This window comes from Streptomyces sp. NPDC003720 (assembly GCF_042875075.1).
GTDB lineage: Bacteria > Actinomycetota > Actinomycetes > Streptomycetales > Streptomycetaceae > Streptomyces.
Genome location: NZ_JBIANZ010000015.1, coordinates 1 through 57,671, shown reverse-complemented (window position 1 = coordinate 57,671; position 57,671 = coordinate 1). Strand labels below are relative to the sequence as shown.

45 protein-coding genes and 1 tRNA gene (1 of these 46 running past the window's edge) are annotated in these 57,671 nt (G+C 69.1%); 36 read left to right on the top strand and 10 right to left on the bottom strand.

Going from position 1 to position 57,671, the window contains the following annotated elements; genetic code table 11:
- Window positions 1–4,031, top strand: the 3' portion of a protein-coding gene (locus ACFYU0_RS32780) for an Eco57I restriction-modification methylase domain-containing protein (RefSeq protein ID WP_389305933.1). It extends 268 nt beyond the left edge of the window; the window shows 4,031 of its 4,299 coding nt (coding positions 269–4,299); its start codon lies beyond the left edge, outside the window; it ends in the stop codon at window positions 4,029–4,031.
- Window positions 4,032–4,152: 121 nt separating this feature from the next.
- Window positions 4,153–6,138 carry a competence protein CoiA family protein gene (locus tag ACFYU0_RS32775; protein WP_389305931.1) on the top strand — a complete coding sequence of 662 codons (1,986 nt, stop codon included), beginning with the start codon at window positions 4,153–4,155 and terminating at the stop codon, window positions 6,136–6,138.
- A 46-nt stretch (window positions 6,139–6,184) separates the two neighbouring features.
- Here the strand turns inward: ACFYU0_RS32775 and ACFYU0_RS32770 are convergent, their stop codons facing one another.
- Both ACFYU0_RS32770 and ACFYU0_RS32765 read right to left on the bottom strand, forming a co-directional pair.
- Window positions 6,185–6,406: a DUF397 domain-containing protein gene (locus ACFYU0_RS32770; protein ID WP_389305929.1), complete on the bottom strand. Its 222-nt coding sequence runs from the start codon at window positions 6,404–6,406 to the stop codon at window positions 6,185–6,187.
- Window positions 6,403–7,242, bottom strand: coding sequence for a Scr1 family TA system antitoxin-like transcriptional regulator (locus tag ACFYU0_RS32765; RefSeq protein ID WP_389305927.1), 840 nt, complete (start codon window positions 7,240–7,242; stop codon window positions 6,403–6,405). The genes ACFYU0_RS32770 and ACFYU0_RS32765 overlap by 4 nt, the downstream gene beginning before the upstream one ends.
- A 164-nt stretch (window positions 7,243–7,406) precedes the next feature.
- Between ACFYU0_RS32765 and ACFYU0_RS32760 the strand changes: the two genes are divergently transcribed.
- The 3 genes from ACFYU0_RS32760 to ACFYU0_RS32750 all read left to right on the top strand — a co-directional run bounded on the left by ACFYU0_RS32760 (window position 7,407) and on the right by ACFYU0_RS32750 (window position 13,798).
- Window positions 7,407–7,946, top strand: coding sequence for an ATP-binding protein (locus ACFYU0_RS32760; protein WP_389305925.1), 540 nt, complete (start codon window positions 7,407–7,409; stop codon window positions 7,944–7,946).
- Window positions 7,947–8,043: 97 nt separating this feature from the next.
- The gene (locus ACFYU0_RS32755; RefSeq protein WP_389305923.1) at window positions 8,044–9,525 is read left to right on the top strand and encodes an esterase/lipase family protein; all 1,482 of its coding nucleotides are present in this window, start codon (window positions 8,044–8,046) and stop codon (window positions 9,523–9,525) included.
- Window positions 9,526–9,535: 10 nt separating this feature from the next.
- A complete protein-coding gene (locus ACFYU0_RS32750) occupies window positions 9,536–13,798 on the top strand; it encodes a hypothetical protein (RefSeq protein WP_389305921.1) in 4,263 nt (1,420 codons plus the stop codon).
- A gap of 375 nt (window positions 13,799–14,173) precedes the next feature.
- Here ACFYU0_RS32750 and ACFYU0_RS32745 read toward each other — a convergent pair whose 3' ends face one another.
- The 3 genes from ACFYU0_RS32745 to ACFYU0_RS32735 all read right to left on the bottom strand — a co-directional run bounded on the left by ACFYU0_RS32745 (window position 14,174) and on the right by ACFYU0_RS32735 (window position 16,604).
- Window positions 14,174–14,992: a hypothetical protein gene (locus ACFYU0_RS32745; protein ID WP_389305919.1), complete on the bottom strand. Its 819-nt coding sequence runs from the start codon at window positions 14,990–14,992 to the stop codon at window positions 14,174–14,176.
- A gap of 695 nt (window positions 14,993–15,687) precedes the next feature.
- The gene (locus tag ACFYU0_RS32740) at window positions 15,688–16,257 is read right to left on the bottom strand and encodes a Fic/DOC family protein (protein WP_389305917.1); all 570 of its coding nucleotides are present in this window, start codon (window positions 16,255–16,257) and stop codon (window positions 15,688–15,690) included.
- Window positions 16,254–16,604, bottom strand: coding sequence for a type II toxin-antitoxin system Phd/YefM family antitoxin (locus ACFYU0_RS32735; protein WP_389305915.1), 351 nt, complete (start codon window positions 16,602–16,604; stop codon window positions 16,254–16,256). Before ACFYU0_RS32735 ends, ACFYU0_RS32740 begins: the two co-directional genes overlap by 4 nt.
- A gap of 227 nt (window positions 16,605–16,831) precedes the next feature.
- Between ACFYU0_RS32735 and drmA the strand changes: the two genes are divergently transcribed.
- The 4 genes from drmA (at window position 16,832) to ACFYU0_RS32715 (ending at window position 23,744) form a co-directional block, all read left to right on the top strand.
- Complete coding sequence (gene drmA / locus ACFYU0_RS32730; protein WP_389305913.1) at window positions 16,832–20,704, top strand: DISARM system helicase DrmA; 3,873 nt, start codon at window positions 16,832–16,834, stop codon at window positions 20,702–20,704.
- Complete coding sequence (drmB, locus tag ACFYU0_RS32725; RefSeq protein WP_389305911.1) at window positions 20,701–22,608, top strand: DrmB family protein; 1,908 nt, start codon at window positions 20,701–20,703, stop codon at window positions 22,606–22,608. The genes drmA and drmB overlap by 4 nt, the downstream gene beginning before the upstream one ends.
- Entirely contained in the window at window positions 22,605–23,387 is a 783-nt protein-coding gene (gene drmC / locus ACFYU0_RS32720; RefSeq protein ID WP_389305909.1) for a DISARM system phospholipase D-like protein DrmC, read from the top strand. Before drmB ends, drmC begins: the two co-directional genes overlap by 4 nt.
- A 147-nt stretch (window positions 23,388–23,534) precedes the next feature.
- The gene (locus ACFYU0_RS32715; RefSeq protein WP_389305907.1) at window positions 23,535–23,744 is read left to right on the top strand and encodes a hypothetical protein; all 210 of its coding nucleotides are present in this window, start codon (window positions 23,535–23,537) and stop codon (window positions 23,742–23,744) included.
- A gap of 349 nt (window positions 23,745–24,093) precedes the next feature.
- Here ACFYU0_RS32715 and ACFYU0_RS32710 read toward each other — a convergent pair whose 3' ends face one another.
- The 3 genes from ACFYU0_RS32710 to ACFYU0_RS32700 form a co-directional block, all read right to left on the bottom strand.
- Window positions 24,094–24,492, bottom strand: coding sequence for a hypothetical protein (locus ACFYU0_RS32710; RefSeq protein ID WP_389305905.1), 399 nt, complete (start codon window positions 24,490–24,492; stop codon window positions 24,094–24,096).
- Between the two features lie 607 nt (window positions 24,493–25,099).
- Entirely contained in the window at window positions 25,100–25,303 is a 204-nt protein-coding gene (locus tag ACFYU0_RS32705) for a hypothetical protein (protein WP_190178631.1), read from the bottom strand.
- A 320-nt stretch (window positions 25,304–25,623) separates the two neighbouring features.
- Window positions 25,624–25,695, bottom strand: a tRNA-Arg gene (locus ACFYU0_RS32700).
- Window positions 25,696–26,044: 349 nt separating this feature from the next.
- Here ACFYU0_RS32700 and ACFYU0_RS32695 point away from each other — a divergent pair.
- The 26 genes from ACFYU0_RS32695 (at window position 26,045) to ACFYU0_RS32570 (ending at window position 54,113) form a co-directional block, all read left to right on the top strand.
- A complete protein-coding gene (locus ACFYU0_RS32695) occupies window positions 26,045–26,575 on the top strand; it encodes a response regulator (RefSeq protein WP_351662896.1) in 531 nt (176 codons plus the stop codon).
- A 235-nt stretch (window positions 26,576–26,810) separates the two neighbouring features.
- Window positions 26,811–27,791, top strand: a complete 981-nt coding sequence (gene nrtL, locus ACFYU0_RS32690) for an ArgS-related anticodon-binding protein NrtL (protein ID WP_351662899.1) — start codon at window positions 26,811–26,813, stop codon at window positions 27,789–27,791.
- Window positions 27,792–27,840: 49 nt separating this feature from the next.
- A complete protein-coding gene (gene lysA / locus ACFYU0_RS32685; RefSeq protein WP_351662901.1) occupies window positions 27,841–29,232 on the top strand; it encodes a diaminopimelate decarboxylase in 1,392 nt (463 codons plus the stop codon).
- 203 nt (window positions 29,233–29,435) lie between these two features.
- Window positions 29,436–30,728 carry a homoserine dehydrogenase gene (locus ACFYU0_RS32680; protein ID WP_351662904.1) on the top strand — a complete coding sequence of 431 codons (1,293 nt, stop codon included), beginning with the start codon at window positions 29,436–29,438 and terminating at the stop codon, window positions 30,726–30,728.
- A 6-nt stretch (window positions 30,729–30,734) separates the two neighbouring features.
- Entirely contained in the window at window positions 30,735–31,793 is a 1,059-nt protein-coding gene (thrC, locus tag ACFYU0_RS32675; RefSeq protein WP_351662907.1) for a threonine synthase, read from the top strand.
- A gap of 331 nt (window positions 31,794–32,124) precedes the next feature.
- Window positions 32,125–33,042 carry a homoserine kinase gene (thrB, locus tag ACFYU0_RS32670; RefSeq protein WP_351662910.1) on the top strand — a complete coding sequence of 306 codons (918 nt, stop codon included), beginning with the start codon at window positions 32,125–32,127 and terminating at the stop codon, window positions 33,040–33,042.
- A gap of 404 nt (window positions 33,043–33,446) precedes the next feature.
- A complete protein-coding gene (gene rho / locus ACFYU0_RS32665; protein WP_351662913.1) occupies window positions 33,447–35,456 on the top strand; it encodes a transcription termination factor Rho in 2,010 nt (669 codons plus the stop codon).
- A 228-nt stretch (window positions 35,457–35,684) separates the two neighbouring features.
- Window positions 35,685–37,406 (top strand): trypsin-like serine protease, encoded by a 1,722-nt coding sequence (locus tag ACFYU0_RS32660; protein WP_389306047.1) that lies wholly within the window; start codon window positions 35,685–35,687, stop codon window positions 37,404–37,406.
- Window positions 37,407–37,603: 197 nt separating this feature from the next.
- A complete protein-coding gene (locus ACFYU0_RS32655; protein ID WP_389305900.1) occupies window positions 37,604–38,743 on the top strand; it encodes an LCP family protein in 1,140 nt (379 codons plus the stop codon).
- 153 nt (window positions 38,744–38,896) lie between these two features.
- Window positions 38,897–39,118 (top strand): 50S ribosomal protein L31, encoded by a 222-nt coding sequence (rpmE, locus tag ACFYU0_RS32650; RefSeq protein WP_059301453.1) that lies wholly within the window; start codon window positions 38,897–38,899, stop codon window positions 39,116–39,118.
- Window positions 39,119–39,226: 108 nt separating this feature from the next.
- Window positions 39,227–40,294, top strand: coding sequence for a peptide chain release factor 1 (prfA, locus tag ACFYU0_RS32645; RefSeq protein ID WP_389305897.1), 1,068 nt, complete (start codon window positions 39,227–39,229; stop codon window positions 40,292–40,294).
- 73 nt (window positions 40,295–40,367) lie between these two features.
- Window positions 40,368–41,207: a peptide chain release factor N(5)-glutamine methyltransferase gene (gene prmC, locus ACFYU0_RS32640; protein WP_351663017.1), complete on the top strand. Its 840-nt coding sequence runs from the start codon at window positions 40,368–40,370 to the stop codon at window positions 41,205–41,207.
- Window positions 41,208–41,259: 52 nt separating this feature from the next.
- On the top strand, window positions 41,260–41,907 hold the full coding sequence (locus tag ACFYU0_RS32635) for an L-threonylcarbamoyladenylate synthase (RefSeq protein ID WP_351662923.1): 648 nt from the start codon (window positions 41,260–41,262) through the stop codon (window positions 41,905–41,907).
- Complete coding sequence (locus tag ACFYU0_RS32630; protein WP_351662926.1) at window positions 41,904–42,581, top strand: protein-tyrosine-phosphatase; 678 nt, start codon at window positions 41,904–41,906, stop codon at window positions 42,579–42,581. Before ACFYU0_RS32635 ends, ACFYU0_RS32630 begins: the two co-directional genes overlap by 4 nt.
- 123 nt (window positions 42,582–42,704) lie before the next feature.
- The gene (gene glyA / locus ACFYU0_RS32625; protein WP_389305894.1) at window positions 42,705–43,943 is read left to right on the top strand and encodes a serine hydroxymethyltransferase; all 1,239 of its coding nucleotides are present in this window, start codon (window positions 42,705–42,707) and stop codon (window positions 43,941–43,943) included.
- 151 nt (window positions 43,944–44,094) lie between these two features.
- Window positions 44,095–45,435 carry an MraY family glycosyltransferase gene (locus ACFYU0_RS32620; RefSeq protein WP_351662932.1) on the top strand — a complete coding sequence of 447 codons (1,341 nt, stop codon included), beginning with the start codon at window positions 44,095–44,097 and terminating at the stop codon, window positions 45,433–45,435.
- A 288-nt stretch (window positions 45,436–45,723) separates the two neighbouring features.
- Window positions 45,724–46,161: a hypothetical protein gene (locus ACFYU0_RS32615; protein WP_351662935.1), complete on the top strand. Its 438-nt coding sequence runs from the start codon at window positions 45,724–45,726 to the stop codon at window positions 46,159–46,161.
- A gap of 273 nt (window positions 46,162–46,434) precedes the next feature.
- Window positions 46,435–47,205 carry a F0F1 ATP synthase subunit A gene (atpB, locus tag ACFYU0_RS32610; RefSeq protein WP_351663020.1) on the top strand — a complete coding sequence of 257 codons (771 nt, stop codon included), beginning with the start codon at window positions 46,435–46,437 and terminating at the stop codon, window positions 47,203–47,205.
- Between the two features lie 68 nt (window positions 47,206–47,273).
- On the top strand, window positions 47,274–47,513 hold the full coding sequence (locus tag ACFYU0_RS32605; RefSeq protein ID WP_053670587.1) for an ATP synthase subunit C: 240 nt from the start codon (window positions 47,274–47,276) through the stop codon (window positions 47,511–47,513).
- 38 nt (window positions 47,514–47,551) lie between these two features.
- The gene (locus ACFYU0_RS32600; RefSeq protein WP_351662938.1) at window positions 47,552–48,103 is read left to right on the top strand and encodes a F0F1 ATP synthase subunit B; all 552 of its coding nucleotides are present in this window, start codon (window positions 47,552–47,554) and stop codon (window positions 48,101–48,103) included.
- A complete protein-coding gene (locus ACFYU0_RS32595) occupies window positions 48,100–48,915 on the top strand; it encodes a F0F1 ATP synthase subunit delta (RefSeq protein ID WP_351662941.1) in 816 nt (271 codons plus the stop codon). Before ACFYU0_RS32600 ends, ACFYU0_RS32595 begins: the two co-directional genes overlap by 4 nt.
- A 140-nt stretch (window positions 48,916–49,055) precedes the next feature.
- Window positions 49,056–50,648, top strand: a complete 1,593-nt coding sequence (gene atpA / locus ACFYU0_RS32590) for a F0F1 ATP synthase subunit alpha (protein ID WP_351662944.1) — start codon at window positions 49,056–49,058, stop codon at window positions 50,646–50,648.
- Window positions 50,649–50,669: 21 nt separating this feature from the next.
- Entirely contained in the window at window positions 50,670–51,587 is a 918-nt protein-coding gene (locus ACFYU0_RS32585) for a F0F1 ATP synthase subunit gamma (RefSeq protein WP_199212022.1), read from the top strand.
- Window positions 51,588–53,024 (top strand): F0F1 ATP synthase subunit beta, encoded by a 1,437-nt coding sequence (atpD, locus tag ACFYU0_RS32580; protein WP_389305889.1) that lies wholly within the window; start codon window positions 51,588–51,590, stop codon window positions 53,022–53,024.
- A 111-nt stretch (window positions 53,025–53,135) separates the two neighbouring features.
- Window positions 53,136–53,513: a F0F1 ATP synthase subunit epsilon gene (locus ACFYU0_RS32575; protein ID WP_351662947.1), complete on the top strand. Its 378-nt coding sequence runs from the start codon at window positions 53,136–53,138 to the stop codon at window positions 53,511–53,513.
- 153 nt (window positions 53,514–53,666) lie between these two features.
- Window positions 53,667–54,113 (top strand): DUF2550 domain-containing protein, encoded by a 447-nt coding sequence (locus tag ACFYU0_RS32570; RefSeq protein ID WP_389305886.1) that lies wholly within the window; start codon window positions 53,667–53,669, stop codon window positions 54,111–54,113.
- Window positions 54,114–54,184: 71 nt separating this feature from the next.
- Here the strand turns inward: ACFYU0_RS32570 and ACFYU0_RS32565 are convergent, their stop codons facing one another.
- Together ACFYU0_RS32565 and ACFYU0_RS32560 are read right to left on the bottom strand one after the other, a co-directional pair.
- Window positions 54,185–56,005 (bottom strand): glycosyl hydrolase family 18 protein, encoded by a 1,821-nt coding sequence (locus ACFYU0_RS32565; RefSeq protein ID WP_389305884.1) that lies wholly within the window; start codon window positions 56,003–56,005, stop codon window positions 54,185–54,187.
- Between the two features lie 222 nt (window positions 56,006–56,227).
- Window positions 56,228–56,800 carry a cob(I)yrinic acid a,c-diamide adenosyltransferase gene (locus ACFYU0_RS32560; RefSeq protein WP_351662956.1) on the bottom strand — a complete coding sequence of 191 codons (573 nt, stop codon included), beginning with the start codon at window positions 56,798–56,800 and terminating at the stop codon, window positions 56,228–56,230.
- A 204-nt stretch (window positions 56,801–57,004) separates the two neighbouring features.
- Between ACFYU0_RS32560 and ACFYU0_RS32555 the strand changes: the two genes are divergently transcribed.
- On the top strand, window positions 57,005–57,538 hold the full coding sequence (locus tag ACFYU0_RS32555; RefSeq protein WP_389305881.1) for a hypothetical protein: 534 nt from the start codon (window positions 57,005–57,007) through the stop codon (window positions 57,536–57,538).
- Window positions 57,539–57,671: the final 133 nt, after the last annotated feature.

Here is a 57,671-nt window from a genome sequence, read left to right as displayed (position 1 = left end):
CCCTGCACCAGGGCCAGGACGACGACCTCTCCCTGGACCGCCTCACCCTCGACGTCCCCGAGCACAACGCCCGCGTCCGCGCCGACTTCGCCCTCACCGAACCCGGCATCGACCTCGCCGCCGAACCGGACACGGCGTCCGCCGCGAAGCGCGTACGCCTGCTGGGCATGACCGTCCCCAGTGGCACCGCCCCAACTGCCCGCCCGAGCTGGGGCGACGACTGGGCGGCGAGCCCCGCCGACCGCCTCGCCCGGCTCCTACGCCACCACGACGTCCCCCTCGGCCTGGTCACCGACGGCCGCTGGTGGTGCCTCGTCTGGGCCCCCCTCGGCGGCGTCACGACCACCGCCGTCTTCGACGCCATCGGCTGGAACGAGGCCGCCGAACGCAACGTCGTCCGCGCGTTCGTCTCCCTGCTGCGCCGCCGCCGCTTCTTCGAGTACGACGACTCTGAGACCCTGGTCGGCCTGCTGAGGAAGAGCCTCGACGCCGGCGAAGAGGTCACCGAGGCCCTCGGCATCCAGGTCCGCCAGGCCGTCGAGCAACTGGTCGACGCCATCGGCCGCGCCGACGCCAGCGCCATGGAACGCGGCGCCCCCGGCCTGCGCGCGAGTGGCGTCGAGGCGAGCGAGGTTTACCGGGCCGCGGTCGCCGTCATGATGCGCGTCGTCTTCCTCCTCTTCGCCGAGGAACGCGGCCTGCTCCCCGCCGACAACGAGGTCTACGCCCGCTCCTACTCCGCCCGCCTGCTCCGCGCCGAGCTGAAGGCCCGCGCGGACGCCGAGGGCGAGTCCTCACTGGAGTACACGACGGCTGCCTGGCACCGCCTGATCGCGCTGTTCCACGCTGTGCACGGGGGAGTGCAGCACCCGGAGCTGCAACTCCCCGCGTACGACGGCTCGATCTTCGACCCGGACGCCTACCCCTGGCTGGAGAAGAGCTCCCCGCTCCTCCCGATCGACGACCGCACGGTGCTGCACATGCTCCAGTCCGTGCAGGAGGTCCGCGTCGGCACGGGCAGGCAGCGGGAGACCCGCACCCTCAGCTTCCGCGCGCTGGGCGTCGAGGAGATCGGCTACGTGTACGAGGGCCTGCTCTCGTACGACGGCCGGCGTGCCGTCGAGACGATGGTCGGCCTCATCGGCCCGGACGGCGTGGAACACGAGGTACCGCTGCGGGAGCTGGAGTCCCTGGCGGCCACGTCTAGGGACGTGAAGACCCTCGCGAAGAAGATCTACGAGGCGTGGAAGGACCCGAAGCCACCGGCGAGCGTGTCGAGGCTGGAGAAGCTGCTTGCCCCGGTGAAGGACGTTGCAGCGCGGGAAGACGCCCGTCGTCTGTTGAACCACGCCTGCCGTGACGCCGAGCTGGCGGAGCGTCTGCTGCCGTTCTTCGGCATCATCCGGCTTGATCTGCGGGACCTGCCGGTAGTCATCCCGGCGGGTGCGCTGTTCGTGACGGAGTCCTCGCTTAGGAGGAACACAGGCACGCACTACACGCCGCGCCGGTTGGCGGAGGAGGTGGTCCTGCACGCGCTGGAGCCGCTGGTGTACGAGCTGGGGCCGCTCCAGACGGCGGATACAAGTGCGTGGGTGCCGAAGAAGGCCGAGCAGATCCTTGAGCTGAAGGTCGCGGACATCGCGATGGGGTCGGCGGCGTTCTTGGTGGCTGCTTGCCGGTACTTGGCCGACCGGCTGATCGAGGCATGGGAGCGGGACGGGCGCGAGGAAGCGGTCAAGTACCGCGCGGGCCGGGCTGTTGACGCGGTCACTGCGGCAGACGCGGAATCCGACCCGGTAGTGATCGAGGCCCGGCGCCAGGTGATCGAGCACTGCTTGTACGGGGTGGACATCAACCCCATGGCCGTGGAGATGGCGAAGCTGTCGCTGTGGCTGGTGTCCATGGATCCGACGCGGCCGTTCACGTTTTTGGATGACAGGCTGGTCTGCGGAGACTCACTGTTGGGCGTCCACAGCATGGAGCAAATCCTGGCCGTCCACATGAAGCCAGACCAGCAGGCCGACATCCTCGCCGAGCAGGCGCGGGAGTTGGTGGATCAGCTCACGCAGGAGCGTCTGGCGATCACTGCAATCAAGGGCGTCGACCTACCGGCACTCCAGAGGAAACGGCGGCGGCTGGAGGACGTCAACCGACATTCGCGGCGACTGCGGCTTGTTGGGGACCTAATCGCGGGCGCGGCGCTGGCAACGTGCGCGTCGGGTCGAGTGCCGTGGTACGAGGAGGACGGCGGGGAGAGAGTCCGGGACCTGTTTCCGCGGGCTGCGTGGATTGTGCAGAAGATCGCTGCGGCCGGGGTCGAGGATGACTCTGAATTGGTATGGGAGGCTCGGTCCACGGCGGACAAGTGGCTGGCGACTGAGTTGCCGGAAGTGGTGCTGGAACGGTGGCCGATGCATTGGCCGTTGGTATTCCCGGAGGTGTTCACGAAGCGGGGTGGGTTCGATGCGATTATTGGTAACCCTCCGTTTTTGGGTGGGCAGAAACTTACGGGCGCGATGGGTGAGGCGTACCGCGAGTACTTGGTTGATTACATCGCGGCTGGAAAGCGTGGCAGCGCAGACCTAGTGGCGTACTTCGAGCTGCGGGCACATCGATTGCTCAATCCAGCAGGTCAGACGGGCCTGGTCGCTACGAATACCTTGGCGCAGGGTGACAGCCGGGAAGTCGGCCTCGATCAGCTGCAGCGAGCAGGAGTCGAAATCCGGCGAGCTATTAAGAGTGCGCCTTGGCCGTCGAGTTCGGCGGTGCTTGAGTACTGTGCGGTCTGGACGAGTAAGGCTCCGATGCTGGAGCATGCCGTAAGAATACTGGGTGGGGTCGCCGTGCCGCACGGCATTGCCGCAAATCTGACTCCGGCGACGCGGGAGGCTTTCTGGGCCGAACCGCTGGGCGCTAACGATGCTGTGGCTTTCAACGGCTCCTACGTCTTGGGTCTGGGCTTTACGCTGCCTGAGTCGGAGGCTCGCAGTTGGATTGCCGAGGATGGTCGCTACGCCGAGGTCTTGTACCCGTACATCAACGGCAGAGACGTCAACAATCACCCGAGGCATGGCACTGATCGATGGGTCATCAACTTCGGCGAACGGTCGGAGACGCAGGCCAAGATGTACCCGAAGGCCTATGAGAAGGTCTTGCGCGAGGTGAAGCCCGAACGTGACCGTGTCAAGTTCAGTAAATCGGCGCGTGAACAGTGGTGGCTCTACGAGCGTAGGCGCCCTGAGCTCTATCAGCAGCTTGAGCGGCTGCATCGCTGTATCGTAATGGCGCAAGTGAGCAAAGTTGTCATTCCGGTCATGGTGGCAACCGGGCGGGTATTTGATCAGAAGCTCGTTGTCTTTGCTTCTGACAGCTTTGGGTTGCTGGCTTTGTTGAGCAGCGCTCCTCACTACTGGTGGGCCCTCGACAGGAGTGCCACTATGAAGGCTGATCTTAGTTACAGCCCTACCGATGTGTTCACGCCTTTCGTTCGTCCGCTGCTTACAGACGCCCTCCGCTCCGTCGGTGTCCGCCTGGACACTCACCGTCGCGACCTCATGCTCAGCCGCAACATGGGTCTCACCACCACCTACAATCTGGTCCACGATCCTGAATGCCAGGACGAGGACATCATCGAACTCCGCCGTATCCACGCAGAGATCGACAAGGCCACCGTCGAGGCCTACGGCTGGCACGACCTGCTGGACGGGACCGGCCGGGTTCCCCCTGCGGATCCGACCCATGAGGCGTTTCCGCTCGACCACGGCTTCCATGAGACTGACCAGGGCATTCGCTACACCATCGGCCTGCTCGCCCGCACCGAGATCATCGACCGCCTACGCCAGCTGAACCATCAGGCATACGCCGACGAGGTCTACCTCGGCCTGCACAAGAAGCCGAAGAAGTATCCCGACATGCCGCCGCCCTCGGCGGAAGCTAAGCGGCAGCGAGCAGAACAGAGGGGCGTTGCCCCCACTCCCCGAGCCGGATTCGAGGACGGCGGTCTCTTCCCGCCCGACGATGGGCTCTTCTGACGTGAAGCCGACAGCCGCAGCCACCGGCTGGGAGGCACGCGCATGCTGACCAGCAACAGCCAGCCTGAGGTTTGACCTGAGACTCTGCAGTCCGACCGCCCATCGCCGGAGGCCAACTGCCATGCCTTTGCTGTCCGCAGACCACCGCCTCGTTCAGACCGCGGTCATCGGCGATAAGAAGTCCGAACTTGCCATCATCCTCCCCATGGCGGCTGCAGAACTGGCCTGCTGGCGCAAGCAGCACCCCAACTACACTTACTGGTGCGGGATTCTGCTGGGTGGCTGCGGGGAGCCACTGACCGATCGCCTCTACCACTCCAAGGTCTGTCACTTCGCCCACCGCCCGCACCACCGATGCACCCGCACAGCCAACGGAGAGGACAGCGCCGACCACCTCTTCGCCAAGCGCGCGGTGCATCAGTGGCTCGATTCTCAGCGGCTGCGCGGAGGAGTCCACCTCCGCAGCCTCGGTCTGGGTCCCGGAGACGCCCTCGACGTGGACGTGCGCGATAGGGGCCGCCGCCTGCGCTTTCAATTGAGCCCTGTTGAGCACGCGGACTGGCGCCGCATCGCACGCGAACTCGACCGAGACGCGGAAGACAGCGTCGACTGGGTCTTCGGTATGAAGAGCACTCCACCGCATGACCTTCTCTATCGCAGTGGCTATACCTTCCGCATCCGCTTTGAGACCCAAGGCGCGGAGCGTTGTCCTTACATCGGGACCCAGCGCCCGAGCGGCGAGATCGAATGGACTTCATTCGAGGAATGCTGGCTCACCCCAGAGGGGCTACGGACGCCGGCCGTCGAAGAGATTCTCGCCGAGCGACTCCCATCCGCCAGTGCGCCATCACAACCACAATCGCAGAAGCCCATCGCCACGAAGGCGCGAGCCCGGACCCGGGGCGAACTCGTCCAGGACCTGCGCCAGGCACTGGAATTGAACGCTCGGCGACAGACCAGGCCCACATGGCGGCGTCTGGCGCACACAGTGAACATGCGCCTGGATCGGTACAACAGCTCGGAGCTTCGGGACCTTCTCATCGATGTCGATAGGCAGTCCAATCAGGGCGATCCCGTGCTGGCTGCTCTGCTCCGAGCCGAAGAAGGAGGGCCGCTTCCGTACCTCGGCAGCATCACTTACAGCCTCGGGCTGGGGAAGCCTGGCTCGCCTCTTGTCATCAGACGATGGTGCATGCGCGAGGTCGAACGCGCCTTCGCGATGTACGGGGTACCCTCCCGCGCGATTCCGGAGCGCTTGTCGATGACTGCGTTGGAGCGCGGACCCGGCTACCGCGCGTTCCACGATACAGCCGATCGGAGGCGTGACCAGCGTGAGCGTGAGCGGGGACGCCGTGAACTCCGCAAGGTTCAGCAACTGGCCGACCGTGGCCAGCAACTCTTGAGCCGTGTCGAACAGAGCAAGCCGCGTCAACGCCTCCAGAGGCAGCTGACCCACGCACAGCGGTGGCTGCGTGAAGTGGAGGACTGGGGCGGACGGCGGGGCGAAGGCCTCCGCGGTGACGACCTCGCGCAGGCCCGCGATATCGCACGCAGCCTGAACGCCGTGATCGCCTCGGCAAAACAGAGCATTGCTCAACGACGGTCGAACGAGAAGCGCGATGAGCGCGAACGGCGTGCGCAAAAGGAGAAGTCCGCAGTCGCACCTGCCAATACGCCTGTTGCCTTCACATTGGCAGCTCACGCGGAACAGCTGCGGCAAAGGCTAATGCAGGTCGCTCGTGAACGTCGCACCGTCCCCTGGGATGCCCTGACGGGCGGATTATCCGACGACCTTGACGCGCTGCCTTACAGCGCGCGGTGGGAGGCGCTGGCGCGGGTCGACGCCGAATCCGCAACGACCGAACCGTTGTTGTCGGCGCTTGTGACGACTCCGGGAGGCGGGCCCGTTCCGTACTACCGACAAGTGCTCAGGAAGCTGGGGTTCGAGGTACCGCGAACGGACAAGGCACTTCGGATGATCTGGGCGCGTGAACAGGAACGCGCCTACGCGGCGTACAGCGATGCCCCGACGCCGCTGCAACCGCGCCTCGTGCCCAGGGCAGGTGGGCATGGGACCGGGGCGGGGGCCGACCAAGGCGGAAACTGAGCCATGGCACGTTCTTTGCGACCCAGTCCGCGTAGAGGGGGCAGCGTCAGAGATCGGCTCCCTGCGCGGTCCTCGCGTAGGCCACGAACGCAGACCATTCCGCGTCAGAGAAGCCGAGGACCGGTCCCTGTCGGTCCTTCGAGTCGCGGACGTGGACGGTGCCCTGAGCGGGGGCTACCTCGACGCAGTCCCCTCCATCGGAGCCGCTGTAGCTGCTCTTGAACCACCGCAGCGAACCCGCGTCGGCCGTGATCTGCTTGGAGTTCATGCCTCTCCTGCCAGACGTTCGATGAGACGTGCGGACTCCCCGGCGTTCAGAGCCTGTGAGCGCAGCTTGCCATATCGTAGGCCGAAGGCACTTACCTTCCCAGGGTCGGTGACGACGACCCCGACCCCTTGGGATTCGAAGTACCCGAGTTGCCGGTGCTCCAGGGTTTCGAGGAGAACCATCGGGCCGTTGAGCCCCGGATGGAAACCCACGGCCTCCGGCATGATCTGGATCTCGACGTTACGCTGCGCCCCCGCCTTCAGCAGGTGTTCAAGTTGTGCCCGCATCGCGTCCCGGCCGCAGAGGGCGTTGCGCAGCACGGACTCGCCGATGATGAAGGAGAGGTCCACCGGCGGTGTCTTGCTGAGCAGTCGCTGCCTGCTGAGCCGGGCCTCGATGTGCTGCTCGATCATCTCGTCGGGCAGCGGTGGGCAGTGGGCTGTGAACAGTGCCCGCGCATACTCCTCGGTCTGCAACAACCCAGGCACCAGGAGCGGATCGTACGAGAAGCGGCTGACCGCTTCTGCCTCGATGACAGCGAAGTCACGGAAGAACGCTGGCAGTTTGGCCCGGTCCACGTCCTCCTGAAGTACGGCGAGAGCCCCTCTCGCGTCCAGCACCCGCTCGGCCGCGTCCGTGAACGTGGACTTCGCCGGCCGGCGGCCCTGCTCGATGGAGGCCACATGCTCACAGGAGTAGCCGATCGAGTCAGCGAGTTGGGCCTGAGCCATCTTCGCGCGCTCGCGGAAGAGCTTGACCAATTTGCCGTACCCGACCCAGATGGCAGGGTGGTCGTCGTCCCGTTCGCGTCGCCTTGTGCGGCTGTTGTTCGCCATGTGCGTCACATCCCCACGTTTCGCCGTGCCTTCGCGGATCAACGTGGCTCCCCGCCACCCGTCACGGGCCGTGACCCGTACCAATCCGTACCCGACTCGTACAACGCCGCCGGGTACGACCGTCCGCCCTGGCCAGCCTATGTGCGTGACGGGACGGTTACGGTGTGAAGTCAGAAACTCGTGCCTCAGCATGTACACCCCGACCCCAGCCCCCGGCCCTGTCGTTCCGCGTGCAGCTCAGCTCGACCCGGCGAGGGGCTCGGCTCGCCCGGTTGCTCGCTGTGCAACAACTCGTGGACTGGGGGATTCCCCGCGACGGCTGTACGGCATCCACCGTGGCGGCCGTCGTCGCGGAGTTCGCAGCCAACGCCGTCACACACGGCCGCACTCCCGGACGGGACTTCGCCCTGCGCCTGACGCTGACGCCGGAGTCGGTGCGCATCGAGGTCACCGACACCCGGCCGGACAAGCTCCTGCCGACAACCGGGAGGCTGCCCGAACTGGCGGAATCGTCCGTGGAGTCGGGGCGCGGCCTGCTCCTCGTGGAAGCCCTCGCCGACCGCTGGGGCACGGGACCGCGGGACCTCCACACCAAGACCCTGTGGGCCGAGGTCGACCGGGGCCGCCCCGTCCTGGCTGACGACATCGCCGTAAACAGCTCCGGCAACGAGAACGGGAACGGGAGAAGCAACGGCCGAATCTGACATCGGACTTGGCCACGCGCCGCCGCTTCCCCTCGGCGGCGCGTTGGTCCTCGGCGTTCTCGCCCTCCGTACGGCACTCGCCGGATATCGTTCCCGCATGACGTATGGGGGGAACGGGCGCACCGGCGTGTCACCTGATGTCACGCATGACGCCGTGGTCGTGGTGCCGGGGATCATGGGCAGCGCGCTGCGCGACACCACCACGGGGCGCTCGTTGTGGGGCCTGCGTGATCCTCGGTGGCTGGGCGCCTGGCTCCGCGACGACGGAGTGCACCCGCTGCACCTGGATGAGGACGAGCGGTCCGGTAAGTACGGCCGGGTGGAAGCCACCGAGCTGCTGCGCTTCCCCGCCTGGGCGCCGTTCGTGAAGGGCTTCGAGCCCTACAGCGCCCTGCTCGCCGCCGTCGAGCGGACGGTCGAGGACCCGAAGGCCGTACTCGAGTTCCCGTACGACTGGCGGCTGCCCGTCGCCGTCAACGGAGAACTGCTGGCGGAAGCCGCTCACCGTCACCTGGCTCAGTGGCGCGCCAGCAAGGAGCACGATGAGGCGCGCCGACGGCATCCGCACGGGCGCGAGGCCCGCCTGGTGTTCGTCGCCCATTCCATGGGCGGCCTGGTCACCCGGGCGGCCTTCGCCCACGCCGCTTCCCAGGGCAGTGATCTGGCCCCCGAGACCAGGGCAGTGGTCACCCTCGGCACGCCGTTCCTCGGCTCGGTCAAGGCGGCCGTCATCCTCAACGGCGACCGCTCCGGCCGGCTGCCCGCCCGGCTGCGGCGCCGGATGCAGGCCCTCTCGGCGACACTGCCCGGCGTACACGACCTGCTGCCGGACTACCGCTGCGTCGACGCGGGTACGGACGTACACCGTCTGACTCCGGCCGATGTGGCGGCCCTGGGCGGCGACGCGGAACTCGCTCGTGATGCGCAGCTGTTCCAGCAACGCATGCGTGAACAGGGGCCCGTGCTCCCCGGACACCGCGCGGTCGTCGGTGTCGCGCAGCCGACGGCACAGAGTCTGCGCCTCGACGCCGGGGTGGTGCACAAGCAGTACGTCGCGTTCCAGGGGAACGGAAACGGCGAACTGGCCCGCGACGGTGACCGTGTCCCCGTCCGCCGTGACCGGGCAGGAGACGGAACCGTCTACCGGGACGCGGCCCACCTCGCCTCGAATGACCCCCAATGGCTGCCGTTGCAGCACGGCGGCCTGGCCAAGGACAGCGTCGCCATCGAGTACGTGCGAGCAGTGCTCACCGAGTACGACCACGATCTCGGCGCGGCGCTGGGAGACGGTCACATCGGCCTGGACGTCCCTGATTACGCCGCGGCAGACAGGCCTTGGCTGCTGCGGGTGCTTTCCGCGCCGGACTCGGGGCGGCCCGTGAACGCCAGGCCCCGGTGCACCGTTCATGACGCCGCAACCGACCGGCAGATCGCCAGGGCGGACCTCCGCCCCGTCGACGGTGAGCTCGGCGCCCACGTCACCCTGCCCGCACCCGGTCTGTACCGGATCAAGGCCAAGTCCGGAGGCAACGCACCCGTCACCCAACTCGTCCTGGCAATCGATCCCGAGGACGACTGAGACGCGGCCGATGATGACCGTTTCGGACAGTGGGAATGCCTCGGGGCCGCTGCAGTTCTTTCCCGTCGACATCGGTGTGTACCTTCACCACGACCATCTGGAGACGGAGCCGGAGGTTGCGGCCATCGCCGCGCTGCTGGAACCGTTCGGCGCTCGCCGCGACACCTGGACGGTCCCGGCGGAGGAGCGAGGCGCCGACGCTGTCAGCCGGCGGCTTGAGGAGTGGTCGGCTTCCGACGTCACCGGTGACACATTCCTGTACTGGGTCGGCCACGGGTGGAGCAACGGGGGCTCCACGACGCTGCTCGCACACGCCCTCAGCCCCGCGGAGCTGATGCAGAACGGCATCGGGCCCGAGGAGCTGCTGCAGTCCCTCAAGGCACGGCAGTGTCAGATCGGCGCCGGCTGGGCCATCGTGATCATCGATGCGTGCTCCTCCAGTGACTTCGTGGACCGGATGTACTCCGAGGCCCTGCGGGACCGGGAAGCGCGCAACTTCCTGCTCGTCGCGACAGCCGCCGAGGGCAGCACCGCCCTCGGTGCCTTCCGCAGGGTGCTGACCACCGCCCTGACCGGTACCTTCCGCACCGAGGACACGATCGACTTCTACGACCTCTCCAGGGAACTCCAGCGGAACCTGAGCGGCTGTTCCATCCAGTTGCGTCTGGACGACGGCGGTGCCGCCCTGCACCGCGCCGTGCCCACCCTGGCGGGCCGCATGCAGGCCTCCCTCGACACCGTGACCGACATCGAAAAGGTCCTTGTCACCCTCACGGATGACGAGCGTCGCCACTTCGTCCCCAAGGCGAGTGGTGCCGAACTCGGCGAGCAGAGCTGGTACTTCGAAGGACGGGACGATGAGCGCCGCCGGATCCTCTCGTGGCTCGACAGCGCGGAAGGGGGCATGCTCGTCGTCACCGGGGCGGCGGGGTCGGGCAAGTCGGCACTGCTGGGCCATGTCGTGGTGCACTCCCGGCGCGAGCTCGCCGACATCCTGATGGCTCATCAAAATCTCGCGCCGCTGCCTCTGGGTAGCCTCCCTCCGTACGACGTCTTCGACTCGGTGCTTCATCTGACGGGGGCGACGCCCCGCACCCTGGTGCAGCGGATCGCCGAATCAGCCAGGCTCGGCGATCCCCCCGACGCGGCGATCGGCGAACAGTGCGCCTGGCTGGTTCAGAGCTTTCGCACGGTCGGCAAGAGCATGGGCGGAGGGGTCCCCAGGGGCGACGCCGAGGTTCGCTTCACGCTACTGGTGGACGCGCTCGACGAGGCCCACTTACCTTTGCTGATCGCGGAACGGATACTCAGCCCGTTGGCCGATCTGCCCGGGGTCCGCGTCATCGTCGGCACACGCCAGTCCACCAGCGAAGGTCCCGACCTGCCGGTACCCGAGGACGCCGACCTCATGGACGCACTGGGAGTGGACCGGAAAGACAACCGGGAGACGCTGCACGTAACCCGCGACCCTGTGGCCATGCGCGAGTACATCCGCAAACGACTGTACGCTGCAAAGGCCCGGCTGGGCGTCGACCCCTCGCAGATCGACAGCACCGCGGAAGCTCTCAGCAGCGTCGACCGGCAGTTTCTTTACGGTCGCCTCGCCGTGCGCGAGGTCATCAGCAACCCCGAGCTGGCCGCCGACCCGACCCCCCTCCTCGCATGCGACCACCAGCAGCTCTTCGCCCGAGCCGTCGAGCGACTGACCGCACAGGCCCCCTGCAACCGCCTCCTGCTCGAAGCGCTCGCCCTGGCGCAAGGGCGCGGCCTGCCCATCGCCGACGGAGTGTGGGCGGGCATCGCCACGGCCCTCGCCGACAACCCTGATGTCGCCGTCACCGATGACGACATCACGGAGCTGCTGCGCACGGCCGCGCCGTACCTCATGCTGGACACGGAATCCGGCCAGAGCGTGTACCGCCTGGCGCACCGGACGTTCGCCGAATACTTCACCCGGACACTTCCGCTCTCCACCCACGACAACCGGCACCGCCGTATCACCGAGTACCTGGCGAGCCCTTGGAGCAGCCCGGAGCCGGACCAACGGCCCAACCCCTATGTCGTGCACCACCTGCCCACCCACGCCGGTCTCGCCGGGCCGGACGGATGGCAGCTCCTAGCGGACCGCCCCCAACTGCTCGACCGGCTGAGCCCCTCGGCGATCGTGGCCAGCGTCATGCTCAGAGCCCTCGGGCGGTTCGAGCTGCCTCCAGCGGTGGCGGGAGTCCTGTTCGCCTGGGAGCAGCTCATCACCGCGCATTCCCGGGACCGGCGGGGACTGCGCGAGCTGGCGACCCTTCGCTGCACGCCGGAGACCGTCGTGCAGCGCTTCGGCAGAAGGTCTTCCGACCCTGACGCGGCCTGGTCCGTGGCCTGGGGGCAACTGAAGCGCCACGCACCCCATTTGCGACTCACCGGTCACACGGGCTCGGTGCAGGCCGTCGTGGCGTTCACGGACGCCTCACGGGTGCTGTTGGCTTCGGGCAGCGACGACGGGACGGTGCTCATCTGGGACCCGGCGAGAGGCGAAGCCGTGGGCGACCCGGTGGCGCTGCACGAGGGCGCCGTCCAGTCGATCACGGAGTTCCCGGGACCGGGCGGGCGGACTCTGCTGGCGACCGGGGGTGCGGACGGCACGGTCCGCATATGGGACCCCATCAGGGGAGAGACCGTAGGAGAGCCGCTGACCGGTCACGACGACTGGGTCCACTCGGTGGCGGCGTTCGAGGACGACGATGAGCGGACACTGTTGGCCACAGGCGGCGGAGACGGGACCGTCCGCGTCTGGGAGCCGATGACCGGCAAGGAACTGGCGGTTGGGGGCGGCCGGGAGGAGTACGTGACCGGGTGGGACCCGTACACCGACCGGGAGACCGAGGAACTCGTGGTCATCGGCCACGATGGCGACGTCTACTCGGTGGCGGCGTTCGTCCGTACAGACGGCGACGAAAGGCAATGGCTCCTGGCCACCGCCGGCAACGACGGGACGATTCGAATCTGGGACCCGACGACCGGGGAGGAGGCAACCGATCCCCTGACCGGTCACGACGGAGCTGTCTTCTCTGTCGTGGCGTTCGCGGGGCGGGAAGGACAGATGCTGCTGGCGTCGGGCGGTGAGGACGGGACGGTCCGCATCTGGAACCCGGACACCGGCAGCCAGACCATGGCGCCTCTCACGGGCCACGAGGGGCCGGTCCTCGCGGTGGGAGCCCTCGTCGAGGAGACCGAGGCCGGTACACGGACCCTGCTCGTCACGGTCGGTGGCGACAACAACCTGCGACTGTGGGATCCGGTCGGCGGCGAGCGAGAGACAGCGCCTCTGAGGGGCCACGAGAACTGGGTGAGGGCCGTTTCGTCGGTGCCGCCCCTGTCCGGCGCACACCCCCTGCTGGCCACCGGCGGTGACGACTGCACCCTACGGATCTGGGCGCCGTACGACAGCCGGTCGGCAGGCGTGCTCGTCGACGACGCCGCGACGACCACGCGGACACTGATGTCCTTCAGCGGCGAGGAGGAACAGACTCTGCTTGCCGCCGTGGACGCCACCGCGATGCTGCGCGTGTTCGACCCGGCCGAGGGCGAGCAGGTCGACAGGTTCCGCATCGAACACGACGGAGACGTCCTCACGATCACCGCGATCCGAGTGGTCCAGGACGAGGAGGAGAAACTCGTCTTCGCCACCGGTGGTGAGGACGGCGTGGTGCGGTTGTGGGATCCGGATACCGGTGAGGAGACCGGCGAAGTGGTGACGGATCACGTCGGCGGTGTGCGGGCGCTGTCGGCGTTCGTCGGGTTCGGTGGGAGGTCTTTCCTGGCCACCGGAGGCGAGGACGGCGTGGTGCGGCTGTGGGATCCGGCTACCGGTGCGAGGACCGGTGAGGTGATGACGGATCACGCCGGTGGCATACGGGCTCTGTCCGCGTTCGTCGGACTCGGCGGTCAGCCCATCCTGGCCACGGCGGGGGCGGACGGGGTCGTACGACGGTGGAACCTGATGACGGGCCATGCCGTGGGGGAGCCGATCGCCCACCCCGGCCTCACCACCGTGGAGTCGTACCGGCTCCCGGACCGCGAAGTCATGCTTGTCACGGGCGGAGACGACGGAACCGCCCGCCTCTGGAACTGCGAGGCGGGAGCGGAGGTGCTGAGGATTCCCCTGGGCCTTCCTGTACACGACCTGGCCGTCGTCGACGGTGATCTGGTCCTCGCCACAGAGGAAGGCCCGGTGCAGGTGAGCCTCGAAGCGCCATCGAACCTCATGGGCGAGTCCTGAACCGGGCTTCTGGCCCAATGTGCCTGGCCGACGGGTGGCAATATCGCTGTCCGCCACCTCAAGACCACCCGCCTGGCGCCGATCCAGGTTCAGGGAAGATCGGGCGCGGTCGGCACCCCGAATGCGTACCGACTTCCCCAACGGCACGCACACTTGCACGCAGACGTACGGATCTCGGAATGGGATGTCACTGACGATCTGGATCCCTTCGCGTGCATGGTGTCCCCTGTTCGTCCCTTTCCCGCACCCTGCTCTGCAACTCATGCCAGGCCTGGACGACTTCAGTGATTTTTCCCAGCAATTCGCGGAGCTGAGCCAGGACAAGGAGAGCAACGCCGAACCCGGCGAAGACGGTCAAGGTGATGCTGTCCCAATTCATCGATCCGCCCCCTCATCGGAAACGTTTCCGTTTTCCGGGAGGACCCGGTCCAGCCAGCCGCTATCGGCACCCAGCCTCACGAGTTCTTCGCGTGTCGAATCGTCGGCGTACACGGCGGGACCTGATCGGAACCGAATCTGCATGCCACATGGCAGACCTTGCGAGTTCACCAGGTGGTACGTGCATTGCCGCGTGTACCGGCTGTCTGGCAGCGGCGAGTCGTCACACGTGCAGTGATGCGACGAGACACGAAGGGGCAGCCCCCACACAGGATCAGTGAGGCGGGAAAGCAGGGTGTCGTGATCGAGACGCACGTCATTTCGCGTGTCGAGCTCGAAGATCCATTCGTCGTCGGTGATCCATGAGCGCGTCGAATAGGCGGAGCTCGAGGTGTGAAACAGTGCGATCCTCCGCAGTAGGCCAGAGCCCAGCCACTGCATGTCGAGCTCAGTCTTGCGCACCAGGCGGCATGAATCCGCGTCGTCGTGCTCATGGGTCGTCAGTGTGGGTGCTTTCCAGAGCGGTGGATATCCGTCCGCATCGAGCGATTTCCATCGCTGATCCAGGTATGTACTCCATCTGGTGCCGGTAATCCCCCGGAGGAGGAGGCGGCTGTTGGTGTTCACAAGGGTGAGGTGGAGGTCATCCCTCCGGATGGCGGCGATGCGGAGGCCTGGGACGCCGTTCACCTGAACCCCCGGCTCGGCATAAGGCAAGAGCCGATCGAGAGCATGGAAGGCCATGGGGTAGTTGTCGCCCTGCGAGATTTCAACATGGCTGTCGAGTTGGACGACGATAGGGTTCTCGCTGCTCACCCGTGCGTTGGAGATCCCCAAAGGGTGTGCCGACCACGCACCGCCATCCCCCAGCTTGCACAAGACCTGTGACTCAAGTAGTGCCTGAGGCGAGGCAGCGTCGGGAACGGGTCGCGGACCAGCCGACTTCCTGAGTTCCTTCAGGGCGAATTGGTACGGCTCGCCGGTATAGGCGCAGCGTGTACGAGTCAGATGGGAGAGGCGTCCACCATGAGGCATTGCACGATCCGTCCTCGAACGCTCCTGCCCCCAAACGTCCGACAACTGAATCGGTGCACCCAGCATGTGGGCACAATCAGACGCAGATACCAGTTCCGGTGAAGCTATGGCTCCTTCGTCCCTGAGTGGCGCTGGAATTGGGGCAGTTCAGCGCCGGGAGTGGCCCCCGTCAGGCCACCTAGAGGCTAGCACTGGCGAGGAGCAGTGTGTCGTTCCTGCGTGAGAGATGGCTTGATAATGACGGCGGAACGTCGGCTACGGTCGCCATCGCCATCGCCATCGCCATCGCCATCGCCATCGCCATCGGTATGGGGGACATGTCGGGGCGTGCTTGGAGACGCCGGCGCAACATGCCTACGTCGCCGTCCTCGGGGAACCTTCTCCGTTCTCTGCGCACGGATTTCGACATGCCGGCGCCGCAGGGGGCGACGGCATAGGTCGGCCGAAAGCGCGTTGGCGACTGGAAGCGACGGGTATCAGCTCTTGATGGCGAGCTCGTCGAGCATCTGCTCCAGCAGGCTGTTGTCACCGAGGAAGCTCTTCACCGAAGCGTCTTCGTTGCGTTGGGCGTCCATGCCGGACCAGTTGAGTTCGTATCCCGCGTCGGCGCTGAGCTGTGCCAGGAACGCCCGCTGGGCACGCCCGTTGCCCTCGCGGAACGGGTGGAGGACGTTCATGTCGCTGTACAGCTCAGCCAGTCGGAGGACGAACTCCTGCTGGGGGAGATCCCGCAGATGACCGGAGGAGGCGAGACGGCCGAAGACCTCTCCGGCGTAGGACACCAGGTTTCTCGCCGGGCAGAACGGTGTGCGCTTGGCGATGTTCACAGTCCGTAACTCACCTGCCCACGGATAGATGTCGCCAAAGATCGCGGCATGGAACGCTTGAAGATGGCCGAGGTCGTACGCGCCGGGCGGGGGGCGTTCGGCGAGCATGACGAGGCGGGCCCGGGTGATGTCCGCCTCCGCTGCCTGGAGCAGCTGATGGTCGGTGATGCCGAGCTTGTTGCGCAGCACGCCGTTGGGCATGGCGTACGGATCGTTCACCCTGCCCGCCGCTCCGAAGTCTGCCGGTGGCGGGCGATCGCGCGGGCGACAAGGGCATCCGCGTCGAGGTCGCCCTTTACGTACGCCTCGGTGTCGCGGTCGGAGGCGTCGGAGGCGTGGAGCCCCTCGGCCTCGATGGAGCCGGTGGCCGAGGCGACGGCCGCACGTCGTGCCGCTCGGCCGCTCAGCGCCTCGAAGGCCTCGACGGACAGGAGGACGCCCTGGGGCTTGCGGTGGGCGCCGATCAGGACCGGGTCGGCATCCGCGCCGGACTCCGACAGGTCGGTCAGAATCCGCGACAGTCTCGCGCGCGCGTCGCTGACGGTCACGACCTCAGGGATCTCCATGCTGTCACCGTACCCATATAGAGTCTTGATTCTGTACAGATTCTAGTACGGATTTCGGTGACGCGCGGAGTAGGTGCCTCTAGCGTGCGGCTTGCCCTGTCGGCCGACCACGGGAGAATGGTTGTGAACTAAGTCAATCGACATCTTGCTGAAGTCGCCTCGCACTGTCACACCCCCGCGATAGCCTCACCCCATTGGCTCATCACCTGGCAGAGAGGGTCCGTCCCATGCCGTCGTCCCCGCCCGCCGCCGCCCTCGGCGTGCCGCCGCATCCGTTGAACGAGGTGCCGCAGACCTTCCGCCCCGGGGACTCGTACGACGTACGCGACGGGCTGGTGACGTACATCCGGCGGGACCTCCTCGGACCCTGGGACGGGGAGACGGAGGAGCTGCCGCACCGGTCCGCGGGGCCGCGCGACCGGTACCTGGTGGGCATGCTCGGGCCCCGCCCGGACGGTGGTGACGACGCCCGCACGATGGCCCGCACCGCCGCGCAGAGCGGCGACGATGAACCCGGCAGCGACGACGGGCAGGCCGCCGAGGGCGGTGAACTGCCCGAACGCCTCACCCCGCAGGCCGCCGGCCGTATCTGGGCCTCCTCCATGGGGCTGTCCTTCGTGGTCCCGGCGTCGATCGGCACCCTCAGCGTCACGGCCCGCTGGGGGCGGTACTCGCTGGCCGACAGGATCGTCGACACCAGCCCGAACCCGGTGCGCGTGTGGGGGCGCGAGGCCGTTGAGCACCACCCCATCGACATCCAGGTCACCCGGACCGGCGACCAGCGCCACGTGTTGGAGGGGGACGACGCCCACGGCATCCACCTCGACGTACAGGTCCGCGAACGCCCGGCCGGAGCGACGGGCGAGGACCTGCGTGTCGTGGAGGTCGCCCTTGTCAACCGGCTTCCCGAGAGCACGTCCGACCGCAGGGACACCCAGTGGCTGTTCCAGACCGGCCTGGAGGTGGCCGCGTTCCCCGACGACCGGGCGGCCGTCTTCCTGCCCATCGACGACCCGCTGGACCCCCGCTCCGTCGGGACCTCCGAGGAACCGGAGGAGCGGCGGCTGCGCCTCCTCTACCGCGACAGCCTCCGCTACGGCGTCGGCCGCAACGTCGCCGTGACGGCCGACGTCCGCCACGGCGAGCGGCGGGCTCACCGGCTGGCCACCACATGGCTGCCCGAGTACGACGTACGCGCCACCACCGCCCCCAAGATTGACGAACAGCCGCTGCTGGCCGGGCTGGAACTCGGCATGGATGAGCTCGCGGCCCTCGCCGTACCCGCACGCCGCGCGGAACTGAGCGCCGCCCTGGCCCCGCTAGCCGACGGCTACAGCTCCTGGCTCCAGACTCAGCGGGAGAAGGCGCGGACCCTCCCCGACGACCTGCGCACAGCCGCCGAAGCGGCCATCGACCAGGCCGAGGACGTGTGCCACCGCATAGCTTTCGGCATCGACGTCCTGTCCACGGACGACGACGCCCTCGAAGCGTTCCGGTTCGCCAACCGGGCCATGGCCCTCCAGCGACGCAACACCGCCATCGCTGCCCGGCGCGCCGGGCACGAGGACGATCCCGCCTCCTACCGCAAGGCCCACCAGGCGGTGTACGCGCAGGGCAAGGAGGCGGCCGGCTGGCGGCCCTTCCAGCTCGCCTTCGTCCTGCTCAACCTCGCCTCGCTGAGCGCCCCCGGCCACCCGCACCGCGGCACCGGGCGCGAGGCTCTCGTCGACCTGCTGTTCTTCCCAACCGGCGGCGGTAAGACCGAGGCCTACCTGGGGCTGGCCGCCTACACCTTCGCCCTGCGCAGGCTCCAGGGCATCGTGGGCAGCGGCACCGAGGCCCGCGACGGCCGTGCGGGCGTCGCCGTCCTCATGCGCTACACCCTGAGGCTGCTGACGGCCCAGCAGTTCCAGCGGGCCGCAGCCCTGGTCAGCGCCTGCGAGGTACTGCGCCGCGAGGAGTACGCGCGCGACCGACGCTGGGGCACGACCCCGTTCCGTATCGGGCTGTGGGTGGGAACCTCGGTGTCCCCCAACTGGTTCGGCGAGGCGCAGGAGCAGATCGCCGGCGCCCGGGAGAGCGCCAGCGACAAGCACGCACGAGTCATCCAGGTCCTCAGCTGTCCCTGGTGCGGACAGGGCCTGACCGCGCACTCCAACATGGACTACGACCCCGACCGGCGCCGCGTGCTGTTGTACTGCCCGCGCGGCGAGGGCGAAGACCGCTGCCCCTTCTCCCGGCTCGGCTCACCCGGCGAGGGCATCCCCGTGCTCACCGTCGACGAGGAGATCTACCGCCTCGCCCCCGCCATGGTCATCGCCACCGTCGACAAGTTCGCCCAACTCCCGTGGAACGGCTACGCAGGGCTGCTGTTCGGCCGCGTCACCGAATGGTGCCCGCGCCACGGCTACCGCCACGACGACCTCGACGAGCGCACCGGCTGCCGTAGCCGTCACACCCGCAAGGGGGCGCTGGACGGGGTGACGGCCCAGCCCGTCACCCGGCTGCGGCCCCCGGACCTGATCATCCAGGACGAGTTGCACCTGATCTCCGGAGCGCTGGGCACCACCGTCGGGCTCTTCGAGGCCGCCGTCGACCAGCTGTGCAGCTGGACGTACACCGACCGTGACGGCGTACGTCACGAGGTCGGCCCGAAGATCGTCGCCTCCACGGCCACCACGAAGCGCGCCGCCGAACAGGTGCGCGGCGTCTTCGCCCGGCAGGTCGCCGTCTTCCCGCCGCAGGTCCTCGATGTCGGCGACACCTTCTTCTCCCGGCAGGTGGAACTCGCCCGGAACAACCCCGGCCGCCGCTACCTCGGCGTGTGCGCCCACGGCACCCGGCTCAAGGCCGCGGAGATCCGGGTCGCCGAGATCCTCCTGCTCGCCGGACAGGAGCAGTTCGACACCTACGGAGCTGCCGCCGACCCATACATGACGCTCGTCGGCTACTTCAACGCCACCCGTGAACTCGCCGGCATGCGGCGCTACCTCGACGACGACATCGCCACCCGCGTCCGTAGCAACGGCGGACGCAAGGGGCACGACACGATCGCGAACCGCATCCCCACCAAGTCCGGCATGCTCACCATCCAGGAACTGACCTCCCGCATCTCCTCCGCGGACATCAGCGCCACCCTCAAACGGCTGGAGTCCCCGTTCGACCCGGAACGGGACACCACGGAGCGCCGCAAGGCCTTCGCCGCCGAATACATGGCGGCCCGGCGGCACAAGCGGGAACCACGGGCCCGTATGACGCCCGTGCAGGAACGCGCGGTGGACGTCGTCCTGGCCACCTCCATGCTCCAGGTCGGCGTCGACGTCTCCCGCTTCGGCCTGATGCTCGTCGTCGGCCAGCCCAAGAACACCGCCGAGTACATCCAGGCGTCCTCCCGCGTCGGCCGTGACGCGCGGCGCCCCGGCCTGGTCGTCACCCTCTACAACTGGTCCCGGCCACGCGACCTGGCGCACTTCGAGGACTTCGCGCACTACCACGCGACCTTCTACCGCCAGGTCGAAGCCCTGTCGGTCACCCCGTTCACCCGCCGCGCACTCGACCGCGGCACCGCACCGACGTACATCGCGGCGCTGCGTCAGGCCGCGTACGAGAACTCCCGAAACACCGACGCCCAGCACGTGGACCTTTACGGCGATCTCGCCCGGCAGGTCGAACAGCGCCTGCTGGAGCGGGCGGACCGAGTCGGCGGCCAACGCGCGCAGGACTATCTCACCGAACGCATCTACGCCCTCAAGGACCGCTGGGAGGAACGCCGCGAAGGGGGCGGCATCCTGGGGTACCGCAAGGAGAAGAAGAAGGACACCCTGGTCACCGGACTTCTCCACCGTGCGGACGGCTCGCGCTGGGACGAACTCACCGTACCCATGTCCATGCGGGAGACCGAGAACGAACTCAACCTACTGCTCCCCGGCGGCGGCAACTTCGTGGACCAGCCCACCAACGGCGGCCCCGCCTGGCACTTCGGGGCCACGGGCAGCAAGGGCACCGCCGGCGAAGAGGACACCGGCGGCGACGGCGGCGCACCGGTCGACGCCGACGAGTACGGAGACGCCGCCACCGCCGCAGGAAAGGGACGGCGATGAGCGGCAACTACTACCGGCGCGTGGGCGCCGCACGCCCCAGCCATCTCATGTACACGGCCGGCGTGGGCGCGCTCGTCGACCTGCCCAACTTCTCCGTCCTGGTCAAGGGACTCGAATCCTGGAGCCACACCGGGCTCCTCCCCGACGACTACCTCATCGAGGAACCCCGGCTGCGCACCGCCGTCAACCGTTCCCTCCAGCTCTACGGCCGGGCACAAATCAACGAACTGCGCTCCGCCCCCTGGATGGAAGGCGCCGACGGTGCCCCCAAGGACTGGGCCGCGCAGGGCGTAGGCGTACCCGTCACCCCCTTCCCGCAGTGGCTGCGATGCACCGCCTGCAACCTGCTCGCCCCCATCGACTCCGACGCCTTCACCTTCCTCAACAACAACCCACGCACTCCGCACGAGGCGAAGTTCGTCCACAGCGACTGCAAGTTCGGCAGGCCCCTCGCCGTGACCGCCCGCTTCACCCTGGTCTGCACGAACGGACACTTGGACGAGTTCCCGTACGCGATGTTCGTCCACCACGGCAACCCGTGCGCGAAGAGTCCCAGGCCGCTGATGCGCATGAAGGACCACGGCGGCAACCAGGCGGCCAACGTCACCCTTGAATGCGTCGCCTGCGGGGAGAAGCGCAACATCCGCGACGCGATGGGGGAGCGGGGCCGGACCGAGCTACCTGCCTGCCGCGGCCGCCACCCGCACCTGTCCGCCTTCGAGAGCGACGGCTGCGACCGCGAGGCCACCCTCATGGTGGCGGGCGCATCCAACCAGTGGTTCCCGATGACGCTCAGTGCTCTCGCTCTGCCACCGAGCAGGAACCAGGACCTGACCGAGCTCGTCGAGGAGCGCTGGGTCGAGCTCCAGAACGTCACCTCGCGCCCCGTCTACGACGCACTGGCCGCCATGCCTCAGTTCACCTACCTCAAGGAGTACGACCCGGACGCGCTGATCGCCGCCGTCGAGGCCCGTAAACAGGGCAACGCCGGACAGCAGAACCAGCCCGCGGCGGCGGTGGCGGCCGACCTGCTCAGCCCTGAATGGGACGTCCTCGCCGCACCGCACGTGCCCGACCCCACCGACGATTTCGCGATGGAGAGTGTCACCTTCCCCACGACGCTGGGCGAACTGTTCGCGGACGTCCGCCAAGTACAGCGGCTGCGGGAGGCTCGCGCGCTGGTTGGTTTTACTCGACTGGACGCCCCCGACCCCGAATCGGAGGAGATCGCCACCCTCGTGCGTCTCTCCCGCACCTCGCAGAACTGGGTGCCGGCCAGCGAGGTACGCGGCGAGGGCATCTTCCTGCGCGTGCGCGAGGACCTGATGGCCGAATGGGAGGACCGGATGCAGAAGTCGCCGCAGATGGCGGCCCACCGGGAAGCCTTCGGCCGGTTTCGCAGCAACCGTAAATCGGACCGCATCACCGGCCCCTTCGACCCCATGCGCGGTTGGCCCGGTGAACGCTACATAGCTCTGCACACCCTCTCCCACATGCTGATCCGCACCATTGCCCTGGAATGCGGCTACAGCTCGGCGAGCCTCGGCGAACGCATCTACGCCGGAGACGAGGAGAAGACCCGCACCGGCATCCTCATCTACACCGCCGTTCCCGACTCCGAGGGCACCCTGGGAGGCCTCGTGTCTCTGACCGAGAACCCCCACTTCGAACGGATCGTGCGCAGGGCGCTGGAGGATGCCGCGCGCTGCTCCTCCGACCCGCTGTGCGCCGAACGGCTGCCGAAGGACCCAGCGGACTACCTGCATGGCGCGGCCTGCCACGTCTGCCTGTTCGTCTCTGAGACCACCTGCGAACGTGGCAACCGCTTCCTGGACCGCCGTTTCCTCGTCCCGCTGGGCGACGACACCGACCAGGTCCTCACTCCTGTGAATCTGCGGCCGTGAGCCGCCGGGATTTCGAGGCGGCGGCAGAGCAGGCGGTCGTCCTGCTCGGGCCGTCCCGTGCCAAGGACCTGGCTGGGGTCTTCGCCCGGGGCCGGGGACTTGAGCACGCGCTGCTCGTAGTCCCAGTCCCGGCCGCGGTCAATGCGATACGGAACCTGTACGACGCAGCGGAACGGGACCGTGTTCCGCTCCCCGACGTCGCCGCCTACCTGCGCGGGTTCGTTGCCGGATGGTCCCGGCGCCACGGCGAGGCTGAGGTACGCACCGTCTGGAGCGGGCCCGCCACCCCTGGCGTGCCCGCCCGTGCCACTGCGAGGGTTCTCACCGACCTCGTCGGTCGCGCCGACTCAGAGCTGCTGGCCATGACGTACGCAGCCCGGCCCCACCCTCCGCTCTTGCGGGCCCTGAGAGATGCCGTGACGCGGGGCGTGGATGTCCACATCGTCGTGGAGACCCTTGAAGGCGCTGGCGGACTGCTCTCCGGGCCTGAACCGGCCGACGCCTTCACCTCGGTACGGGGCCTGAGACTGTGGCACTGGGCACCCTCGGCACGCGAGCACCAACGTGCCCGCCAGCACGCCAAACTGGCCGTCGCCGACCGCCGCATTCTGCTGGTGGGCAGCGCTAACCTCACCGAGTCCGGGGTCAACAAGAACCTTGAAGCTGGCGTGCTTGTCACAGGTAGTACTGCTCCGAGAAGGGCCGCTGAACATATTCGGGAGCTGCAGCGGCTGAGAGTCCTCAGGCCCTTGAACGCACTTAACGTACGCCGGTCCTGAGATACCTATCGCAGTGCTGTGGTTCACATGACGTTTGCCCTGTCGTTTCGGAGGCCGTATCGCTAATCCGGTCCAGAGGCCAAACGGGCCACATCGACCCTCACCCGACGTGTCAAGCAGGCCGTCTCCGAGTGGTACGTGCTGCAGATGCTGGAACTGTCCTGGGACGGCTTCATCGAGCGTGTCTCCCAGGGCTGCAACGTGGGCAAGTCCCCCTACAGTTACATGGCGGAAAAGGTGGCCCACCCGGTGCCAGCTCGCCGAGCCGAGGCCCGTACGAAGCACCGGCTCACTCCGGATCCAGCCTCAGCGGTCACCTGCATCTTCCAGCTCCGCGGCCTGGACAAGCTCGGCTAGACGTCAGTGCCGACCATCTGGACCTGGACTTCGTGGCGTACCCGGCTCCGGAGCCGGCCCGGCCGGACGCGGCCCTGGGCCGCTGGAGCGGATCCGCCGTGCGAGAAATTCTCGCAATCCCAAGTACACGGGCTACCAAGTGTGCAGCTGCCGTGCCACGAATATGGACGGCCGCTCAACGAGCCGAAGGGCTGGGTGTGGTCGCCAGGTCCTGCCCGTGATCCTCTTGTCACCAGAGAACTCTTCGACGCCATCTCTACCGTGGGCCGCAGCCGCCAAGGATCCGGACCACCCATTGAGCCAACAAGCGCCTGGCCACCAAGCGCTCCTACGTTCTGCGGTCACACGTCTACTGTGACACCTGCGACAGCCACATGTTCGGGTTGACCCCCATCGGATCCCCTACTAGGCCTGCCAGCCTGAATCCAATGAACATCGTGATCAACCGTGGTTTCCCCATTATCCCAACAGTTGCCGGATTCGCGAGGAGACCTTCCCTACCAGGGTCTCCGGCCTCGATCGGCGCAGCCATCTCGTACCCGCGCTCGAAGCCACTGGGTCTGCGGATGACGCTGGCGACCGCATCGACAGGGAGCCTGCAGCTCTGGAGCGCGCCATCACCGCCATCGGCCAGCACCAGGCGCGCCTTATCCGCATCCTCGCTGACGACTTCGACGATGACGATCAGGCCCACAATCTTGACCCGGATCAAAAGAAGGAGTTCCGCGATGCGATCCGCCGGGAGCACGCCAAGTTGGTGCCCAGCGTGAACAGCCCGCTGAGCAGCTGGCCAACTGCAAGCGCCAAGATAGGTCACTGCCGTGACGATGGCCCTTCTCGACGAACGTCCGGGGCGGCCATCCGAGGAACTGCTCAGGAAGACGTTCGTAACTGGGCCTTTGTCCTTCCCGGTCCGGACGAACGTGAATTGCCGACCGAGGTCGCCAACGTCGCGCAGACTCCGCGGCTTCACCCAACCGATCGGCACCCTGTCGAGGGATCTGCAAGCGACAGGTGTGCTGACAGGAGGGGAGCCTTTCCTGCTCACCACCGTCTACGGCCACGCCACCGACCCTTCCTGGGCGAAGGGGTTCCGCATTCCCAGCGGGGTGATTCCCCTGCTCCGGAGCAAGTACGAGGGGGGCGAGCTGTGGCAAACCCGAGACAGCGGAGAAGCTGTGAGCGAACCGTCCGACAGGAGCTGACGTACGAGCAGATCGACCAGGTGTACGGCGTGGCTCGCCATCGGCAAGCCTGGAGTGAGGGCTGAAGCGGGCGCCTCGGCAAGGGTCAGCCGTGTACCTGGGCGCCCGTGGGTGGCCCCGCGAGATGACGATTCACACGGGGCAGTGCCTCTACTGTCCCTCTTTCGCGGAGGCTGACAACCACCGGTACAGCGCCACGCCCAAGATGGCCACACCTGCGACGATGAAGGTCACCACCCCTCCCACACCTATCGACTGGACTGCGAGTTCGCCGATCACGACAAGGATTATCAGCAGGACGAGGCAGCTCATGCAGCCCTTGGCGTACGAAACGAACTCGGGCTCCTGGCTCATACGGCCCCCCGGAAAAGATTGAATGCGCAAGTACCGAGCATAGATCCCAAACGCCTCAGCCGGTTAGACGCGGGACGTGACTCCACGTGCCGAGTCGGCGGGCCGCGGGAACCGGCGTGGGGACGAACCTGCCGTCAGCCTGCGATCTTCGGCACCACCACTGCTCGTTCTCCTGGTTGGCGCTCGCCGAGATCCCGTCCACGCCTCGTCCACAGACCCCGGCATACGCCCGCTCCGGGCCGCATACGCCTGCACATACGCGAAGACCCCGGCCTCAGCGTTTCCGCTGGTGACGGGGTCTTTGGGCACCTCTTGCTGGGTGCCCCCGGCAGGATTCGAACCTGCGCACACGGCTCCGGAGGCCGTTGCTCTATCCCCTGAGCTACGGGGGCGTGTCGGGCGCTGAGCTGTTCGCTTGCGGCGACGGGTAGAACACTAGCAGGTCCGCAGGGGTGATCAGGAACGGGTTTCCCGGGGTGAGTCGGGGTCCCGTTCTCGGGCTCCTGGTTCCGTCGGGCGTGAGGCGAACGGAGCCGGTCCGCAACAGGGCGGTGGCGTCCGGCACGGCGTGGAAGACAGGGCGCTGGTGCCCCCCGCGCGGCGTGGAAGACAGGGCGTAGTGCCCCCGCAGGGGGTGGAAGACCGGGCGATGGCGTCCCCCACACGGGGTGGAAGACAGGGCGGTGATTGCCCCGCACGGGATGGAAGACAGCCCGATGGCGTCCCCCGCGCAGGTTGGAAGTGGGGAAAAGCCGGACGCGGTGGCCGGTGCCGACCTACTCTCGAGTTGTGCCAGGCGCGTCGGGTCGGGTGCTTGTTGTGGACGACAACAAGGTCATCCGGCAGCTGATCAGGGTCAACCTCGAGCTGGAGGGGCTTGAGGTCGTGACCGCGGCTGATGGTGCCGAGTGTCTGGATGTCGTGCATCGGGTAAGGCCCGATGTCGTCACCCTCGATGTCGTCATGCCCCGGCTGGACGGGCTCCGGACCGCCGCGCGGCTGCGTGCCGATCCTCGTACGCACGATCTTCCGCTCGCCATCATCAGCGCCTGTACCCAGTACGAGGTGGAGAGCGGGCTCGACGTCGGTGTCGACGCCTTCCTCGCCAAGCCCTTCGAACCCGCGGAGCTCGTCCGGCTCGTCAAGCAGCTCATCGAGCGGAAGCCCGGTCGCGGCCGCCGCGCGGAGGGCGTGGGGGAGAGGGAGGAAGACGGGGAGGGCGACGAGGGCCAGGGTGGAGGCAACGGTGGGGCGGGAGTGGCTGTTGGGTGAGGGGGCTCGTAGGCGGAGGCGCGGAGCGTCTCGCACGCCCTTCCCTCTCGCACGCCCTCGCACCGTAGAAACCGCCTCGCACCCTCCTCCGTCTCGCACCGTAGAACCGCCTCGCACGCCCTTCCGCCTCGCACGCCCTTCCGCCTCGCACCGTAGAACCCCCTCGCACCCTGCTCCGTCTCGCACCGTAAAACCGCCTCGCATACCCACCCCCCACCTCCCCTACGCTTGTTCCGTGACCCCCGTCGAGCTCTCCCGCACCGTGTTGCACTCGGTGCGTGCTGCCGTGGACGACGGGGAGCTGTGTGTGGAGCCGGGTGCGCTGCCCGAGCGGGTCGTCGTGACCGAGCCGGGGCCCGGCGGGTGCGGGGACTACGCCACCAACGTCGCCCTCCAGCTCGCCCGCGCCGCCGGGCGGACGCCCATGGACGTCGCCGGCGTTCTCCGCGAGAGGCTTCTCGACGCCGACGGCATCGACGACGTCGTCGTCACCGGGCCGGGATTCCTCAACGTCACCCTCGCCGACAGCGGTGGAACGGCCGCCGGTCTCGTCACCGAGATCCGCCGGCTGGGCGCCGCCTACGGGCACGGTGACGCGCTCGCCGGGCAGGTCGTGCTGCTGCGCGTGCCGTACGAGGTGCGGGCCGAGGTCGTGGCCGACGCGGTCGTGCGGATCGTCGCGACGCAGGGCGGGCGGGCCGAGGTCGGGCACGGGGAGCCGGTGAACCTGCGGCCCGTGCCCGCGCCGGAGGATCCCGCGCCGCTCGGGGCCGACGCCGCCCAGTGGGCGCTGCTCCATCCCGCGTCGCACGACCGGCCCCGCATCACCGCGGACCACCTGGTGCAGCGGGAGGCCAATCCGCTGTTCCGGGTGCGGTACGCGCACGCCCGTACCCGGGCCCTGACCCGCGGCGCCGCCCGCCTCGGGTTCGGCGCCGAGCCCGGGCCCGTGGCGGCCCGCGAGGTCGTCGCCGCACTCGCCGACCACCCCCGCGTCCTCACCGCGGCCGCCACCCACCGCGCCCCGGACCGCCTCGCCCGGCATCTCGTCACCCTCGCCGATGCCGTGCTGCCCCATCTGCCCGGCGTGCTGCCGCGCGGCGAGGAGAAACCCTCGGCCGCCCACCGTGCCCGGCTCGCCCTCGCCGAAGCCGCCGGGACGGTGCTGGCCGGTGGCCTGTCCCTGCTCGGCATCGACGCACCCGAACACCTCTGAGGCGACCCAGGACGCCGCGGAGAGAGACAGAGAGTCTGAGAGCCACGTCATGAGCCGTTCCGCCCACCCCGCCGGGCCCCGTCACGCCGACGTCCTTCCCGAGGGGCACTACTCCGCCCCGCCCGCCGACCTCAACGCCCTCGACCCCAAGGTGTGGGCGCAGACCGTCGGCCGGGACGAGGACGGTGTCCTCACCGTCGGCGGGATCCCCGCGACCCGGCTCGCCGAGGAGTTCGGCACCCCCGCCTACATCCTCGACGAGGCCGACTTCCGCGCCCGGGCGCGCGCCTGGCGCACCGCGTTCGGCGCCGACGCCGACGTGTTCTACGCCGGGAAGGCGTTCCTGTCCCGGGCCGTCGTGCGCTGGCTGAACGAGGAGGGGCTCAACCTCGACGTGTGCTCCGGCGGGGAGCTGGCCACCGCGCTGTCCGCCGGGATGCCCGCCGAGCGGATCGCCTTCCACGGCAACAACAAGTCCGTCGCGGAGATCGAGCGGGCGGTCGAGGCCGGGGTCGGCCGGATCGTGATCGACTCCTTCCAGGAGATCGTGCGGGTCGCGCACGTCGCGCGGTCGCTGGGCAGGCGGCAGCGGGTGCAGATCCGGATCACCGTCGGCGTCGAGGCGCACACCCACGAGTTCATCGCCACCGCGCACGAGGACCAGAAGTTCGGCATCCCGCTCGCCGGCGGCCAGGCCGCCGAGGCGGTGCGGCGGGCGCTGCAGCTCGACAGCCTCGAGGTCATCGGGATCCACAGCCACATCGGTTCGCAGATCTTCGACATGTCCGGCTTCGAGGTCGCCGCCCACCGGGTGGTCGGGCTGCTGAAGGACATCCGGGACGAGCACGGCGTCGAGCTGCCCGAGATCGACCTCGGCGGCGGCCTCGGCATCGCGTACACCAGTGCCGACGACCCGCGCGAGCCGCACGAGATCGCCAAGGCGCTGACCGAGATCGTCGGCCGGGAGTGCGAGGCCGCACGGCTGCGCACACCCCGCATCTCGGTCGAGCCCGGCCGCGCCATCGTCGGGCCGACGGCGTTCACGCTGTACGAGGTCGGCACCGTCAAGCCGCTCGAGGGGCTGCGGACGTACGTCTCCGTGGACGGCGGGATGTCCGACAACATCCGCACCGCGCTGTACGACGCGGAGTACAGCGTCGCCCTGGTCTCGCGCGCGAGCGACGCCGAGCCCGTGCTCAGCCGTGTCGTCGGCAAGCACTGCGAGAGCGGGGACATCGTGGTCAAGGACGCGTTCCTGCCCGCCGACCTGGCGCCGGGCGACCTGCTCGCCGTGCCCGCCACCGGCGCCTACTGCCGGTCCATGGCCAGCAACTACAACCACGTGCTGCGCCCGCCCGTCGTCGCGGTGCGGGACGGCGAGGCGCGGGTGATCGTGCGGCGCGAGACGGAGGAGGACCTGCTGCGTCTCGACGTCGGCTGACGCGGCCGGAGAGAGGAGCCGGCGGAGCCGGAGACACCGGTTCCGCGGGCCTCGGTGAACTCCGGGACAAGGGCCGGAAGATCTTCGGTCTTCCCATCCCGGCAAAATGAAATACATGTCTCACGATCCGGACGAAGGGTAGAAACTCCCGTCCGGTGAGTGAGACTGGTCCAACCGTAGACGGTAAGAGGAAACGAGGTCGGATGATGCGTACGCGTCCGCTGAAGGTGGCGCTGCTGGGCTGTGGAGTGGTCGGCTCAGAGGTGGCGCGCATCATGACGACGCACGCCGACGACCTCGCCGCCCGTATCGGGGCCCCGGTGGAGCTGGCCGGCGTCGCCGTGCGCCGGCCCGGCAAGGTGCGCGAGGGCATCGACCCCGACCTGGTCACCACCGACGCCACCGCCCTCGTCAAACGCGGCGACATCGACGTCGTCGTCGAGGTCATCGGCGGCATCGAGCCCGCGCGGAGCCTCATCACCACCGCCTTCGAGCACGGCGCGTCCGTCGTCAGCGCCAACAAGGCGCTCCTCGCCCAGGACGGGGCCGCGCTGCACGCGGCCGCCGAGGAGCACGGCCGGGACCTGTACTACGAGGCCGCCGTCGCCGGCGCCATCCCGCTGATCCGGCCGCTGCGCGAGTCCCTCGCCGGCGACAAGGTCAACCGGGTGCTCGGCATCGTCAACGGCACGACCAACTTCATCCTCGACAAGATGGACTCCACCGGCGCCGGCTACCAGGAGGCCCTGGACGAGGCCACCGCGCTCGGTTACGCGGAGGCCGACCCGACCGCCGACGTCGAGGGGTTCGACGCCGCCGCCAAGGCCGCCATCCTGGCCGGCATCGCCTTCCACACGCGGGTGCGGCTCGACGACGTCTACCGCGAGGGCATGAGCGAGGTCACCGCCGCCGACTTCCGCTCGGCCGCGGAGATGGGCTGCACGATCAAGCTGCTCGCCATCTGCGAGCGGGCCGCCGACGGCGCCTCGGTGACCGCGCGGGTGCACCCCGCGATGATCCCGCTGAGCCACCCGCTCGCCTCCGTGCGCGGCGCGTACAACGCCGTCTTCGTCGAGTCCGACGCCTCCGGGCAGCTCATGTTCTACGGCCCCGGCGCCGGCGGTTCCCCGACCGCCTCCGCCGTGCTCGGCGACCTGGTCGCCGTCTGCCGCAACCGGCTCAACGGCGCAACGGGGCCCGGTGAGTCGGCGTACGCGGCCCTGCCGGTCTCGCCCATGGGCGAGGTCGTCACGCGGTACCACATCAGCCTCGACGTCGCGGACAAGCCGGGTGTACTGGCGCAGGTCGCGACCGTGTTCGCCGAGCACGGGGTGTCGATCGATACGGTTCGCCAGCAGGGCAAGGACGGCGAGGCCTCCCTCGTCGTCGTCACCCACCGCGCGTCCGACGCCTCCCTGACCGGGACCGTCGAGGCGCTGCGCAAGCTCGACACCGTGCGGGGTGTCGCCAGCATCATGCGGGTTGAAGGAGAGTAACCAGCAATGACCCACCAGTGGCGCGGAATCATCGAGGAGTACCGGGACAGGCTGCCGGTATCCGACACCACGCCGGTCGTGACGCTCCGCGAGGGCGGCACGCCCCTCGTGCCTGCGCAGGTGCTCTCCGAGCGCACGGGCTGTGAGGTCCACCTGAAGGTGGAGGGGGCCAACCCCACCGGCTCCTTCAAGGACCGCGGCATGACCATGGCGATCTCCAAGGCCAAGGAGGAGGGGGCGAAGGCGGTCATCTGCGCCTCGACCGGCAACACCTCCGCCTCGGCCGCCGCCTACGGGGTGCGGGCCGGGATGGTCTCGGCCGTGCTCGTGCCGCAGGGCAAGATCGCGCTCGGCAAGATGGGCCAGGCCCTCGTCCACGGCGCCAAGATCCTCCAGGTCGACGGCAACTTCGACGACTGCCTCACGCTCGCTCGCAGCCTGAGCGAGAACTACCCGGTGGCGCTGGTCAATTCGGTCAACCCGGTGCGCATCGAGGGCCAGAAGACGGCCGCGTTCGAGATCGTGGACATGCTCGGCGACGCCCCCGACATCCACGTCCTGCCGGTCGGCAACGCGGGCAACATCACCGCCTACTGGAAGGGCTACAAGGAGTACGCCGCCGACGGCGTCTCCGCCCGGACCCCGCGCATGTGGGGCTTCCAGGCCTCCGGCAGCGCGCCGATCGTGCGCGGCGAGGTGGTCAAGGACCCGTCGACCATCGCCACCGCGATCCGGATCGGCAACCCCGCCTCCTGGCAGTACGCCCTCGCCGCCCGCGACGAGTCCGGCGGCGCCATCGACGAGGTGACGGACCGTGAGATCCTGCGCGCCTACCGGCTGTTGGCCGCGCAGGAGGGCGTCTTCGTGGAGCCCGCCTCGGCCGCCTCGGTGGCCGGTCTGCTGAAGGCCGCCGAGCAGGGCAAGGTGGACCCGGGGCAGCGCATCGTGTGCACGGTCACGGGCAACGGGCTGAAGGACCCGGACTGGGCCGTCGCCGGCGCGCCGCAGCCGGTCACCGTCCCGGTCGACGCGGCCACCGCGGCGGAGCGCCTCGGCCTGGCCTGAGCACCCGCGGGCCCGGGGGACCGGGCTCGCCCACCCCGCCCGGCGGGGACGATCCGCGGCGGGGTGCACGGGAGGTCCACGACACGCATCGTGCGCCTCCCGTGCGCCCTATGTCGCCGCGGAACCATCCTTCGATAGGCTGTACTGAACCCGCCTACCGCATATGCCACCGCGTGTGGGCGCGGGCCGCGTCGTCTCCGCGACCCGACGGGTCCTCGTACGTCATCGAATGTCCATCGAAACGATCGAGTGTCCGTCGGGACGATCGAGCGGCGTTCGGCCCCTTCGGATGTCTTCGACACTCACGCAGCTCAAGGAGAGTCTTCGAGCGATGGCCGGTCCAGCCTTCCGCGCGGCCGCCGTACGGGTGCGCGTCCCTGCCACCAGCGCCAATCTCGGTCCGGGCTTCGACGCCCTGGGCCTCGCGCTGGGGCTGTACGACGACGTCGTCGTCCGGGTGGCCGACTCCGGTCTGCACATCGACATCGCGGGCGAGGGCGGCGAGACCCTGCCCCGCGACGAGAGCCACCTGCTCGTCCGCTCCCTGCGCACCGCCTTCGACCTGCTGGGCGGGCAGCCCCGCGGCCTGGAGATCGTCTGCGCCAACCGCATCCCGCACGGCCGCGGCCTCGGCTCCTCCTCGGCCGCCATCTGCGCCGGAATCGTCGCCGCCCGCGCGGTGACCATAGGCGGCGAGGCCCGGCTCGACGACGCGGCACTGCTCGCGCTGGCCACCGAGATCGAGGGCCACCCCGACAACGTGGCCGCCTGTCTGCTCGGCGGTTTCACCCTGTCCTGGATGGAGGCCGGCGCGGCCCGTGCCATCAGGATGGAGCCCGACGATTCCATCGTTCCGGTGGTTTTCGTGCCCGGGAAGCCGGTGCTCACCGAGACCGCCCGCGGCCTGCTGCCGCGCACCGTGCCGCACGTCGACGCCGCCGTCAACGCGGGCCGTGCCGCCCTGCTCGTCGAGGCCCTCACCAGGCGCCCCGAGCTGCTGCTGCCCGCCACCGAGGACCGGCTGCACCAGGAGTACCGCGCCCCGGCCATGCCGGAGAGCGCCGCGCTGGTGGAGCGGCTGCGGGCGGACGGGATCCCGGCCGTCATCTCCGGCGCCGGACCCACCGTCATGGCGCTTGCCGACGCCGACAGCGCCGAGAAGGTGTCCCACCTCGCGGGTGAGGGCTGGGCCGCCAACCGGCTTGACCTCGATGTCCAGGGAGCGAGCGTGCTGCCGCTTGCGACCTGAGACACGGTTGCCGGATTTGGAGAGGGGGAATGTTTGTTGGATCCGGTAGTGTTAACCTCAAGTCTGCACCCGACCCCACCATGGCGAGGTGCTTCGTGTCCCCGTCCGGGACAGACATCCTTCCGGGAGCCTCCCACACCACTCCGTGTTCCGTGCGCCGTACCTGGGCAGTACGACGTATGCGGACATTGAGCGGGGCCTAGGGCACGCTCCGGAATCGGTGCGACCACGCCACGTGACACCGGGTGTCACGGCTCGCGGAAGCGCCATCACCAGAAATTCTCTTCCGCCGCTTTGGCGGACCACCGCCCCGGCACGGTCCATCGAAGACAGGACCGTAGCCGGACAGCACAACCGGTCGCCGAGCCAGACAGGCCGACGTCCGCTCCAGGGAAGGACCCTTCGTGAGCGACACCACCGATCTGATGGGCGCACGTGTCGAGGAGACCGCTGCCGCGCCCGCCACGGACGCCTCCGCGCCTGCCAGCGGTGCCGGCTCCCGGCGGCGCCGGGGTACCGGCCTTGAGGGCATGGTGCTGGCCGAGCTGCAGCAGGTCGCATCCGGCCTCGGCATCAGGGGCACCGCGCGTATGCGCAAGAGCCAGCTGATCGAGGTCATCAAGGAGGCCCAGGCCGGGGGCGCCGCTCCCAAGGCGGAGGCGGCCCCTGAGACCAAGCCCAAGCGCCGGGCCACCTCCAAGGCCCGCACCGGCGAGGACGCCGCCGAGAAGAAGGCGGACAAGGCGGCCGGGGCCCCCGCCGAGAAGGCCGTGGCCCAGCAGCAGATCGAGATCCCCGGCCAGCCGGCCGGCGGCGCCGCCCGTTCGGGCGAGGCCGAGCGCGGCGGAGAGGACGCCCCGGCCGAGCGGCGTCGCCGTCGTGCCACCGCCGAGGCGGGCAGCCCGGCCGGCGCCGAGAGCGTCGCCGCCGAGGCGAAGGGCGAGTCCAAGAGCGACGCGCAGCAGCAGGGCGGCCAGCAGGGCGAGGCCCGTGGCGACGCCGGTGACGGCGAGGGCCGTGGCCGCCGCGACCGCCGCGAGCGTGGCCGCGACCGCGACCGCGACCGCCGGGGCAAGGGCGACGACCAGCAGGGCGGCGGCCGCCAGGACCGTCAGCAGCAGGGCCAGCAGCAGGGCGGCCGGCAGGACCGCAACAGCGGCCCGCAGGACGACGACGACTTCGAGGGCGGCCGCCGTGGCCGTCGCGGCCGCTACCGCGACCGCCGTGGCCGCCGCGGCCGCGACGACATCGCCGAGCCGCAGGTCGCCGAGGACGACGTCCTGATCCCCGTCGCGGGCATCCTGGACATCCTCGACAACTACGCCTTCATCCGGACCTCCGGCTACCTGCCCGGCCCGAACGACGTGTACGTCTCCCTCGCCCAGGTCCGCAAGAACGGCCTGCGCAAGGGCGACCACATCACCGGCGCGGTCCGCCAGCCGAAGGAGGGCGAGCGCCGCGAGAAGTTCAACGCGCTGGTCCGCCTCGACTCCGTCAACGGCATGGCGCCCGAACACGGCCGCGGCCGCCCGGAGTTCAACAAGCTGACCCCGCTCTACCCGCAGGACCGCCTCCGCCTGGAGACGGACCCGGGCGTGCTGACGACCCGGATCATCGACCTCGTGTCGCCGATCGGCAAGGGCCAGCGCGGTCTGATCGTGGCCCCGCCGAAGACCGGCAAGACCATGATCATGCAGGCGATCGCCAACGCGATCACCCACAACAACCCCGAGTGCCACCTGATGGTCGTCCTCGTCGACGAACGTCCGGAAGAGGTCACCGACATGCAGCGGTCGGTGAAGGGCGAGGTCATCTCCTCGACCTTCGACCGCCCGGCCGAGGACCACACCACGGTCGCCGAGCTGGCCATCGAGCGCGCCAAGCGCCTGGTGGAGCTGGGCCACGACGTGGTCGTGCTGCTCGACTCGATCACGCGTCTGGGCCGTGCGTACAACCTCGCCGCCCCGGCCTCCGGCCGCATCCTGTCCGGTGGTGTCGACTCGACCGCCCTGTACCCGCCGAAGCGGTTCTTCGGTGCGGCCCGCAACATCGAGGACGGCGGCTCGCTCACCATCCTCGCCACCGCCCTGGTGGACACCGGGTCCCGCATGGACGAGGTGATCTTCGAGGAGTTCAAGGGCACCGGCAACATGGAGCTCAAGCTCGACCGGAAGCTCGCCGACAAGCGCATCTTCCCGGCGGTGGACGTCGACGCGTCCGGTACCCGCAAGGAAGAGATCCTGCTCGGCAACGAGGAGCTCGCCGTCGTCTGGAAGCTGCGCCGGGTGCTGCACGCGCTCGACCAGCAGCAGGCGATCGAGCTGCTGCTGGACAAGATGAAGCAGACCAAGTCGAACGTCGAGTTCCTGATGCAGATCCAGAAGACGACGCCGACGCCCGGCAACGGCGACTAGCCGGTAGGTATCGGGTAAGAAACGAGGGCCGCCCCCCGTCACCAGGTGACGGGGGGCGGCCTTTTCGCGCTGAGAGGGAGGGGAGCGCATCACGCGCCCCGTTCACCACACCTCTCCCTGGGGGGAACCGCCTTGCCCACGCCCGAACCCGGGCGGCACAGACGCCGGATACGTCTTGCCGTCCCCCTGGCCGCGGCCGGTGTCGCCGCCGCCGTGGCCGCCGCGCTGATGACGGCCTCCGCCGGCGCGGCCACCGCGCTGCCGAAGCCCGGTACCGCACCCGCCGTCGCCCAGCCGTCCCAGTCCACGCTGGAGAAGCGCATCGCCGGAGCCTCCGGCACCGAGCAGCCGGCGAAGACCAGCAGCCCCTCGGCCGTGTCGCCGAAGATCATCGGCGGCAGCGAGACCACCATCTCCTCGGCGCCCTGGATGGCCCAGCTCTGGTACTACGACGACAGGAACACCACCGACACCGCCGACGACGTCGGCTTCTTCTGCGGCGGCTCGGTCGTCTCGCCGACGAAGATCCTCACCGCCGCGCACTGCCTGCGCAACGAGAACAAGAACTACGACTGGGCGGCCCACGGCGCCGTCGTCACGGGCACCGACCAGCTGCCCACCACCGACGCGGCCGGCGCCACCGACCTGCACGGCGGTCAGGCCACGGGCGTACTGCGCCAGTGGTGGCAGCCCGGATACGACCCGGTGGACCGGGAGACGGGGAGGTACGCGGACGACCTCGGCGTGCTCACCCTGGGCGTCCCGGTCAAGGCCACGCCGATCCGCATGGTCGCCTCCGGCGACACCGCGTCCTACGCCACGGGCACCAGCGCCAAGGTGTACGGCTGGGGCCGCACCAGCTCCACCACCCAGGACCTCTCGCAGACCCTGCGGACGACGTCGCTCACCCTGCACTCCGACAGCGCCTGCGCCGGGTCCTACGACACGGCCTACGTCGCGGGGAAGATGGTCTGCGCGGGCACCCAGAGCGGCAGCGACACCGGTACCAGCGCGACGTGCAACGGCGACTCAGGAGGCCCGCTCGTGGTGGGCGGCCGGATCGCCGGAGTGGTCTCCTGGGGCGTCACGGACTGCGTGGAGAAGGGCTACTACAGCGTCTTCACGAAGGTCGGCGCCTACGTCGGTTCCGCCTACCACCAGGTCGACGACGGCAACCTGAGCTACAAGGACAGCAAGGCCGACATCTTCGTGCGCGCCTCGTCCACGAAGACCGGGTACGAGAAGGACTCCAAGGGCACGTCCTTCGGCTCGCGCATCTCCTGGGGCGACTGGGGCGGCGTCAACCTCGCCCTCCAGACCGACCTGAACCGGGACGGCTACCAGGACGTGGTCTACCGGGTCAGCTCCACCGGCGACGTGTACTGGGAGCACTTCGTCCTCAACAGCGCCCGCACCAGCGGGAGCTGGACCGACACGAAGATCTTCACCGGCTGGAAGACCCGCAAGCGGATCATCACCGCGGGCGACGTCACCGGCGACTACCTGCCCGACGTGCTCTCCGTCGACTCGAACGGCACGCTGTGGCTGTACGCGGGCAAGGGCAACGGCACCTTCGCCTCCAAGGTGAAGGTGAGCACCGGCTGGGACCAGTACAACTCGGTGCGCGGCCACGGTGACTTCAACGGCGACGGCAAGGCCGACCTGCTCGCCCGCAAGTCGAGCACCGGCGACCTGTACCTGTACAAGGGCACCGGCAAGTCCGGCACGGGCGCCTTCTCCGCCCGGGTCAAGGTGCGCAGCGGCTGGACCGGCTACAACGCCTTCGACGCGGTCGGCGACGTGAGCGGCGACGGCAAGGCCGACTTCCTGGCCCGCACTCCCGGCGGGACCCTGTACCTGTACAAGGGCACCGGAAAGGGCACAAGCGAGATCTTTGACACAAGGGTTTCGGTCGGCACCGGTTTCCAGGCGTACGACATCTGGGGCTGAAACCGCAGGTGAGCCCGGCTCACCGTGGGCCGTACGGTCACGCACGGTGCCCGCCGCCGCACGCGGCGGGCACCGTGCGCTGTGCAACCCTGTGCCGAGTTTCTCCGTCTGACCGGGCGGAGCGACGATGGAGCGGTGACGACCGCGCCTGACCCTGAAAGCAGGGGGTAGACGACAGGACGAGACCTAGGAGTGACGTGTCCGCCGAGAGCACGCCGGAGCCCGGCATAACGGAGCCGGTCCCCACCGGCCCGCAGAACAGACGCGGGGGCCGCCGCCGCAAGGCCGCCACCCCCGGCAAGCGCCGCAAGGCCCTGCTCGTCACCGCCTGGGCGGCCGCCGGAGTCGTCGTGCTGGGCGGCACCGGTCTCGGGTACGTCTACTTCAAGCTCAACGGCAACCTCAAAAGCGTCGACATCAACCAGGCCCTCGGCGACGAGCGGCCCACGAAGGTCGACAACGGCTCCGAGAACATCCTGGTCCTCGGCTCGGACACCCGCTCGGGCAAGAACCGGAAGCTGGGCGGCGGCACGGACGACGGCAGCGCCCGCTCCGACACCGCGATGATCGTCCACGTGTACAAGGGGCACAAGAAGGCCAGCGTGGTCTCCGTCCCGCGCGACACCCTCATCGACCGCCCCGCCTGCACCGACACCGGCGGCGGCAGCCATCCCGCGGCCTCCGGCGTGATGTTCAACTCCGCGTACTCCACCGGCGGAGCCGCCTGTGCCGTGAAGACGGTCGAGTCCCTCAGCGGCATCCGCATGGACCACTACCTCGAGGTCGACTTCGCCGGCTTCCAGCGGCTCATCGACGACCTCGGCGGAGTCCCGGTCACCACGACGAAATCCATCGCCGACCCGCAGAGCCACCTGCACCTCAAGGCCGGCACCCACACCCTCGACGGTGAGCGGGCGCTCGCCCTGGTCCGCACCCGGCACGGCGTCGGCGACGGCTCGGACCTCGGCCGCATCCAGCTCCAGCAGGCCTTCGTCAAGGCGCTCCTCGACCAGGTCGAGCACGTCGGCGTGCTCAGCAACCCCAAGAAGCTGTACGACCTCGCCGACACCGCCACCAAGGCCGTCACCGCCGACTCCGACCTCGGCTCGGTCAACGCCCTCGCGGACTTCGCGAACGGTCTGAAGGGCATCGGCTCCTCGCACATGCGGATGGTCACGATGCCGGTGCGCTACGACCCGGCCGACCCCAACCGGGTCCTGCTGCAGAAGGCCAAGGCGGAGCTGATCTGGAAGGCCCTGAGGAACGACAGGCCCATCCCCGCGTCGGCCACCAAGGGCACCGCCGCGGGCGAGGCCAAGGGCGTCGTCAGCGGCTGACCCCCGCCCCGGGACCGCCTCCGGGAATACACGGCCCCGCCCCCCGGTTTTGGGGGATGGCGCCAGTCCTGGCAGACTGGTACGTCGGCTCCGGTTCACGCTCTCGCATCCTGCGGCTGCGACCCGGCGCCCTCCCGAAACCTAGGAGACACCTTGAAGCGCGACATCCACCCCGAGTACGTCGAGACGCAGGTCAGCTGCACCTGTGGCGCGTCGTTCACCACCCGCAGCACCATCCAGTCCGGCACCATCCGGGCCGAGGTCTGCTCCGAGTGCCACCCGTTCTACACGGGCAAGCAGAAGATCCTCGACACCGGTGGCCGTGTGGCCCGCTTCGAGGCCCGCTTCGGCAAGGCCGCCGGCTCCAAGAAGTAGCGAGCCCCATACCGCCGGTCCACGGTCGCGCCCTCTCGCGGGGGTGTGCCCGGGACCGGCGTTTTTGGTCGCCCGCCCTTACCTCACCGCAGTATCAGGAGCCGAAAGATGTTCGAGGCCGTCGATGAACTCGTCGCCGAGCACGCCGACCTGGAGAAGCAGCTCGCCGACCCGTCGGTCCACGCCGACCAGGCCAACGCGCGCAAGCTGAACAAGCGCTACGCCGAGCTCACCCCGATCGTCGCCACGTACCGCTCCTGGAAGCAGACCGGCGACGACATCGAGACCGCGCGCGAATTCGCCGCCGACGACCCCGACTTCGCGGCCGAGGTCAAGGAGCTGGAGAGGCAGCGCGAGGAACTGACCGAGAAGCTGCGCCTGCTGCTCGTGCCGCGCGACCCCAGTGACGACAAGGACGTCATCCTGGAGATCAAGGCCGGCGCCGGCGGTGACGAGTCCGCGCTGTTCGCCGGCGATCTGCTGCGCATGTACCTGCGGTACGCCGAGCGGATCGGCTGGAAGACCGAGATCATCGACGCCACCGAGTCCGAGCTGGGCGGCTACAAGGACGTCCAGGTCGCGGTGAAGGCCCGCGGGCAGATCGAGCCCGGCCAGGGCGTGTGGGCCCGGCTCAAGTACGAGGGCGGCGTGCACCGGGTGCAGCGCGTGCCGGCCACCGAGTCCCAGGGCCGGATCCACACCTCCGCCGCCGGTGTCCTCGTGACCCCCGAGGCGGAGGAGGTCGACGTCGAGATCAACCCGAACGACCTGCGGATCGACGTCTACCGGTCCTCCGGGCCCGGCGGCCAGTCGGTCAACACCACCGACTCCGCGGTGCGCATCACGCACCTGCCGACCGGAGTCGTCGCCTCCTGCCAGAACGAGAAGAGCCAGCTGCAGAACAAGGAGCAGGCGCTGCGTATCCTGCGCTCCAGGCTGCTCGCCGCGGCGCAGGAGGAGGCGGAGCGGGAGGCGGCCGACGCCCGTCGCAGCCAGGTCCGCACCGTCGACCGCTCCGAGAAGATCCGCACCTACAACTTCCCGGAGAACCGCATCTCGGACCACCGCGTCGGCTTCAAGGCGTACAACCTGGACCAGGTCCTGGACGGCGACCTCGCCGCCGTGATCCAGGCCTGCGTCGACGCCGACTCGGCGGCGAAGCTGGCGGCCGCGTAAGAGGCGCGTACGAGTTACACGGAGGACTTGCGTGCAGTCACCCACCGGGGCGCGACCCCCGAGCCCCCGCAGTCTGCTGCTCGCCGAGGTGGCCCAGGCGACCCAGCGGCTGGCCGACGCCGGCGTGCCCTCGCCGCGCACCGACGCGGAGGAGCTCGCCGCGTTCGTGCACGGCGTGAAGCGGGGCCAGCTGCACTCCGTGAAGGACTCCGACTTCGACGCCCGCTACTGGGAGGTCATCGCCCGGCGTGAGCAGCGCGAGCCGCTGCAGCACATCACCGGGCGGGCCTACTTCCGGTACCTGGAGCTGCAGGTCGGGCCGGGTGTGTTCGTGCCCAGGCCGGAGACCGAGTCCGTGGTCGGCTGGGCCATAGACGCCGTGCGCGCCATGGACGTGGTCGAGCCGTGCATCGTCGACCTGTGCACCGGCTCCGGCGCCATCGCGCTCGCGCTCGCCCAGGAGGTGCCGCGCTCGCGCGTGCACGCCGTGGAGCTGAGCGAGGAGGCGCTCCAGTGGACCCGCAAGAACGTCGAGGGGTCCAGGGTCGACCTGCGCCAGGGCGACGCCCTGACCGCCTTCCCGGACCTCGACGGTCAGGTCGACCTGGTCGTCTCCAACCCGCCGTACATCCCGCTCACGGAATGGGAGTACGTCGCGCCGGAGGCCCGTGACTACGACCCGGAGATGGCGTTGTTCTCCGGCGAGGACGGACTCGACCTGATCCGCGGCATCGAGCGCACCGCGCACCGGCTGCTGCGGCCCGGCGGGGTCGTCGTCATCGAGCACGCCGACACCCAGGGCGGCCAGGTGCCCTGGATCTTCACCGAGGAGCGGGGCTGGGCCGACGCGGCCGACCACCCGGACCTCAACAACCGCCCCCGGTTCGCGACGGCGCGCAAGGCGCTGCCGTGAGCACCCCGACGACTTCCAGCCCGCAGTACCCGCACGAGGAGGCTCGCTAGACATGGCACGGCGATACGACACCAACGACGCGACCGACCGTGTGACGGGTCTGCGCGAGGCCGCGTCCGCCGTCCGCCGGGGCGAGCTGGTGGTACTGCCGACCGACACGGTCTACGGCATCGGCGCCGACGCGTTCTCCGCGGAGGCGGTCGCCGACGTGCTGGCCGCCAAGGGCCGGGGCCGCAACATGCCCACCCCTGTGCTGATCGGCTCCCCGAACACCCTGCACGGGCTCGTCACGGACTTCTCCGAGCTGGCCTGGGAACTGGTCGACGCCTTCTGGCCGGGCGCCCTCACGCTCGTCGCCCGGCACCAGCCGTCCCTGCAGTGGGACCTGGGCGACACCCGCGGCACGGTCGCCGTGCGCATGCCGCTGCACCCGGTCGCCATCGAGCTGCTCACCGAGGTCGGTCCGATGGCCGTGACCTCGGCCAACCTCACCGGCCACCCCGCGCCCGAGGACTGCGACGCCGCCCAGCGGATGCTCGGCGACTCCGTCTCCGTCTACCTCGACGGCGGCCCGACGCCCGGCAACGTGCCGTCGTCCATCGTGGACGTCACCGGCGAGGTGCCGGTGCTGCTGCGGCAGGGCGCGCTCTCCCCGGAGGAGCTGCGCAAGGTCGTACCCGACCTCGAGGTGGCGAATTGACGGCCCCTGACGCGGGGCGTGGCATAGGCAGGGAGAGCGCCGCGGAGATCACGACGACGTTCGTCGGGCTGCCCCGCGACTGCTTCCGCATCCTCCACGTCAGCACCGGCAACGTGTGCCGCTCCCCGATCACCGAGCGGCTGACCCGGCATTTCGTGACGGAGCGCCTCGGTGTGCTCGGCGGCGGGCTGATCGTGGAGAGCGCCGGCACCTGGGGTCACGAGGGGGCGCCCATGGAGGCCAACGCGGAGACCGTGCTGGCCGAGTTCGGCGCCGACGCCTCCGGGTTCACCGGCCGGGAACTGCTGGACGAGCACGTCATCATGGCCGACCTCGTCCTCACGGCCACCCGCGACCACCGCGCCCAGGTCATCTCCATGGGCCACTCGGCGGGCCTGCGCACCTTCACCCTGAAGGAGTTCACCCGCCTGGTGCGCGCCATAGACCCCACCACGCTGCCCCCGCTGGAGGACGGCGTGGTGGCGCGTGCGCGCGCCCTGGTGCGCGCGGCGGCCGCGCTGCGCGGTTGGCTGCTGGCGCCCACCGCGGAGGCGGACGAGGTGTACGACCCGTACGGGGCGCCGCTGCCCTTCTTCCGCTCGGTCGGCGACGAGATACACGAGGCGCTCGATCCCGTGGTGACCGCGCTGACCGGGGTCCCCGCCCGCGCCTGACGCGGGCGGGCGCCGCCCCCCGCCCGTGGGAACGCCGGCGCCGACGGGTGGGGCAACCCGCGCGTACCGGACATCCCGGGCCTACATTGGTCTCACGTCACCGTCGACCGCCCGGAGCCCGCCATGTCGGTCACCCGCACCCTCGAGACCGATGTCCTGCGGGACCAGGATCCCGAGCTCGCCGACATCCTGTACGGGGAGCTGGACCGGCAGTCGACGACGCTGCAGCTCATCGCCGCCGAGAACTTCACCTCGCCGGCCGTGCTGGCCGCCCTCGGCTCGCCGCTCGCCAACAAGTACGCCGAGGGCTATCCCGGCGCCCGGCACCACGGCGGCTGCGAGATCGTCGACGTGGCCGAACGCCTGGCCGTGGAGCGGGCCACGGCGCTGTTCGGCGCCGAGCACGCCAACGTGCAGTCCCATTCCGGCTCCTCGGCCGTCCTGGCCGCCTACGCCGCCCTGCTGCGCCCCGGCGACACCGTCCTCGCCCTGGGGCTGCCCTACGGCGGCCACCTCACGCACGGCTCGCCCGCGAACTTCTCCGGCCGCTGGTTCGACTTCGTCGGCTACGGCGTCGACGCCGAGACCGGCCTCATCGACCGCGACCAGGTCCGCCACCTGGCGCTCAGCCACCGGCCCAAGGCCGTCGTCTGCGGCTCCATCGCCTACCCCCGCCACCTCGACTACGCCTTCTTCCGGGACGTCGCAGACGAGGTGGGGGCGTATCTGATCGCCGACGCCGCGCATCCGATCGGCCTGGTCGCCGGGGGAGCGGCGCCCAGCCCGGTGCCGTACGCGGACATCGTCTGCGCCACCACGCACAAGGTGCTGCGCGGCCCGCGCGGCGGAATGATCCTGTGCGGGGCCGAACTGGCCGAGCGGGTGGACCGGGCCGTGTTCCCCTTCACCCAGGGCGGCGCGCAGATGCACACCATCGCCGCCAAGGCCGTCGCGTTCGGCGAGGCGGCGGCCCCGGCCTTCGGCGCCTACGCCCACCAGGTGGTCGCCAACGCACGGGTGCTCGCCGGGCACCTGACCGCCGAGGGGCTCCACGTGGTCACCGGCGGCACCGACACCCACATGGTCACCGCCGATCCGGCGCCGCTCGGCGTCGACGGACGCACCGCGCGCGGGCGGCTCGCGGCGGCCGGGATCGTGCTGGACTGCTGTGTCCTTCCCCACGGTGACGGCCGCGGGCTGCGCCTCGGCACGGCCGCCGTGACGTCGCAGGGCATGGGGGAGCCGGAGATGGTCCGGATCGCAGCGCTCATGGCCGCCGCGCTGCGGGGCGAGGCGGAACCGGGCGTGACACGGGCCGAGGTGCGTGAGCTGACCGGCGCATTCCCCCCGTATCCAGGGTGAACCGGGGTACGCGCACCTGTGTGCACCCCGACGCGCGCGGTGGCTCACAGCCGCCCGTGCAACCATCGTCGCTACCCGGAAGTCCTCATCCATATGCGTCCGTCGCTAGGGTGTGGGGCTGTGATGGCCAGCGAGACCTGTGGGGAAGCCCGTGCGTGAATACCTGCTGACGCTCTGCATCACGGCCGCGGTGACGTACCTGCTGACAGGACCGGTACGGAAGTTCGCGATCGTGGCGGGGGCGATGCCGGAGATCCGGGCACGTGACGTGCACCGGGAACCCACTCCGCGGCTCGGCGGGATCGCGATGTTCTTCGGACTGTGCGCGGGCCTGCTGGTGGCGGACCACATGACCAACCTCAACGAGGTCTTCGCCAAGTCGAACGAGCCGCGGGCGCTGCTGTCCGGCGCCGCGCTGATCTGGCTGATCGGCGTCCTGGACGACAAGTTCGAGATCGACGCGCTGATCAAGCTCGGCGGACAGATGATCGCCGCGGGCGTCATGGTCATGCAGGGTCTGACGATCCTGTGGCTGCCCGTCCCGGGCGTGGGAAACGTGGCGCTGACCCAGTGGCAGGGCACCCTGCTGACCGTGGCGCTGGTCGTCATCACGATCAACGCGGTGAACTTCGTGGACGGCCTCGACGGCCTGGCCTCCGGCATGGTCTGCATCGCGGCGGCCGCGTTCTTCCTGTACGCCTACCGGATCTGGTACTCGTACGGCATCGAGGCCGCCGCCCCGGCGACGCTGTTCTCGGCCATCCTGATGGGCATGTGCCTGGGCTTCCTGCCGCACAACATGCATCCCGCGCGGATCTTCATGGGCGACTCCGGCTCGATGCTGATCGGGCTGGTGCTGGCCGCCGGCGCGATCTCCGTCACCGGCCAGGTGGACCCGGACGCGCTGGCCCTGTTCACCGGTTCGGAGAAGGCGGCCGTGCACCAGACGGTGCCCGTCTACATCCCGCTGCTGCTGCCCCTGACCATCATCGCCGTGCCCGCCGCCGACCTGGTGCTGGCCATCGTCCGGCGCACCTGGCGCGGTCAGTCGCCGTTCGCCGCGGACCGCGGCCATCTGCACCACCGCCTGCTGGAGATCGGCCACTCGCACAGCAGGGCGGTGCTGATCATGTACTTCTGGTCGGCGCTGATCGGCTTCGGCGCGCTCGCCTACTCGGTGAACTCGGCGTCGATGTGGATCGTGCTCGGCGTCGTCTTCCTGAGCGCGATCGGCCTGATCCTGCTCCTGCTGCCCCGCTTCACGCCCCGGGTGCCCGCGTGGGCCCAGCACTTCGTGCCGCCCCGCTACCGCAGGCGCCGCCGCGCGGCCGAGGACCTGGAGCTGTCCGCGGAGTCCGGGGAGACCGCGGAGGCCGCCGCGCAGGAGCCGTCGGAGTCCGAGGAGCGGACCCCCGTGGCGGCCGGTACGACAGGGGTCAACGGGGCGACCGCCATCGGCCCTCGTTCGCGTATCGGCAAGGCCACAAGGTAAGAATCTGACTAGAGCATTGCCATCTCGTGGGGGAGCAAAGCTCCCCAATACCAGACAAAAGGGCTGGGTTTTTGCACAGACGCGCGCCATCACACTCATGTGTGACAGCAAGCACACCCAGCAGGTAAAGACCTCATCAAATAGTTTGTGATACGGTTCACGAGAACCCCGGATAGAACCGAAGGACCGTAGTGCGACGGTCCGCCGGTGTGAGGTCTCGACTACTCAGCCCGGGACTACGCTCGTCCATGACGACACCTGCCCCCCTGTGAAAGCGGAGTTGCCGCCATGCCGTCCAATGACGCCCGGAACCTACTGCAGATCGCTGTGCCCGCAGCGGCCGCCGGCGTGATCGCCGTCGCCGTGAGCGCCGCGGTCGCGGGAGGCAAGGGCGCCCTCGGCGCGGCTGTCGGCACGGCGCTGGCCGTCCTGTTCATGGGAATCGGCCTCTACGTTCTGCAGTGGACGGCAAAAACGCTCCCGCAGCTGTTCCAGGCCATGGGGCTGATGCTCTACATGGCGCAGCTGCTGCTCCTCCTGATCTTCGTCGCCGTCTTCAAGGGCACCTCACTCTTCAACGCCAAGGCGTTCGCCGTGTCGCTGGTCGTCACGACCGTCGTGTGGATGGCCGCGCAGGCGCGCGCACACATGAAGGCCAAGATCTTCTACGTCGATCCCGACTCGGCGAAGAGTGAGAAGCACGAGAAGACGGGGCCGCCGTCGTGAGGGGTAGGGGCGGGATAAAGGCCTGTGAGATCTCCTGCTATCGTCCGGTGCCAACTGCGGCATCGCGGGCGCGGGCATCCGAGCTGACGCCTGCTCAATCGCGAGGCTTGATGCCCCCCAGCCGCCCCCACATCCGTAACACCAGTCCGGTGCCGATCAGCGGCCCTGCGCCGCGCCGACACAACGAGGTTGCCGTACCCATGCGTCACGCCGAAGGAGCCCGCGGTGAGTGCTGACCAGACCCAGCTCGCCTTTGACTGGAGTTGTCGGATCATGTCCGACAACGGGTGTGGCTTCCCGGCTCCGGGCCTGCACTCGTTCCTGTTCAAGCCGATGGCCACGGTCGGCGGCTTCGAATTCAACAAGGTGATGCTGCTCGCGCTCGTCACCACGGTCGTCGTCATCGCCTTCTTCTGGGCCGCCTTCGGCAACGCCAAGGTCGTCCCCGGCAAGCTGCAGATGATCGGCGAGGCCGGCTACGACTTCGTGCGCCGCGGCATCGTCTACGAGACGCTCGGCAAGCGCGAGGGCGAGAAGTGGGTGCCGCTCATGGTCTCCCTCTTCTTCTTCATCTGGCTGATGAACATCTGGTCCGTGATCCCGCTGGCCCAGTTCCCGGTTGCCTCGGTCTTCGCGTTCCCGGTCGTCCTCGCGGTGCTCGTGTGGGTGCTCTGGGTCGGTCTGACGTTCAAGCGCCACGGCTTCGTCGGCTTCTTCAAGAACATCACGGGCTACGACAAGTCGCTCGGCGCGGTGCTCCCGCTCGTCATGGTCATCGAGTTCTTCTCGAACCTGCTCGTCCGCCCGTTCACGCACGCGGTGCGACTCTTCGCCAACATGTTCGCCGGTCACCTGATGCTGGTGATGTTCACCGTCGCCTCCTGGTACCTGCTGAACAGCTGGATGATCCCGGCCGCCGGCATCTCCTTCGTGATGACCATGGCCATGATCTGCTTCGAACTTTTCGTGCAGGCCGTCCAGGCGTACGTCTTCGTACTGCTGGCCTGCTCCTACATTCAGGGCGCTCTCGCCGAGCACCACTGAGCCTCAACACACCCCCGGTCGTCCGGTGGCCAACCCCCACCGGTCCGTAAAGAGAAGGAAGATTCACCATGGCTGCCACTGAGACCCTCGCCGCTGTCTCCGGTTCCATCGGTTCTGTCGGTTACGGCCTCTCCGCCATCGGCCCCGGCATCGGCGTCGGCATCATCTTCGGCAACGGCACCCAGGCCCTCGCCCGTCAGCCCGAGGCTGCCGGCCTGATCCGCGCCAACCAGATCCTGGGCTTCGCCTTCTGTGAGGCGCTCGCCCTCATCGGCATCGTCATGCCGTTCGTGTTCGGTACCAAGTAAGACATCCGTACCGACACGTATCGACGAAAGGCACTGATGTGATCGCCAACCTGGCACAGCTGGCGGCCGAGGAGACCGAGCAGAACCCGCTCATCCCGGCCGGCCCCGAGCTGCTCGTCGGCACCATCGCCTTCGCCATCGTGTTCTTCTTCTTCTGGAAGAAGCTGCTTCCGAACATCAACAAGGTTCTGGAGGAGCGTCGCGCGGCGATCGAAGGCGGCATCGAAGAGGCCGACGCCATGAAGGTCGAGGCCCAGAGCGTCCTTGAGCAGTACAAGGCTCAGCTCGCCGAGGCCCGGCACGAGGCCGCGCGTCTGCGCCAGGAGGCGCAGGAGCAGGGTGCCGCGCTCATCGCCGAGATGCGGGCCGAGGGCCAGCGGCAGCGCGAGGAGATCGTCGCCGCCGGTCACACCCAGATCGAGGCCGACCGCAAGGCCGCCGCGGGCGCGCTCCGCCAGGACGTCGGCAAGCTCGCCACCGACCTGGCCGGCAAGCTCGTCGGCGAGTCCCTCGAGGACCACGCCCGGCAGAGCCGTGTGATCGACCGCTTCCTCGACGAGCTCGAGGAGAAGGCCGAGGCCACGCGATGAACGGAGCGAGCCGCGAGGCCCTCGCAGCCGCACGTGAGCGTCTCGACGCGCTGACGGACTCCACGTCCGTGGACGCGACGAAGCTCGCGGACGAGCTGGCGGCCGTCACCGCGCTGCTCGACCGCGAGCCCAGCCTGCGTCGGGTCCTCACCGACCCGGCGCAGCCCGGTGAGGCCAAGGCCGAGCTGGTCCAGCGGCTGATCGGCGGTCAGGTCGGCACGACCACCGCCGACCTCGTGGCCGGCATGGTCCGTTCCCGCTGGTCGCAGCCGCGCGACCTGGTGGACGCCCTGGAGGAGCTGGCGAACGTCGCCGACCTCACCTCGGCGCAGAAGACGGGCACGCTCGACGACGTGGAGGACGAGCTGTTCCGGTTCGGCCGGATCGTCTCCTCGAACACCGAGCTGCGTGCCGCGCTCACCAACCGCTCGGCGGGCGCCTCTGCCAAGGCCGAGCTGCTGCGCCGGCTCCTCGGCGGCCGGGCCAAGCCCGCCACCGAGCGTCTGGTCGCGCGCCTGGTGTCCGCGCCGCGTGGACGTAGCCTGGAGTCGGGACTGGAGTCCCTGTCCAGGCTCGCCGCCGAGCGCCGGGACCGCATGGTCGCCGTCGTCACGTCGGCGGTGCCCCTGAGCGACGGGCAGAAGCAGCGCCTCGGCGCCGCCCTGACCAAGCTCTACGGCCGCCGGATGCACCTCAACCTGGACGTCGACCCCGAGGTCGTCGGCGGGATCCGGGTGCAGGTCGGTGACGAGGTCATCAACGGCTCCATCGCGGACCGGCTGGAGGACGCGGCCCGCCGCATGGCGAGCTAGCGACACCTCGGCAATCGAGAAAACGCAAGACGTGCTTACGGCCCTGGTTGGGCCGTGCAGAGGATTCACCTCGTTCAGGGGGGAGTCCCCATCCCCCCAAAGTGAAACTTCGGGCCCAACAAGGAGAGCAGGGAACCCAGATGGCGGAGCTCACGATCCGGCCGGAGGAGATCCGGGACGCACTGGAGAACTTCGTCCAGTCGTACAAGCCGGACGCGGCCTCGCGCGAGGAGGTCGGTACGGTCACCGTCGCCGGCGACGGTATCGCCAAGATCGAGGGCCTGCCCTCGGCCATGGCGAACGAGCTGCTGAAGTTCGAGGACGGCTCCCTCGGTCTCGCGCTGAACCTGGAAGAGCGCGAGATCGGCGCCGTCGTACTCGGTGAGTTCAGCGGTATCGAGGAGGGGCAGCCGGTGCACCGCACCGGTGAGGTCCTCTCCGTCGCGGTCGGCGAGGGCTACCTCGGCCGCGTCGTCGACCCGCTCGGCAACCCGATCGACGGCCTCGGCGAGATCGAGACGTCCGGCCGCCGCGCCCTCGAGCTGCAGGCGCCCACGGTCATGCAGCGCAAGTCGGTGCACGAGCCGATGGAGACCGGCTACAAGGCCGTCGACGCCATGACCCCGATCGGCCGTGGTCAGCGTCAGCTGATCATCGGCGACCGCCAGACCGGCAAGACCGCCCTGGCCGTCGACACGATCATCAACCAGCGCGACAACTGGCGCACCGGCGACCCGAAGAAGCAGGTCCGCTGCATCTACGTCGCCATCGGCCAGAAGGGCTCCACCATCGCCGGCGTGCGCCGCGCGCTGGAGGAGAACGGCGCCCTGGAGTACACGACCATCGTCGCCGCTCCGGCGTCCGACCCGGCCGGCTTCAAGTACCTCGCGCCGTACACCGGTTCGGCCATCGGTCAGCAGTGGATGTACGAGGGCAAGCACGTCCTGATCATCTTCGACGACCTGTCCAAGCAGGCCGACGCCTACCGCGCCGTGTCGCTGCTGCTGCGCCGCCCGCCGGGCCGTGAGGCCTACCCGGGTGACGTCTTCTACCTGCACTCCCGTCTGCTGGAGCGCTGCGCCAAGCTCTCCGACGAGATGGGCGCCGGCTCGATGACCGGTCTGCCGATCGTCGAGACCAAGGCCAACGACGTGTCGGCGTTCATCCCGACCAACGTCATCTCCATCACCGACGGCCAGTGCTTCCTGGAGTCGGACCTGTTCAACGCCGGTCAGCGCCCCGCGCTGAACGTCGGTATCTCCGTCTCCCGAGTCGGTGGTTCCGCGCAGCACAAGGCGATGCGCCAGGTCTCCGGCCGCCTCCGGGTGGACCTCGCCCAGTTCCGTGAGCTCGAGGCGTTCGCCGCCTTCGGTTCCGACCTGGACGCGGCCTCCAAGGCCCAGCTGGAGCGCGGTCAGCGCATGGTCGAGTTGCTGAAGCAGGACCAGTACCAGCCGATGTCGACCGAGGACCAGGTCGTCTCCGTCTGGGCCGGCACCAACGGCCGTATGGACGACGTCCCCGTCGTCGACATCCGCCGCTTCGAGCGCGAGCTGCTGGACTACCTGCACCGCAAGGAGTCGGGCCTGCTCACCTCCATCCGCGAGGGCGCGAAGATGTCGAACGACACGATCCAGGCGATCGACGACGCCGTCGCGGAGTTCAAGAAGCAGTTCGAGACCTCGGACGGCAAGCTGCTCGGCGAGGACACTCCTGCCGCTGCCGCCAAGTGACGTAAGGAAGGGACCTGACTCATGGGAGCCCAGCTCCGGGTCTACAAGCGTCGCATCCGATCCGTCAGCGCGACCAAGAAGATCACCAAGGCGATGGAGATGATCGCCGCCTCGCGCGTCGTCAAGGCGCAGCGCAAGGTGGCGGCCTCCACGCCGTACGCGACCGAGCTGACGCGCGCGGTCACGGCGGTCGGTACGGGTTCGAACACCAAGCACCCGCTCACCACGGAGGCGGAGAACCCGGCCCGCGCCGCGGTTCTGCTCCTCACGAGCGACCGCGGTCTGGCCGGCGCCTTCAACTCCAACGCCATCAAGGCGGCGGAGCAGCTCACCGAGCGCCTGGAGCGCGAGGGCAAGCAGGTCGACACGTACATCGTCGGCCGCCGTGGTGTCGCCCACTACAACTTCCGTGAGCGCAAGGTCGCGGAGTCGTTCACGGGCTTCACCGACGAGCCCTCGTACGCGGACGCCAAGAAGGTCGCGGCGCCGCTGATCGAGGCCATCGAGAAGGAGACGGCGGACGGCGGCGTGGACGAGCTCCACATCGTCTACACCGAGTTCGTCTCGATGATGACGCAGACCGCGCTCGACGCCAGGCTGCTGCCGCTGCGGCTCGAAGAGGTCGCGGAAGAGGCCGTCCCCAAGGGCGAGATCCTTCCGCTGTACGACTTCGAGCCGTCGGCGGAGGACGTCCTCGACGCCCTGCTGCCGCGCTACGTGGAGAGCCGGATCTACAACGCGCTGCTCCAGTCGGCCGCTTCGAAGCACGCCGCCACGCGGCGCGCGATGAAGTCGGCCACCGACAACGCGGGCGAGCTGATCAACACGCTCTCCCGTCTTGCCAACGCGGCCCGCCAGGCCGAAATCACCCAGGAAATCAGCGAGATCGTCGGTGGAGCCAGCGCCCTGGCCGACGCGACCGCGGGGAGTGACCGATAAATGACCACCACTGTTGAGACCGCGACGGCTACGGGCCGCGTCGCCCGGGTCATCGGCCCGGTCGTCGACGTGGAGTTCCCCGTCGACGCGATGCCGGACATCTACAACGCCCTTCACGTCGAGGTGGCCGACCCGGCCAACGCCGGCGAGAAGAAGACGCTGACCCTGGAGGTCGCCCAGCACCTGGGTGACGGCCTGGTCCGCACCATCTCCATGCAGCCCACCGACGGTCTGGTCCGCCAGGCCCCGGTCGTCGACACCGGCAACTCCATCACGGTGCCCGTCGGCGACTTCACCAAGGGCAAGGTGTTCAACACCCTCGGTGAGGTGCTGAACGTCGACGAGAGCTACGAGGGCGAGCGCTGGGGCATCCACCGCAAGGCCCCGAACTTCGACGAGCTCGAGTCGAAGACCGAGATGTTCGAGACCGGCGTCAAGGTCATCGACCTGCTGACCCCGTACGTCAAGGGCGGCAAGATCGGTCTGTTCGGCGGCGCCGGCGTCGGCAAGACGGTGCTCATCCAGGAGATGATCTACCGTGTCGCCAACAACCACGACGGTGTCTCCGTGTTCGCCGGTGTCGGCGAGCGCACCCGTGAGGGCAACGACCTGATCGAGGAGATGGCCGACTCGGGCGTCATCGACAAGACCGCCCTGGTCTTCGGTCAGATGGACGAGCCCCCGGGCACCCGTCTGCGCGTCGCGCTGGCCGGCCTCACCATGGCCGAGTACTTCCGTGACGTCCAGAAGCAGGACGTGCTGTTCTTCATCGACAACATCTTCCGCTTCACGCAGGCCGGTTCCGAGGTCTCCACCCTGCTCGGCCGTATGCCGTCCGCGGTGGGCTACCAGCCGAACCTGGCCGACGAGATGGGTCTCCTCCAGGAGCGCATCACGTCGACCCGCGGTCACTCGATCACCTCGATGCAGGCGATCTACGTCCCCGCCGACGACCTGACCGACCCGGCCCCGGCCACCACCTTCGCCCACCTCGACGCGACGACGGTTCTGTCCCGTCCGATCTCGGAGAAGGGCATCTACCCGGCCGTGGACCCGCTGGACTCCACGTCCCGGATCCTGGACCCGCGCTACATCGCCGCGGATCACTACAACGCCGCCATGCGCGTGAAGACGATCCTGCAGAAGTACAAGGACCTCCAGGACATCATCGCGATCCTCGGTATCGACGAGCTCGGCGAGGAGGACAAGCTCGTCGTCCACCGTGCCCGTCGTGTGGAGCGCTTCCTGTCCCAGAACACCCACGTCGCCAAGCAGTTCACCGGCGTGGACGGCTCGGACGTGCCGCTCGACGAGTCGATCGCCGCGTTCAACGCGATCTGCGACGGCGAGTACGACCACTTCCCCGAGCAGGCGTTCTTCATGTGCGGTGGCATCGAGGACCTCAAGGCCAACGCCAAGGAGCTGGGCGTCTCCTGAGCCCCGTGCTCTCGATGAGGGGGCGGGTGCGTCCCGCCCCCTCGTCCACGCCCTCTAGAATTGACCCCAACACCCGGCATCCCCGCCGGGTGGTGACCCGAGGAGCCACCCTTGGCTGCTGAGCTGCACGTCGAGCTGGTCGCCGCCGACCGCCAGGTCTGGTCCGGCGAGGCCACCCTGGTCGTCGCGCGCACCACGTCCGGCGACATCGGCGTCATGCCCGGTCACCAGCCGCTGCTCGGTGTGCTGGAGTCGGGCCCGGTGACCATCCGTACGAGTGATGGTGGAACGGTCGTCGCCGCGGTGCACGGCGGTTTCATCTCGTTCGCGGACAACAAGCTGTCGTTGCTGGCCGAGATCGCCGAGCTGTCGGACGAGATCGATGTCCAGCGCACGGAGCGCGAGCTCGAGCGCGCGAAGGCGGATGACGACGCGGAGGCACAGCGCCGCGCCGACGTCCGTCTGCGGGCGGCGACGGCGGCGCGTTGATCCAGCGCGCGGTGTGATGACGTCACTCAGCCGCGGTCGGTCCGGAGCAATCCGGTACCGACCGCGGCTGAGGCAGATGTGGGTGTTTTTTCGGTTTCATTACTCAGTTGTTAGCGCAGTGACACTGCCAGGGAGACGAGGAGGTCGGTGCCGATGGTCCTCGCTCTGACTGTGTGCGGGATCGTGGTCGCGCTCGTGGTGGTGGGACTGTTCCTGTTCGGGCTGCGGCGCAGACTGATCCAGCGCTCCGGCGGGACCTTCGACTGTTCGCTGCGCTGGGACGTGCCCGAGAGACCGGACGCGGGCGGCAAGGGCTGGAGTTACGGCGTCGCCCGCTACAACGGCGACCGGATCGAGTGGTACCGGGTCTTCTCCTACGCCCTGCGCCCGCGCCGTGTCCTGGAGCGCGCCGCCATCGAGGTGGCCGGCCGCCGGCTCCCCGAGGGCGAGGAGGAGCTGGCGCTGCTCTCCGACGCGGTGATCCTCGCCTGTGTCCACCGCGGCACGCGCCTGGAACTGGCGATGAGCGAAGACGCGCTGACCGGGTTTCTCGCGTGGCTGGAAGCAGCCCCGCCTGGTCAGAGGGTGAACGTGGCGTAGCCACGTTCACCCTCTGAGGGGGGCTCCCCCCGGACGAAGTCCGGGGGGAGCGTCAATGTCGCCTAGGTGTTCTACAGGTTGCTGTTGATGGCGCTCACCAGCTCGCCGTTGCTGGTGTCGCCGCTGAACTCCCAGAAGAACGCGCCGCCCAGGCCCTGGTTCTTGGCCCACGCCATCTTCGTGGCGATGGTGGCGGGGGTGTCGTAGGACCACCAGTTGCTGCCGCAGTGCGCGTACGCGGTGCCGGCGACGGTGCCGGTGGCCGGGCAGGACGTCTTGAGCACCTTGTAGTCCTCGATGCCCTGCTCGTAGGTGCCCGCGGCCGGGCCCGTGGCGGTGCCGCCCGGGGCGTCCTGGGTGACGCCGGTCCAGCCGCGGCCGTAGAAGCCGATGCCGATGAGCAGCTTCTTCGCCGGAACGCCGATCGCCTTGAACTTCGCCATCGCGTCGGCGGTGGTGAAGCCGGCCTTCGGGATGCCGGAGTACGAGGTGAGCGGGGAGTGCGGGGCGGTCGGGCCCTGGGCGTCCCACGCTCCGAAGAAGTCGTACGTCATCACGTTGTACCAGTCGACGGAGTTCGCGGCGCCGGCGTAGTCGGCGGCCTCGATCTTGCCGCCGTTCGAGCCGTCCGCGGTGGTGGCCGCGGTGACCAGGTTGCCGGTGCCGAACTTGGCGCGCAGCGCGGCCATGACGTTCTTGAAGGCCGCCGCCCCGCTGGTGTCACAGCTCAGCCCGCAGGCGTTCGGGTACTCCCAGTCGATGTCGATGCCGTCGAAGACGTCGGCCCAGCGCGGGTCCTCGACCAGGTCGTAGCAGGACTGCGCGAAGGCGGCCGGGTTCTTCGCGGCCTCGCCGAAGCCGCCGGACCAGGTCCAGCCGCCGAAGGACCACAGCACCTTGATGTTGGGGTACTTGGCCTTGAGCTGACGGAGCTGGTTGAAGTTGCCGCGCAGCGGCTGGTCCCAGGTGTCGGCGGTGCCGCTGACGGACTGGTCGGCGGTGAACGCCTTGTCGTAGTCGGCGTAGGAGTCGCCGATCGCGCACTTGCCGCCGGTCACGTTGCCGAAGGCGTAGTTGATGTGCGTGATCTTCGAGGCGGAGCCGGACGTCACCAGGTTCTTGACGTTGTAGTTGCGGCCGTAGATGCCCCACTCGGTGAAGTAGCCGAGCTTGACCTTGTCGCCGGTGGGCGGGGGAGTGGTGCCGCCGCCGGTGGTGTGCACGGCGACCGCGCCGCTGACCGGTCCGGTCTGGTCGGCGGTGTCGCGGGCCCGCACGGTGTAGGAGTAGTCGGTGCCGGCGGTCAGCCCGGTGTCGGTGTACGAGGTGGCGGTCACCGTGGAGACGACCTTGCCGTCGCGCAGGACGTCGTAGTTCTTGACGCCCTCGTCGTCGGTGGCCGCGCCCCAGGAGAGCTTCACCGAGGTGTCGGTGATGCCGGAGGCGGTCGGGGTGCCGGGGGCGGAGGGGGCGGCGTCACCGGGGACGGTGGTGCCGTCGCAGCTGTCGCCGTTCAGCTTGCAGTTGGACGGGGAGCCGGGGCCCGCGCCGTTGAAGCCGAAGGAGACGGAGGCGCCGGGGGCGATGCTGCCGTTGTAGGACTTGTTCTTGGCGGTCCAGTGGGTGCCGGAGTTCGTGACGTCCGCGTCCCACGCGGAGGTCACGGACGTGCCGGAGGGGAAGTCCCACTCGACGGTCCAGGAACTGATGGCGCTGGTGCCGGTGTTCTTCACGGTCCACTGACCGCCGAAGCCGGTGCCCCAGTCGCTGGTCTTGGTGAAGCTCGCCGTCGCGTTGGCCGCGGCCTGGGCGGGGCTCGCGAGACCGACCAGGCCGGCCAGGGGGAGCAACAGGGTCGCGAACCCTGCCGCGGCTCTGTGTCTGAAGCGCATGCTGCGCCTCCCTCTTCTCGGGGGTGTCAGGGGCATGACTGAGCCTTCACGCCCACGGTGCCGCGAGAATAGAAAGGTCTGGACCACGTGGTCAATAGGTCTGGACCACTTGTCCCCGACTCGGCCGGATCCTCAACTCCCGCGCCGCAGCCGCCGCTTGCGCAACGGAAGCGGCCCGCGCCCTCCCCGTGGGGAGAGCGCGGGCCGCCGCCGGATTCCCGCCTAGCGCTCCCCGCCCGGCACCCACAGCACGTCGCCGGTCTCCTTGTTCGCCGTCCGGGCCAGGATGAACAGCAGGTCGGACAGGCGGTTGAGGTAGGTCGCGGTCAGCGGGTTCATCACCTCGCCGTGCACCTCGAGCGCCGCCCAGGTGGAGCGCTCGGCCCGGCGCACCACCGTGCACGCCTGGTGCAGCAGGGCGGCGCCGGCGGTGCCGCCCGGAAGGATGAAGGAGCGCAGCTTCTCCAGCCGCTCGTTGAAGCGGTCGCAGTCCGCCTCCAGCCGGTCGATGTAGAACTGCTCGACCCGCAGCGGCGGGTACTCCGGGTTCTCCTTCACCGGCGTCGACAGGTCAGCGCCCACGTCGAACAGGTCGTTCTGGACGCGGGTGAGGACCTCGACGATCTCCGTGTCCAGGCCGCCCAGCGCGATCGCCGTGCCGAGCACCGCGTTCGCCTCGTTGGCGTCGGCGTACGCCGAGATCCTGAGGTCCGTCTTGGCGACCCTGCTCATGTCGCCGAGGGCGGTGGTGCCCCGGTCGCCGGTCCTGGTGTAGATGCGCGTCAGATTGACCATGTGACCAGCGTAGTTACGCTCCGGGTGTCCGGAGCCCGCGTGTGCTCACTGTCACGGCCCGTACGCGCCCTTCTCGACGGCACCGGCTGCCCGGCGGCGAGCGGTCCTCGTGCCCGCCGTGCTCCGGGGCGCTCGGCGGCGGCCAGTGCGGAGGCCGCCGCGTGCGGTGATCACGGACGGCCAAGTCGGGGACGGGCGGGAGACATGACGGGGCTCGAAGAGCTGGAGGCCGCGCTTCCGGCGATGACGCGGTGGCGCGTGCCGGAGGGCCGCGGCGTGGACTGGGCGGCCCTGGAGGCGGCCCTCGGGACGGCGCTGCCCTCGGACTTCCGCCGCCTGGCGGAGGCGTATCCGGTGCTGGTCGTCGACGACTTCCTCATGGTGTCGTCGCCGGCACCCGGCGCCGAGGCGCTGTGGGCGTTGGCGTGCCGGGAGGACGAGGTGCTCCAGGACCTGTACGAGATGGACGACACCGAGGGCTACGTGCCCTTCCCGCGGCCGGGAGGCCTGATCTCCTGGGCGGAGTCCTGTTCGGGTGACGCCTTCTACTGGAAGGCGGACTCCGCCGACCCGGACGCGTGGCCGGTGGTCGTCCGCGGGGACGACGGCGACTGGTCGGAGTTCCCGCTCGGCGCCGTCGCGTTCCTCGCCGGCGTGTACGGCCGCACCGTCGACGTGCCGGGCATGCCCAGGAGCTTCCCCGGCGAGAACCCGCAGGTGCTGGGTCTGAGCGCCTGACCGGCGCCCGGGTCCGGCGGGGCGCCCCCGCGGCGCCGGGCGCTAGGCCGTGTCCGCAAAGTCGCGTCTGCGTCGCGACGCCCGGCACGCACTCTCGCCGCACCGGCCGAAAGCCCGAGTACACCCAGTACGA

Excerpts from the sequence above, each read along its gene's own strand:
- thrB (WP_351662910.1), top strand. The coding sequence starts at position 32,125 with ATGGCCGGTCCAGCCTTCCGCGCGGCCGCCGTACGGGTGCGCGTCCCT.
- ACFYU0_RS32735 (WP_389305915.1), bottom strand. The coding sequence starts at position 16,604 with ATGGAGATCCCTGAGGTCGTGACCGTCAGCGACGCGCGCGCGAGACTG.
- ACFYU0_RS32660 (WP_389306047.1), top strand. The coding sequence starts at position 35,685 with ATGACGGCCTCCGCCGGCGCGGCCACCGCGCTGCCGAAGCCCGGTACC.
- atpB (WP_351663020.1), top strand. The coding sequence starts at position 46,435 with ATGTCCGACAACGGGTGTGGCTTCCCGGCTCCGGGCCTGCACTCGTTC.
- thrC (WP_351662907.1), top strand. The coding sequence starts at position 30,735 with ATGACCCACCAGTGGCGCGGAATCATCGAGGAGTACCGGGACAGGCTG.
- ACFYU0_RS32680 (WP_351662904.1), top strand. The coding sequence starts at position 29,436 with ATGATGCGTACGCGTCCGCTGAAGGTGGCGCTGCTGGGCTGTGGAGTG.
- ACFYU0_RS32605 (WP_053670587.1), top strand. The coding sequence starts at position 47,274 with ATGGCTGCCACTGAGACCCTCGCCGCTGTCTCCGGTTCCATCGGTTCT.
- ACFYU0_RS32775 (WP_389305931.1), top strand. The coding sequence starts at position 4,153 with ATGCCTTTGCTGTCCGCAGACCACCGCCTCGTTCAGACCGCGGTCATC.
- ACFYU0_RS32565 (WP_389305884.1), bottom strand. The coding sequence starts at position 56,005 with ATGCGCTTCAGACACAGAGCCGCGGCAGGGTTCGCGACCCTGTTGCTC.
- drmA (WP_389305913.1), top strand. The coding sequence starts at position 16,832 with ATGCCGTCGTCCCCGCCCGCCGCCGCCCTCGGCGTGCCGCCGCATCCG.
- prfA (WP_389305897.1), top strand. The coding sequence starts at position 39,227 with ATGTTCGAGGCCGTCGATGAACTCGTCGCCGAGCACGCCGACCTGGAG.
- ACFYU0_RS32635 (WP_351662923.1), top strand. The coding sequence starts at position 41,260 with ATGGCACGGCGATACGACACCAACGACGCGACCGACCGTGTGACGGGT.
- ACFYU0_RS32750 (WP_389305921.1), top strand. The coding sequence starts at position 9,536 with ATGATGACCGTTTCGGACAGTGGGAATGCCTCGGGGCCGCTGCAGTTC.
- ACFYU0_RS32560 (WP_351662956.1), bottom strand. The coding sequence starts at position 56,800 with ATGGTCAATCTGACGCGCATCTACACCAGGACCGGCGACCGGGGCACC.
- ACFYU0_RS32615 (WP_351662935.1), top strand. The coding sequence starts at position 45,724 with ATGCCGTCCAATGACGCCCGGAACCTACTGCAGATCGCTGTGCCCGCA.
- ACFYU0_RS32555 (WP_389305881.1), top strand. The coding sequence starts at position 57,005 with ATGACGGGGCTCGAAGAGCTGGAGGCCGCGCTTCCGGCGATGACGCGG.
- lysA (WP_351662901.1), top strand. The coding sequence starts at position 27,841 with ATGAGCCGTTCCGCCCACCCCGCCGGGCCCCGTCACGCCGACGTCCTT.
- ACFYU0_RS32585 (WP_199212022.1), top strand. The coding sequence starts at position 50,670 with ATGGGAGCCCAGCTCCGGGTCTACAAGCGTCGCATCCGATCCGTCAGC.
- ACFYU0_RS32765 (WP_389305927.1), bottom strand. The coding sequence starts at position 7,242 with ATGGCGAACAACAGCCGCACAAGGCGACGCGAACGGGACGACGACCAC.
- ACFYU0_RS32755 (WP_389305923.1), top strand. The coding sequence starts at position 8,044 with ATGACGTATGGGGGGAACGGGCGCACCGGCGTGTCACCTGATGTCACG.
- ACFYU0_RS32770 (WP_389305929.1), bottom strand. The coding sequence starts at position 6,406 with ATGAACTCCAAGCAGATCACGGCCGACGCGGGTTCGCTGCGGTGGTTC.
- ACFYU0_RS32705 (WP_190178631.1), bottom strand. The coding sequence starts at position 25,303 with ATGAGCCAGGAGCCCGAGTTCGTTTCGTACGCCAAGGGCTGCATGAGC.
- atpD (WP_389305889.1), top strand. The coding sequence starts at position 51,588 with ATGACCACCACTGTTGAGACCGCGACGGCTACGGGCCGCGTCGCCCGG.
- ACFYU0_RS32715 (WP_389305907.1), top strand. The coding sequence starts at position 23,535 with ATGCTGGAACTGTCCTGGGACGGCTTCATCGAGCGTGTCTCCCAGGGC.
- drmB (WP_389305911.1), top strand. The coding sequence starts at position 20,701 with ATGAGCGGCAACTACTACCGGCGCGTGGGCGCCGCACGCCCCAGCCAT.
- ACFYU0_RS32595 (WP_351662941.1), top strand. The coding sequence starts at position 48,100 with ATGAACGGAGCGAGCCGCGAGGCCCTCGCAGCCGCACGTGAGCGTCTC.
- glyA (WP_389305894.1), top strand. The coding sequence starts at position 42,705 with ATGTCGGTCACCCGCACCCTCGAGACCGATGTCCTGCGGGACCAGGAT.
- atpA (WP_351662944.1), top strand. The coding sequence starts at position 49,056 with ATGGCGGAGCTCACGATCCGGCCGGAGGAGATCCGGGACGCACTGGAG.
- ACFYU0_RS32570 (WP_389305886.1), top strand. The coding sequence starts at position 53,667 with ATGGTCCTCGCTCTGACTGTGTGCGGGATCGTGGTCGCGCTCGTGGTG.